This window comes from Streptomyces sp. AK010 (genome assembly GCF_014207295.1).
GTDB classification, from domain to species: domain Bacteria; phylum Actinomycetota; class Actinomycetes; order Streptomycetales; family Streptomycetaceae; genus Streptomyces; species Streptomyces massasporeus.
Genome location: NZ_JACHCX010000020.1, coordinates 56695 through 112740, shown reverse-complemented (window position 1 = coordinate 112740; position 56046 = coordinate 56695). Strand labels below are relative to the sequence as shown.

Sequence of the window (56046 nt, the reverse complement as noted above, 5' to 3'; positions counted from 1 at the left end):
GTCGCCCACATCGACGAGGTGGAGGGCGACGAACCGCTGCTCCCCGCGCGCGTGCACCGCCCGTCCGACCTGATGCGCCTGCTGGTGGGTGTGCTCGCGGTCGCGGTCCTGATCGGGGTCGCCGCCTTCGCGCACGGCACCACCTCGGGCCTCGAACAGGACATCAACAAGGGCACCGGGCAGGCACCCGACCTCCTCATCAAGATCGCGGGGCTGGCCTCCAGCATCGCGATCCTGCTGGTACCGGTCGCCTTCGCCATCGAGCGGCTGATCAAGCGGGACGGGCTGCGCATCGCCGACGGCGTGCTCGCGGCGGTCCTCGCGCACGGTGTGACCCTCGCCACGGACCTGTGGGTGGCCCGGGCCGCCCCCGATTCGATCCAGGAGGCGCTCACCCAGCCCTCCCCCGGCGACATCCACGCGCTGACCGATCCCGTGCACGGATATCTGGCCCCGGTCATCGCCTACATGACGGCCGTCGGCATGTCGCGCAGACCGAGATGGCGCGCGGTGCTGTGGGTCGTGCTGCTCCTCGACGCCTTCTCGATGCTCGTCACCGGGTACACCACCCCGTTCTCGATCATCCTGACCGTGCTGATCGGCTGGACCGTGGCCTACGGGACCCTGTACGCGGTCGGCTCGCCCAACGTCCGGCCCACCGGGCAGACGCTGATGGCGGGCCTGCGGACCGTCGGGTTCCGCCCGGTCAGCGCGTCCCGCGAGGACACCTCGGACAACCCGGACACCGGGGACCGGGGCCGCCGTTACTTCGTCACGCTGGAGGACGGCCCGCCGCTGGACGTGACGGTGGTCGACCGGGAGCAGCAGGCCCAGGGCTTCTTCTACCGCGCCTGGCGCAATCTGACCCTGCGCGGCTTCGCCACCCGCAGCAGCCTGCAGTCGCTGCGCCAGGCCCTGGAGCAGGAGGCGCTGCTGGCGTACGCGGCCATCGCGGCCGGGGCCAACGCGCCCAAGCTGATCGCCACCTCCGAGCTCGGCCCCGACGCCGTGATACTCGTCTACGAGCACAGCGGGGGGCGCACCCTCGACTCGCTGCCGGACGAGGAGATCACCGACGGACTGCTGCGCGACACCTGGCGCCAGGTGAAGGCCCTGCAGTCGCGGCGCATCGCGCATCGCAGGCTGGTGGGCGACGCGATTCTGGTGGATCGTTCCGGCAAGGTGATCCTCACCGACCTGCGCGTCGGCGAGATCGCGGCCGGCGATCTGCTGCTGCGCATGGACACCTCCCAACTGCTGGTGACCCTCGGCCTGCGGGTCGGCGCCGAGCGCACGGTGGCCTCGGCGGTGGGGGTGCTCGGACCCGACGCGGTGGCGGACTGCCTGCCGATGCTCCAGCCCATCGCACTCAGCCGCTCCACGCGCGCGACGCTGCGCAAACTGGCCCGCGAGCGGGCACAGCGCGAACGCGAGGCGGTCCTGGAGGCGTCCCGGCAGGCCAAGCAGGCCCGCCTGGAAGAGAACGCGAACGAATCGACCGTCGTCCTGGAGAAGCCCGACAAGAAGGCCGTACGGGCGGAGCAGCGGGCCGAGAAGCGGGCGATCGACGAGGCCCTGGAGGAGGCGCGCGAGGAGGACCTGCTCACGCAGATCCGGCACGCGGTGCTGCGGATCAGGCCGCAGGCGCCCGTCGAGCCGGCCCGGCTGGAGCGGGTGCGGCCGCGCACGCTGATCAGTTTCATCGCCGGTGCGATCGGCGCGTACTTCCTGCTGACGCAGCTCACGCACATCGAGTTCGGGCCGCTCATCGCCAACGCCGAGTGGGGCTGGGTCGCCGCGGCCGTGCTGTTCTCGATGTGCAGCTACGTCGCGGCGGCGATGGCGTTGCTGGGGTTCGTGCCCGAGCGGGTGCCGTTCGTGCGGACCGTGGCGGCGCAGGTCGCCGGGTCGTTCGTGAAGATCGTCGCGCCGGCGGCGGTGGGCGGGGTCGCCCTGAACACGCGCTTCCTGCAGCGCGCCGGAGTGCGGCCGGGGCTCGCGGTGGCGAGTGTCGGCGCCTCGCAGTTGTTCGGGCTCGGCTGCCACATCCTGATGCTGCTGTCCTTCGGCTATCTGACCGGCACCGAGAAGACGCCGTCCCTGTCGCCCTCCCGGACGGTCATCGCCGGGCTGCTCACGGTGGCCGTGCTGGTGCTCGTGGTGACGTCGGTGCCGTTCCTGCGCAAGTTCGTCGTCACGCGCGTGCGGTCGCTGTTCGCGGGTGTCGTGCCGCGCATGCTGGACGTGCTCCAGCGGCCGCAGAAGCTGGTCACCGGCATCGGCGGCATGCTGCTGCTGACCGCGTGCTTCGTCATGTGCCTGGACGCGTCGATCCGCGCGTTCGGCGACGAGTCCACGTCGATCAGCATCGCCAGCGTCGCCGTCGTCTTCCTCGCGGGCAACGCCCTGGGGTCCGCGGCGCCGACGCCGGGCGGTGTGGGCGCGGTCGAGGCGACCCTGACGGTCGGTCTGATCGCCGTCGGGCTGCCGAAGGAGGTCGCGGCGCCGGCGGTCCTGCTGTTCCGCCTGCTGACGCTGTGGCTGCCGGTGCTGCCGGGCTGGCTGGCCTTCAACCATCTCTCGCGCAAGCAGGCCCTCTGAGACGACCGGGCGGGGAGCAGAGCCTCTCCGGCCCCTCCTACCTCATACGGCACGCGTCCCGCGCGCCCCGTTCGCCGCCGCCGCAGGATGGAACCATGCCATCGCTCCTCCGGCTGCGCGCCGCCGCCCTGACCGCCTCCGCCGTGCTGCTGTCCACCGTGCTGGCGGGTTGCGGCGACGACGCCAAGGACGAGGACCTCACGCGGCAGGACTTGAGCTGGAAGGCCTGCCCGGCCCCGGACGCGGCCCAGGGCGGAGGCACCTCGCCCTCTCCCCTGCCGGACGACGGCGAGTGGCAGTGCGCGACCATGAAGGCCCCGCTCGACTGGGACGACCCGAAGGGCGACACGATCGGCCTGGAGCTGATCCGGGTCAGGACGACCGGAGCGGAGAACGCCCGCATCGGCTCGCTCATCTTCAACTTCGGCGGCCCCGGCGGCTCGGGCGTCACCTCGCTGCCCGCCTTCGCGGAGGGCTACGAGAAGCTGCGCACCCGCTACGACCTGGTCAGCTTCGACCCGCGCGGGGTCGGCCGCAGCGACCCCGTGCGCTGCGAGAACGACCAGCAGCTCGACGCCTACTTCCAGCAGGACGCCACCCCCGACGACGCCGCCGAACGCACCCAGCTCGTGGACAACACCAAGGAGTTCAACAACGCCTGCGAGGACAACTCGGAGCAGATCCTGCCGCACGTGCGCACGACCGACGCGGCCCGCGACCTGGACCTGATGCGCCAGGTACTCGGCGACGACAAGCTGTACTACTTCGGCATCTCCTACGGCACCGAGCTGGGCGGCGTCTACGCCCACCTCTTCCCGAAGCGGGTCGGCCGAGCCCTGTTCGACGCCGTCGTCGACCCCACGCAGGACCCCGAACAGGGGTCGCTGGGGCAGGCCAGGGGCTTCCAGCTCGCACTCGACAACTTCGCCGAGGACTGCGTGTCGCAGGCCGAGGAGTGCCCGATCGGCGACAGCGCGCAGGACGTGAAGGACCGTATCGCCAGACTGCTCGACGAACTCGACCGCACTCCGATCATGGGGATCTTCCCGCGCCAGCTGACCCAGACCGCGGCGACCAGCGGCATCGCGCAGGCGCTGTACTCGAAGGACTTCTGGGAGTACCTCACCGAGGGCCTGGAGCAGGCGTACGACGGCGACGGCAGGATTCTGCTGTCGCTGGCCGACTCGATGAACGGGCGCAGCGAGAACGGCGAGTACAGCAACATCACCCCCGCCAACGTCGCCATCAACTGCGCCGACGACAAACCCCGCTACGACTCCGCCTACGTCGAGCGGAAGCTGCCCGAGTTCCGGGCCGCGTCCGACCTGTTCGGGGATTACCTGGCGTGGTCCATGCTCAGCTGCACCGACTGGGCCGTGCCGGGGGCCGCCGACCACCCGGACGTCAGCGCTCCGGGCTCGGCGCCCATCCTGGTCGTCGGCAACACCGGCGACCCGGCCACGCCGTACGAGGGCGCGCGGGCCATGGTGAACGCGCTGGGCAAGGGCGTCGGCGTCGAGCTGACGTACCGGGGCCAGGGGCATGGCGCCTACGACAGCAAGAACAAGTGCGTGCAGGGGGCGGTGGACGGCTATCTGCTGGACGGAAAGGTGCCGCCGGCGGGGACCGTCTGCTCCTGACACGTGAACGGTACCGACGAACTCGCAGGTCAGAACGTTATCCACAGGTCGAAACGGTCGGCGCGGGATCTGCCTACCATGGCCTGACCGCCATCCGCGGCACGGAGCGGACGGCCTGCGAGGGGGGATGGGCAATGACGCGCTTGGTTCGGTGGACCGCTCTGGCGGCCGCCTCGGCCCTGCTGGCCGCCGGCTGCAGCGGCGGTTCGTCCGACGACGACAGGAGCGGGCTCTCCTGGGGCCGTTGCAAGGCGACCGCCGACGGCCCCGCGCCGAGCAGTGAATGGCAGTGCGCGACGGTGAAGGTGCCGCTGGACTGGTCGAAGCCGGACGGCGAGACGATCGGCCTCGGGCTGATCCGCGCCAAGGCCCGCGGCGGCGACCGCCTCGGTTCGCTGCTGTTCAACTTCGGCGGCCCGGGCGCCTCGGGCGTGTCCATGATGCCGTCGTACGCCCCGGCCGTCTCCTCGCTCCGCGAACGGTATGACCTGGTGAGCTGGGACCCGCGCGGCGTGGGCGCCAGCGAGGGCGTGCGCTGCCGCGGCGACAAGGAGATCCAGTCCGCCGAGTCGGTGGACGTCACACCGGACACCCCCGCCGAGGAGAAGGCGTACGTCGAGGACGCCGCCGACTTCGGCAAGGGCTGCCAGAAGGACGCCGGGAAGCTGATGGCCCACGTCTCGACCGCCGACTCGGCCCGCGACATGGACCGCATCCGAGAGGTCCTCGGCGACGACAGGATGAACTACTTCGGCATCTCCTACGGCACCGAACTGGGCGGCACCTATGCCCACCTCTTCCCGAAGAAGGTGGGACGCGTGACGCTGGACGCGGTCGTCGACCCCACCGCCGACACCGTGGGCCACGCCCAGAACCAGGCCAGGGGCTTCCAGCGCGCGCTGAACGGCTATCTCAGGTCCACGGGCCAGGACCCCGAGGACGGCACACGCAAGATCGCGGACCTGCTCCAGCGCATCGACGCCCGCCCCCTGGCGACCGGGGCGCCGGGGCGGAAGCTGACCCAGACCCTCGCGGTCACCGGCATCATCCTGCCGCTGTACAGCAAGGACAGCTGGCCGACCCTGACGAGCGCCCTGAAGGCGGCGGAGGCAGGCGACGGCTCGGAGTTGCTGGTCCTCGCCGACCGCTACAACGAACGCGACCCATCGGGGCGCTACGGCACGACGACCCACTCCCAGCGGGTCATATCGTGCCTGGACGACAGGCAGCGGCCGACGGTGGCCGACACGAAGAAGCTGCTGCCGCAATTCGAGCGGATCTCCCCGGTCTTCGGGACGTTCCTCGGCTGGGACACGGCCGGCTGGTGCCACGACTGGCCGGTGCCCGGACAGCACGACAACCCGGAGGTGAGCGCCCCCGACGCGGCACCGGTCCTGGTCGTCGGCAACACCGGCGACCCGGCCACGCCGTACGAGGGCGCGCGGAGGATGGCCGGCGAGCTGGGCAAGGGCGTCGGGGTGCTGCTCACCTGGCGGGGCGAGGGGCACGGCGCCTACGGCAGTGGGAGCGAGTGTGTGGACTCCACGGTGGACGCGTACCTGCTGGACGGCTCGGTGCCGAAGGACGGCAAGGTCTGCTCATGACGACGGCGGGGGCTTCGCGCACTCGTGGCGCGCGAAGCCCCCGCCGCGGGGAGAGGGAGGCCGGACACGGCTCAGTGGACCGGCTCGGCCCACTGCACCCGTATGGCTCGCTACACCGGTATGGCTCAGTACACCGGCTTGGACGGCTCGATCTGGTTGACCCAGCCGATCACGCCACCGCCGACGTGCACCGCGTCCGAGAAGCCCGCGGACTTCAGGACCGCGAGGACTTCCGCACTGCGGACACCCGTCTTGCAATGCAGGACGATCTTCTTGTCCTGCGGGAGGCTCTCCAGGGCGGTGCCCATGAGGAACTCGTTCTTGGGGATCAGCCGGGCGCCCGGGATGGAGACGATCTCGTACTCGTTCGGCTCGCGGACGTCGATGATGTCGATGCTCTCGCCGTCGTCGATCCACTCCTTGAGCTGCTTGGGAGTGATCGTGGAGTCGGCAGCCGCCGCCTGGGCCTCTTCGGAGACGACGCCGCAGAAGGCCTCGTAGTCGATGAGCTCGGTGACGGTCGGGTTCTCGCCGCAGACCGCGCAGTTCGGGTCCTTGCGGACCTTGACCTGGCGGTACTGCATCTCCAGGGCGTCGTAGATCATCAGCCGGCCCACCAGCGGGTCGCCGATGCCGGCGAGGAGCTTGATGGCCTCGTTGACCTGGATGGAGCCGATGGACGCGCAGAGCACGCCCAGGACGCCGCCCTCGGCACAGGAGGGGACCATGCCGGGGGGCGGGGGCTCCGGGTAGAGGCAGCGGTAGCAGGGACCGTGCTCGGACCAGAAGACGGACGCCTGGCCGTCGAAGCGGTAGATCGAGCCCCAGACGTACGGCTTGTTCAGCAGCACGCAGGCGTCGTTGACCAGGTAGCGGGTCGCGAAGTTGTCCGTACCGTCGACGATCAGGTCGTACTGGCTGAAGATGTCCATCACGTTGTCGGCCTCGAGCCGCTCCTCGTGAAGGATCACGTTCACGTACGGGTTGATGCCCTTGACGCTGTCGCGGGCGGACTCGGCCTTCGGACGGCCGATGTCGGCCTGGCTGTGGATGATCTGGCGCTGCAGGTTCGACTCGTCGACCTCGTCGAACTCCACGATGCCGAGCGTGCCGACGCCCGCGGCAGCCAGGTACATCAGCGCCGGCGAGCCCAGGCCGCCGGCGCCCACACACAGCACCTTGGCGTTCTTCAGCCGCTTCTGCCCGTCCATCCCCACGTCGGGGATGATCAGGTGGCGGGAGTACCTGCGGACCTCGTCTACGGTGAGCTCGGAAGCCGGCTCGACCAGGGGTGGCAGCGACACGGGGACTCCGTTGGTCGGTCAATCACTACGGTTGTTCTCCCCGTAACAGTGCCATGCCCTTTTTCATTCCGAGACACCTGTTCCGATACGCGAGACGAATTCGTCCCAGTAGCCGGGCATGACCTCCCAGGGATCGGTGCTGCCGCCGCGATCCATGTGGTCGGTGATCCAGACCGTCGCGGCGCCCTGCCAGCGGGCGATGCGCAGCGCCTCGGCCAGGTGCGTGCGGGGGACGCCGTGGACGAAGTGGCAGAAGCGCTCGGGCGCGTGGCCGGCGGTCCACTCGGCCACCTGCGACCAGCGGTAGTCGCTCCAGGGTCCGGAGAAGGTGACCAGTTGGTCGGCGAGTTCGACGTAGCCGGGGTGCGGGTGGATGCCGTGACCGAGGACGATGTGGGCAGCGTCACGGATCACCCGCAGCGTGGCGACCGTGCGGCGGACCTCGGCCAGCCCGGCGTGGTCCGCCGGGCAGCGCTCCAGGAGGAAACCGTCGACCTGGTACCAGTCGACGAACCGGTGGGCGTCCGAGATCAGCTCGCCGAAGTTGCGGGTGCCGTACCGGGTGTCGAGGTGGCCGAGGACGCGGATGCCCGCGTTGCGCAGCCGGCCGGCCGCCTCCAGGCAGTGCGGGTCGGGGCGGGCGCCAGGGCCGTCGGCCACGTTGAGGACCACCCAGTGCAGCGGGGTGCCGGGGCGGGTCAGCTCACCCCACTCGGTGGGGGCGAGAAGGGGGTGCGCATAGCCGGGGACGCCGACGCCGGGGCGCAGTTCCGTGTCCGGGGTGCGCTGCCGGGATCTGGTCAGATGCGGCATGCCGCCTCCATCCAGATGTCGGCGAGGGACTCCTCCAGGCCGATCCGGGGACGCCAGCCGAGCCGGTCGCGAGCGGTGCGCACGTCGGCCTGCAGCCAGCTGCCGCAGCCGTCGGGGTACGGGTACGCGACGGGGGGCGCGTGGTCCGCGTCGGGGCGGGGGTGGCCGATGACCGTGCGCAGGGCGCCGGGCGGTCCGTCGAGCTCGTGTAGGGCGCCGCCGTATCCGGCGACGCGGGCGAGGACGGCGGCGGCGTCGCGCAGGCGCACGGCGCGGCCGGAGCCGATGTTGATGACGCCTTGCGCTGCGGAGAGCGAGGCGGCGTGGACGGCGCGGGCCACGTCGCGGACGTCGACGAAGTCGCGCTGCGCGCCGAGGCCGCCGAGTTTCAGCTCGCCGTCCCCGGACTGCATGGCCCGGCGCATGGCCTCGGCGAGACGGCCCAGCGGGGAGCCGGCGGGGGTGCCGGGTCCGGCCGGGGAGAAGACCCGCAGGACGACGGCGTCCAGGCCGGAGCCGAGGACCAGTTCGGTGGCGGCGAGCTTGCTGACGCCGTACGGGCCGCCGGGCCGGGGCACCGCGTCCTCGGCGGTGGAGGAGCCGGGCTGGCTCGGGCCGTACTCCGCGCTGCAGCCGATCTGCACCAGCCGGGCCCCGCAGCCGCTGCGCCGCAGGGCCTCGCAGACGGTGGCGACGGCGACGGTGTTGTGGCGGGTGAGCTCGCGGGCGCCGCCGCGGGTGGCGCCCGCGCAGTTGACGACGACGCCCGGGTGGACCGCGTCGAGGAAGCGGGTGAGGGCGCCGGGGCTGCCGGAGGCGAGGTCGAAGCGGACGTCGGCGTCGTCACCGCGGCCGAGGGCGGTGAGCTGCACGGCCGGGTCGGCGAGCAGGCGGTCGGCGACGAAGCGCCCGATGTAGCCGTTGGCTCCGATCAGCAGGACTCTCATCGCACGGCTCCCCATGTCGCCGGGGTTCCTGGGTGGGTGATCATGCGGGTTCTCCTCGAGGCGGAAAGGAAGGGGCGGGACGGGTGCTGCCTGCGGCGGTGGGGCCGGTGTCCGCGGCGCTCACCGCGCGGGCTCCGGCGGTGCGTGGGCCGAGGCCCGGGTGAGCTTGCGGGTCGTGTGGACCAGGAGGGCCAGCGCCGCAGCTGCGCAGGTGAGGGTGGGGACGCTGCCGGCACCCCAGGTGGTGACGAGGGTGTCGACGGGGGTGGCCAGGAAGCCGACACCGGGGAGGCGGGAGGCGAAGACCGTGGCGAGGGCGGCCGCCTCGACCGTGGCCGCCGCGGTCAGAACCACGGCGGGGGCGTAGGTGAAGCCGTGCGTGGTGAGGAGGCGGGCCAGGAAGAGGAGGGCGCCCAGGGCGAGGACCTGGGCGTAGGCCGCGGGCTCGCCGAGGGCCGCGCCGCTGAGGGTGAGCAAGGCTGCCAGGGCACCCAGGTACAGGGCGAACACGCCGAGCAGGAGGGGGCGTACGGCGGCGGCGAAGTCCTCCAGGCCGCGGCTGGCCGCGAGTTTGCGGCGTGCTCGGGCGGTGAGGAGGTGCGCGGCCCAGGCGGCGGGTGCGCAGGCCAGGGCGAGGGCCAGGGCCGGGGCTGCGGTGAGGGGCCAGGGGCCGTCGGCCGTGCCGGTGGGCAGAGTGTCGGGGCCTCCGGCGAGTGCGTTGTCGAGCAGGCCATTGCCCAGGAGGGAGTAGGCGACGAGCCACAAGGTCCACGGGGTGGTCCTGCCGGAGGCCGCGCCGGGCCGCGGCCCGGGCCGGTCCGTGTCGGTCCTGCTCAGGGGCCCTCGGCGCAGGGCCGCGTGGAGGGCCAGGGCCACGGCGAGGGCCCCGGCTGCCGCCGCGAACAGGCGCGACTGCCCATGGGTGAGGTGCAGGGCGGCGATGGCGGCGGCGCACAGCGCCCCGGGCAGGAGGGTCAGCAGAACCCAGTCGGCGCGCACGCGGGGCGCGGCGGGCGGGGCGGGCAGGGGGGTGTCTCCGTCCCGGGAGACACGCGCGTACATCTCCTCGGCGAGGGAGAAGACGTCCCGGTGCCGGAAGCGGGCGGCGGTCCGGTCGGTGATGCCGTGCGCCTCCAGCCCGGCGGCGATCTCGAGGGGGTCCACCGCGCGCTCGCAGAGCCCCCGGTGACGGTGCATCAGCGCCTTCACCGGATCGACGGCGCCGCGCCGCGGGGTGGAGGCGACGCGGTCGGCGGCCGACTCCGGCCTCCCAGGCCCTGTGCCGTCACAGGCAGGCTCCGGCTTCCCGGACCCCGTGCCGTCAAAGGCAGGCTCCGGCTTCCCGGACCCCGTGCCGTCAAAGGCAGGCTCCGGCTTCCCGGACCCCGTGCCGTCGAATGCACACTCCGGCTTCCCAGACCCTGCGCCGTCAACGGCAGACCGCGGCTTCCCGGACCTCGTGCGGTCACGGGCGGAGTCGGTCGGGGTTCCCGGTCGGTCCAGTTCTCCCAGGCCGCTCATCGCGCTCCCTCCGGGGCGGGGACGGGAGTGGTGGCGCGTACGGGCCTGCCCGCCGCCCAGCCGGGGCCGCCGCGGGCGGCGAGGCGGGGTGACGCGGTGGTCCAGCGGACGGCGACGTGCGCCTCGGCGGGAACCGAGAACGGCAGCGGCTCTCCCGATCCGTCGAGGACGACCCGGCGGACGGGCGCACGCGAGACGATCTCCAGGTAAATGCCGTGAAATGCCTCGATGTTCTGCTCGACCGTGAACAGTTCGAGGGCCCGGGCGCGAGCGGCGGCCCCCAGGCGCGCACGGCGCTCGGGGTCACGCAGCAGCGCCACGCACGCCTCGGCGAGCGCCCGCGGATTGCGCGGCGGTACGACGAGCCCGGTGCCGCCGATGACCTCCACGACCGCGCCGACGTCCGTCGACACCGTCGCACGCCCGCAGAGCATGGCCTCGGCGAGGCCGACGGGGAAGCCCTCGACGACGCTGGAGAGGACGGTCACGGCACCCGAGGCGTAGGCGTGGGCGGCGGCCGGGAGGTCGGGGCCGCCGATCTCCTCGAAGGACACCGGGTTGTCGCCGGCGGTGTGTGGGCCCGCGGCTTCGTCGGGGAAGAGCTGGGCGGCCAGCGTCCTGCAGTGTCCGAGGTAGGCCGCGCCCTCGGGGCCGGCGGGGGCGCCGACGATGCGCAGGCGCGTCTTCGGCTGCCGCTTGCGGACCTCCGCGAAGGCGTGCAGCAGCGAGACCAGGTCCTTGGCGGGCTCGACGCGGCCGACCCAGACGAGCGCGTCCGGGTCCGCGCAGTCCGGGGACTCGCCCACCTCGGCGAAGGGCCGGGCGTCCATGCCGGGATAGACCGTGCGGAGCTTCTCGCGGTGGGCGCCGCAGCGCTCCTGCCAGCGGCGGGTGTGGGTGTTGCCGGCGGTGACGACCTCGGCCCGCCCGTAGGCCTCGGCCGCGAGCCGGCCCTGGAAGGCGGCCAGCAGGGACCGTACGGCGGGTGGGGCGTCCGGGGTGGTGAGGTAGTGCGTCCGCAGGCGCACGCCGTACTCGGTGACCATCAGGGGTACGCCGGTGAAGTGGCGGGCCAGCAGGCCGGGCAGGACGGCCGTGCCGCCGGACGCGGCGTGGCAGAGGTCGACCGCGCCGAGCCCGTCGTCCTCGTACCAGTCGAGGGAGAGGGGGCGCAGGGCGCGTTCCAGATGGGCGGCGACGGCGAGCAGATCCGGTACGCGCGCCTCGCGCGCGGCGCGATGGGCGCCGGGCGCGCGACAGGCGCGTTCCAGGGTGCTTACGGCGGCCTCCGAGCGGAGGGCTCCCGCCAGCCCGCCCTCGTCGCGGGCGAGTTCGGCGAGGCCGTACAGAGCGTTGGCGAAACGGTCCGCCTCGGAGGCCGACGCTCCTTCGGAGAGGCTCCTGACCGCACCCGAGGCGCCCTCGGGGACCCCGCACAGCACGGCGGCCAGTTCCCCGAAGTGCTCGGTGAACCGCCGGCGTGCACGGCGCCCGAGCACCACCTCGTCGTCCTCGGCCATCCACAGCGGGGCGGTGCGCACCCGGCGGACGTTCGGTGGCAGCGGGATCCAGCCCTCGTCCTCCTGGTGCTCGCTGCGGCTGAGCGCGTAGACGTCGAACTCGTGCTGGGCGAGTCCGTGCACCAGCCGGTCGCACCAGAGCCTGGCGTCACCGCTCACATACGGATAGCCACCCTCCGTAAGCAGTCCGATGCGCACGAGTGCACCCCCGATCTCCCGTATGGGGAGCCGCCGTTGCCCGGCGGCTCGCAGCGGGACGAAGGTATGCGGACAAGGCGGTGGTGCGACGGACGGTTGTCCATCGCACCACCAAAAGGGGTGAACGGTCGTAACTTTCCTGCGCGGGTCGCGTTCTGTCGCGCTAGGAGACCAAGCGGACACGGATCGTCATACCGCGGACGGGTCCCGCCTCCGCTGCGTCTCTCCGCGGCCGGCTCCCGGCGCCGCACCCCGCGTCATGCCGCCGCCGGCTCCCGTCGCCGCACCCCGCGTCATGCCGCCGCCGACTCCCGTCGCCGCACCCCGCGTCATGCCGCCGCCAACTCCCGTCGCCGCACCCGCCGTCGCGCCGCGGCCTGCGGGTCCAGCGCCGGTACCGCGGCGAGCAACTGCCTGGTATAGGGGTCGCGCGGCGACTCGTACACCTCCTCGACGGGCCCTTCCTCGACGATCCGGCCGCGCCGCATCACGGCGACCCGGTCGCTGACCTGGCGGACGACGGCCAGGTCGTGCGCGACGAAGACCAGCGCGAGCCCGAGTTCCCGCTGCAACTCCCCCAGCAGGGCGACCACATACGCCTGGGTGGTGACGTCGAGGGCCGAGACCGGCTCGTCGCAGACGATGACGCGCGGGTCGGCCGCGAGGGCACGGGCGATGCCGACGCGCTGACGCTGCCCGCCGCTGAACTCATGGGGGTAGCGGTCGTAGTGCCCCGCTTCGAGCCCTACGCGCTCCAGCAGTTCCTCCACTCGCTCCCGGATGCGCCCCTCCTGCCGTTCACCTCGGGCGCGCAGCGGGTCGGCGATGGACTCGCCCACGCTGCGGCGGGGGTTGAGGGAGGAGACGGGGTCCTGGAAGACCATCTGCACCGCCGGGTTCACCCCGGTGTGCGGGCGGCCTTCGAAGCCCAGCGATCCGGCCGTCGGCTCCAGCAGTCCGACGAGCATGCGCCCGAGGGTCGTCTTGCCGCTGCCGCTCTCGCCGACGATGCCGAGGGTCTCGCCGCGGCGCAGGGTCAGCGACACGTCGTCCACGGCCGTGACCGCCCGTTTCCCGCGCCCGAACCCGCGCCGCAGGCCGGTCGCCTCCAAGACGACCTCCGCAGGGTCCGTCGAGGCCTTACGCGGCGCGTCCAGCCGCGGGACCGCGGCCAGCAGCTCCCGGGTGTACGGCTCGGCCGGTGCGCCCAGCACGTCGGCGACCGGGCCGTGCTCGACCGCCGTGCCGTGCCGCATCACCAGCACCTCGTCGACGCTCTCGGCGGCGACGCCCACGTCGTGCGTGACGAGCAGCAGGCCCATGCCGGTCTCCTCGCGCAGGGTGTGCAGCAGGTCGAGGACCTGGGCCTGGACCGTCACGTCGAGGGCGGTGGTCGGCTCGTCGGCGATCAGCAGCCGGGGCTCGCACGCGAGCGCCATGGCGATCAGGGCGCGCTGGCGCATGCCGCCGCTGAACTCGTGCGGACGGGACCGGGACCGCCGGGCCGCGTCCGGGATGCCCACCCGGTCCAGGACGTCCACGGCACGCGCGCGTGCCGCCCGCCGGGACGCCCGCGCGTGCACGCGGTACACCTCGGCGATCTGGTCGCCGATCGCGTAGTACGGGTCGAGGGAGGACAGCGGATCCTGGAACACCATGGCGGCCCGCCCGCCGCGCAGCCGCCGCAACTCCTCGTCGGAGGCACGCTGCACATCGGTGCCGGCCACCTCGACCGAGCCCTCGACCCGCGCGCCCGTGCCGCGGTGCAGGCCGAGCAGCGCGGACGCCACGGTCGACTTGCCGGAACCGGACTCGCCGACCAGGGCCAGGGCGGCGCCCTCCTCCAGGCGGAAGGAAAGTCCGTCGACGGCGCGCAGCGCGCCGAACTCCACACGGAGACCGGTCACCTCGACCAGGCTCATGTCAGCACCACCCGTCGGTCGGCCACCGCGTACAGGACGTCCGCGACGGCGTTGGCGAGGACCACGAAGAATCCGATGACCAGGACCATGCCGACCACGACCGGCAGGTCGACGACGTTGACGGCATGGACGAGTTCCTGTCCGATGCCGGGCAGGCCGAACAGGGTCTCGGTGAGCACCGCGCCGCCGATGGCCGATCCGACGTTGTTGGCGTTCAGCGCGATGACCGGGGCGAACGCCCCGCGCAGTGCGTGCCGTCCGACGATCGACCGTTCGCCGACGCCGTAGGCGCGGAACGTGCGGATGTGGTCCTCGGCCAGGGTCTCCAGCATCGAGGCCCGGGTCAGCCGGGCGAACGCGGCGGCTTCGATGAGGGCGAGCGACAGCCAGGGCAGCAGCAGGTTCCACGCCCACTGCTCGGGGTCCTCGGTGAGGGCGACGTACTGCGGGAAGGGCAGCAGCCGCAGTTCACCGCAGACGACGATCATCAGGACCAGGCCGATGACGAAGACCGGAGTGGCCGTGCCGGCGAGGGTGAGGCCGGTCAGCACCCGCTCGGAGAACCGGCCGCGCCGCCAGGCGGAGAGCACGCCCGTGCCGACCCCGAGGATCAGCCAGAGCACCATCGCGCCGGCCACCAGGGACAGACTGACCGGGAGCTTCGCCCAGATCAGCTGCGTGACCTGCTGGTCGCTCTGGTACGACAGGCCGAGGCAGGGCGCGGAGCAGTGCTGTACGGACGTGCCCGTCGAGTAGCCCTGGCCGGCGACGAGGCCCTGGAGGAAGTGCCCGTAGCGCACGAACAGCGGGTCGTCCAGGTTCAGTTGCCGGGCCACCTGGTGCACCTGTTCCGGTGAGCAGCGCGGGCCGCAGGTGATCTGGGCGACGTTGCCGGGGGTGGCGTAGAAGACGACGTAGACGATCACCGAGATGGCGAGCAGGGTGGCCACGGCGGCGACGGTGCGGCGCAGGACGAAGCCGGTGAACCCGTTCATGCCGTGCCTCCCTCGGCCGCCTTCGGCTCCCGCCTGCGGCCCGTGCCGATGCGCAGCCGGGAGGCGGCGCGCGGGTCGAGGGCGGTGCGGACGCCGTCGCCGAGGACGGTGAGGGCGAGCACCGTGACGAACAGGGCGCCTGCGGGCAGCAGCAGGTACTGCGGGGCGGCCTGGTACCAGACGTCGGCGGCGGTGAGCATCTGTCCCCAGGAGGGTGTCGGCGGTTTCACGCCCACGCCGAGGAAGGAGAGCGCGGCCTCGACGGTGATGTTCGTCGGGACGAGCAGCGCGGCGTAGGTGATGACGGGTGCGGCGATTCCGGGCAGCAGTTCGCGGCGGGCGATGCTCCAGGTGCCCCAGCCGCTGAGCCGGGCCGCGGAGACGTGGTCGAGCTCCTTGAGGGTGAGGGTCTGCGCGCGCACGATCCGGGCGATGTTGCCCCAGCCGATCAGGCCGATGACGAGCGCGACGAGCACGGGCCGCGGGAAGCTCGACGGCACGACCGCGAGCAGCGCCAGCGACATGATCATCAGCGGCATGGCGACGATGATGTCCGTGAACCGGCTCAACAGTTGATCGACCCATCGCCTGCCGAGCGCGGCCGCGACACCCAGGGTGATCCCGATGGCGACCTGCACGACGGTCGCGGCCAGGGCGACGCCCAGCGACACGCGCGCGCCGTACACCAGCCGCGCGAACAGGTCCCGGCCGGTCTGCGGTTCGACGCCGAACCAGTGGTCGGCGCCCGCTCCGCCGAGGGATCCGATGGGCACGCCGCCGCGCGCGGAGTCCACGAGGGACGGGTGGTAGGTGGTCGGGTCCTGGCCCTCGACGGCGGTGAGCAGCGGCGCGGCGAGAGCGACCAGGACGAGCAGCGCGACGACTGCGGCCGCGACGAGGGCGGCGCGCTGCGTGCGCAGCCGCCGCCAGAACTGACGGGCCCCCGAGGCGGCCGGGACGGCAGGATCCGTCACGGCCGCCTCGGCGGCGAGAAGTGCCTCGCTCACGGCGTCACTTCACCGCGACCTGCGAGATGTCCAGCACACCGGTCCAGTCGCTGATCACGATGTTCTTGACGTCCTCGCCGTACAGGCGCTTGTAGACGGGGTGGAACAGCGGGACGGTCAGGGCCTTCTCGCCGATCTTCTTGTCCAGTGCGCCCCACCGCTGGGCGGCCTGGTCGAGATCGGTCAGCTTGTTGATCGCGTCGATCTCGGTGTTGACCGACTTGTCGTTCAGCAGGCCCGTGTTGAAGTTCGCGCCGTCCTTGACGATCTGCCGGCCGTCGAAGATCGGGGCGAGGAACGGACCGCCGGAGGGCCAGTCGGCACCCCAGTGGGCGAGGAAGAAGCCGGGCTCGGTCTTCACGTTGTGGATCTTGTCGGAGTAGTCGTTCTCCTCCAGGCCCTGGAGCTTGACGGTGATGCCGGCCTTCTTGAGGGCGTCCTGGATGGCGGTCGCGATCTCGGGGCTGGTCTCGAAGTCCTTGGCGTTGGAGTGCGTCAGCGTGACCGTGAGGCCCTTCGCGTACCCGGCCTCCTTCAGCAGCGCCTTGGCCTTGGCCGGGTCGCCGGCCTTGCCCGCCGGGAAGAGGTCGTACGGCGTGTAGCCGAAGGACTTCTGGTCGGGCAGGAAGGTGGTGGCGGGCTCGGCCAGGGCGGAACCGCCCGCGGCGTTCACCACGGACGACCGGTCGATGGCGTACGAGATCGCCTGCCGCACCTTGGGGTCGTCGAACGGCTTGGTCTTCGGGTTGAACGCGATGTAGTTGGTGTAGCCGAAGTGCCCGGTGCCGACGCGCGAGGCGAGGTCCTTGTCACCGGTGACCTTGGCCAGTTCGGCCGGGCCGAGGTTGGTGTCCGTGGTGACGGCGGCGGCGTCCGCTCCCTGGGACGCGGACAGGCGCTGGTTGATCACGGACGAGTCGAGCCCGGACCGTACGTCGATCTTGTCCGGGTAGGCCTTGCGCTCGGCGTCGGTCGCGGCGGACCAGTGCGGGTTGCGCTCCAGGACCAGCCGCTCACCGTCGTTCTCGTTGCGCACGACCTTGTACGGCCCGGAGGAGACCGGGTGCTCCTCGTACTTCGTGCCGGTGTCCTTGCTCTTCGGGACGGGGGTGAACTGCGTCTGCGTGGCGAGGTAGGGGAACTCGCCCTCGGGCTTGTCCAGATGGAAGACGATGGTCCGCTCGTCCGGCGTCTCGATCGCGTCGAGGCCCTTCTTGTCCTTGTACGGGCCCTGGTAGCCGGCCGCCCCGGTCAGCCAGTCCCGCAGGTAGGGGGCGCCGCCCGACAGCTCGGGGGCGAAGGAGCGCTCGATGCCGTACTTGATGTCGGCCGAGGTGATCGCGCTCCCGTCCTCGTACTTCAGGCCCTTCTTCAGGGTGTACGTCCACTCGGTCGCGTCCTTGTCGGGACGCCCGGTGTCGGTGGCGAGGTCGGGGACGACCTTCGCACCGGCGGCACCGTTCTCGCGGTTGCGGGTGGTGAGGGTGCGGAAGACCAGGGACGGGACGTTGCCGCCGCCGGAGGTGTAGAGGCGAGCCGGGTCGAAGTCCTGCTGGGGATCGGCGTTCAGGACCGTGAGGGTGCCGCCCTTGTGGGGCGTGGAGTCGCCGCCGGCGCCCTTGGCATCGGTGTCCTTCGGCCCGCAGGCGGCGGCACCCGCTGCCAGGACCAGGCTGACGGATGCCGCGGCCACGCGGCGCGCTCTGACGGACGGTTGGCGCATCGGAATGACGACCTCTCGGAAAGGCGCCTCGGAATCACGGATCACGGACTACGGATCACAGATCTCGGATCGCGAGACGAAATGACGAAGGGTGAGACGAAAGAAGACGGACCTCTGCCCGGCGCCGGGTCGTCGAAAGGGCCGTGACCGAGTCACGGGGGAAGAGTCAGCGACGCGCGCCGGGGGCGGGCGTCAGCAACAGTGAATGTCGGCCACGCAGAGCGGGGTCACGCCGATGAGCGCCAGCTCGATGGCGGCGCGAACGGAGACGTGACGGGGCGACATGCCCAGAAATATGAATGAACTTTCCGAGCATGTCAACGCGAGCCGCGCCACACCGGCTGTGATGCCTGTCAACTCCCGGGATAAGGCCAGGCGTTGGCGCGGCAGTGGATGCCGTCGTGGTCGAGGAACTTGGTCTGCTGCTGCATGACCGGCGCGAGGTCGCCGTCCTTGTCGCAGGTGACGTGGCCGTAGCCGAGGCGGTGGCCGACCTCGTGGTTGATCAGCATCTGCCGGTAGGCGTGGATCTTGGCATCGCCGTAGGTCTCCGAGCCCTGCGCCCACCGGTAGGCGTTGATCATCACGCGCTCGGTCGCGGCCGAGTCGCAGGAGACGTTGTCCTCGGTGGTGTCCAGACCCGACTTGGCGCACCAGTCGGCGGTCGTGCCGGGGCTGGCGAGCGTGATCACGAAGTCGGGCTCGCCGGAGTGGATGCGCTCGAAGGTCCGCGCGCCGTTGTGGGCCCAGCTGCGCTGGTCGTTGAGCGTCTTCTGCACGGCCTCGGCGAACAGCTCGCCGTCCAGTCCGAGCCCCTGCTCCACGTCCACGCGGTAGGTGAACTTCTGCCCGGCGCCGGGTGCCTTGACGATGCCCGGAACGGCGTCGAACTTCCCGGAGCCCTTGAGCTTGGCGCCGAGCGGGTAGATCCGGCCCATCTTCTCGTCGTACGTCAGCGGGGCGGCCTCGGGGGCGGGCGCCCGGCCGTCCGCGCGGGACGCACCGTCCCGGACGTCGCGGGCCCGGTCGGGGGCGGACTGCGACTGCACGCCGGCGCCGCCGGGGCCGTCGGCGACCTGGCCGGCGACGATGACGGCCAGCACCGTGGTGACGGCGGCGGCCGCGATGCCGGTGAAGGCGCGGCCCTTGCCGCCCCTGCCCGCGACGGGCGTGCCGGTGGGCCCCGCGTCGTCGTGACCACCGGACCCGGAGTCGGCCGGGGTGCCGACGGTCCAGTCCGTGACGGAGGCGTAGGCGTCCGCGGCGTGCGCGGAGGCGGGCGTACGGGGCGCGAAGACGTCGTCCTCCTCGTGGAAGGCGTCGAGGTAGTCCTGTCGCGGCCCGGGCACGGAGGCCCGGCGCTGCCGCGGTATGGGAACACCGACACCGGCGGGCCCCCCGCCCTTCCCCCTCAACTCGCCCCAGCCACCCCCGGCTTCACGCTGCTCGGGATGCCCGCCACGCGCTTGCGGAACGCCGTGCGCGGGAGTCCCGTCGGGCAGCCTCGGCACACCGCGCGGCGGGGCGCCCCCGGCGACCCGGGGCGTCCCGTGGGCGGGAGTCCCGTCCGGGTATTGGGGAACGCCCTGCGCGGGAGTCCCGTCCGGGAACCTCGGAACGCCGCGTGGCGGAGTCCCGTCCCGGAACTGGGGAACGCCCTGCGCGGGAGTCCCGTCCGGGAACCTCGGAACGCCGCGTGGCGGAGTCCCGTCCCGGAACTGGGGAACGCCCTGCGCCGGAGTCCCGTCGGCCATCCGGGGAACGCCCTGCGCCGGAGTCCCGTCAGGCAGCCTCGGCACACCGCGTGCCGGAGTCCCGTCCGGCATGCGCGGAACGCCCCGCGCCGACGTGCCGTCGGCAGGCCTCGGAACGCCGCGTGGCGGAGTCCCCTCCCGGAACTGGGGAACGCCCTGCGCCGGAGTCCCGTCGGCCATCCGGGGAACGCCCTGCGCCGGAGTCCCGTCAGGCAGCCTCGGCACACCGCGTGCCGGGGTCCCGTCCGGCATGCGCGGAACGCCCCGCGCCGGCGTGCCGTCGGCAAGGCGGGGTACCCCCCGCACCGGTGTGCCGTCGGGCAGGCGCGGGAGGCCCTGGGCCGGTGTGCCGTCCGGGTGCCAGCCGTCGGGCAGACGCGGCATGCCGGGCGGCGGCGTGCCCTGGGGCCGCGTGCCGTCCGTCGGTGCGGGCCGCGGCCCCGGCATCCGGCGCTGGCCCGGCGGCGGCCAGCCGCCCTGGCCCTGCGGTGCGCCGGGCGGCGCGGTCCGGACTCCCCGGCCGGCGTCCGGCGCCTGGCCCTGGCCCGGCCTCTGCCCCTGCGCGGACCCGGTCCGGCCGTCCCGTACTGCTGTTGTGTCCGCGCTGTCGCCCTTGGCGACCGGTCCGCGGCGGCTGTGGCGTCCCACGTCGCGCCTCAGCCCCCCATGCTCTCGTCGGTGCCTGCTCTGTCGACGGCGTCGCCCCCGGCTCCCGCCCGGCCGGCCCGCCTCGCACGCTGCGCGCCCAGCTCTCCCGCAGCTTCCAGGAGTTCACGAAACGCCATCGCCACGGTCTCGGGATACTCCATCATCGCCACATGGCCCGCATCGGGCAACGTCACCAGCCGGGAGTCACGGAAGGCGCGGGCCGCCTTCTGGGCCATGCGGAAGCCGACGAGCTGGTCACGGCCGCCGTAGACGAGGAGGGTCGGCGCGAGAACTCGTTCGGCCTGGCGCCACAGCCCCTGCTGGCCGCCCAGCGTGTAGGCGTTGACGATCCCGCGCGCGGAGCGCGCCATCGCGTCCCAGAAGTACGGCAGCCGCAGCCGCCGCTCCATCTCCTGCACGGCGTTGCGGAATCCTTCCGGCGTCACCCGCCCGGGGTCCCCGTAACACAGCGCCATCACGCCGCGGACCCGCTGCTCCGCCGTCCACTCCCGGGTGAGCCGCGTGAAGAGCAGGGCGACGCCCGGCACCGCCAGCAGCCCCGTGGGCACGGCGGCGCGCTGCACTCGGATTTCCGGCAGAGCGGGCGACACAAGCGTGAGCGTACGGACCAGATCGGGCCGAGCCGCGGCGACACGGGTGGTGACGGCGCCGCCGAGCGAGTTCCCGAACAGGTGCACGGGGCCGCGGCCGGAGGCGTCGAGGTAACGGATGACCGCGCGCGCGTGCCCCGTGACGGAGTAGTTGCCGTCGTCCGGTGGCGGGGAGTCGCCGAAGCCCGGCAGATCGAGGGCCTCGCCGTCGACTTCACCGTCCAGCAGCGCCATCAGTGCCGACCAGTTCTGCGAGGAACCACCCAGCCCGTGCACGTACAGCGCGGGCGGCAGATCCTCGCGCGCGGGTGGTCTCGACCGGACCGTCAGGGTGACCCCGGGCAGCTCGACCGACCGCAGGCGCTCGCCCTCCGCGACCCGGACGGTCCCCACCTTCGGCAGCACATTGGCGGGCGGCACGAACGGCAGCTCGGTCGAAGACATGCGGCAATGTTACGAGACGATCACGCAGCGACTCATGCGTTCGCCTGTGTTCGCCGTCACAGGAACCGGCCAGTTGAGGTGCCGGAAAGGGAGGCACCCGGGCGCGCATGGGTAGCAGTCAACGGGATGAGCACTGCGTCACGTCCCGGACGCGGATCGCATAGCGTCCGGATCGGGTGTCTCCTAGGCTCATAGGGAGGGCACCCGCGTGTGGCCCCTGCATTCCCAGGGACGTTCGTAGGAAGGGAGCCCAGCATGGCCGTAGACCCCACCGACCCGGAGACGTTCGAGGTCGAGGACGCGCCCGAGGCGCAGGAAATCGACGTCGAGGCCCCCGAAGTCGACGCGGCCGAGCAGCAGGCGGATCTCGCGCCGGACCGCGACGACCCGCTGACCGGCGTCGACCCGGACCGCGCCAACGAGGCCGATCTGGCGGAGCAGGCCCGGATCGTCTCGCTCGACGAGGACGACTACCGGTGAGGTTCGCCGCCGACGGGCGACGAACAGCTCCACCGAACGGGAAAGAGGCAGAATTTTGCCCGCTCTGACCCTGTTTGAAACTTTCGCAACCGCTTTCGTAACCGTCCGGTCCGTGAAATTCTGCGCTCTCACCGCGCACACCACGGTTACCGAAAAGTACGATGGCGACGCGGCCAGATCCGCACGTGGACGACTATGGGAGGCGGCGTGACAGCCATCGAGCAGACAGAGGCGGTTCGCCCGCGGGGCACACGCCTGCCGCGCCGTGCCCGACGCAACCAGCTCCTGGGCGCCGCCCAGGAGGTGTTCGTGGCCCAGGGCTACCACGCGGCCGCGATGGACGACATCGCGGAGCGCGCGGGCGTCAGCAAGCCGGTGCTCTACCAGCACTTCCCGGGCAAGCTCGACCTCTATCTCGCGCTGCTGGACCAGCACTGCGAATCGCTCATCCAGTCCGTACGGAACGCGCTCGCGTCGACGACCGACAACAAGCAGCGCGTCCGGGCGACGATGGACGCCTACTTCGCCTACGTCGAGGACGACGGCGGCGCGTTCCGCCTGGTCTTCGAGTCGGACCTGACCAACGAGCCCGCCGTGCGCGAGCGCGTCGACAAGGTCACGAACGAGTGCGCGGAGGCGATCTGCGACGTCATCGCCGAGGACACCGGCCTGTCGCGCGCGGAGTCGATGCTGCTCGCCTCGGGCATGGGCGGCCTCGCCCAGGTGGTGGCGCGGTCCTGGCTGCACAGCGACCGCAGCGTGCCCCGCGACCAGGCCGTGCAGCTGCTCACCTCGCTGGCGTGGCGCGGCATCGCGGGCTTCCCGCTGCACGGCATGGACCAGCCGCAGCACTGACGGCACTTTGTTCCCGCCCGATGTTCGCTCGTGGCGTGCTCGGGCGGAGCATGTACGTCCCCTCACCGGGCTAATGTGTGCTGCGTACGGCGCGGAAGGTCGCGCACATCACTGACCGTCGGAGGGACATAGCCGTGGAGGTCAAGATCGGCGTGCAGCACGCGCCCCGCGAGATCGTTCTGGAGAGCGGTCAGACTGCCGAGGAGGTCGAGCGCGTGGTCGCCGAGGCGCTGGCCGGTAAGTCGCAGCTGCTGAGCCTCATGGACGAGCACGGCCGCAAGCTCCTCGTCCCGGCCGACCGTCTCGCGTACGTCGAGATCGGTGAGCCGGCCCCGCGCAAGGTGGGCTTCGGCGCGCTGTAGGCGCATGCGTGGAGCGGGGCGGGACGGCTTCGGCCGACCCGCCCCGTTCACGTGTCTGGCGCGTCCGCGCGGCCGCCTCCGTTTGCGTGCCTGCCGCGTCCGCACGGCCGCCTCCGTTTGCGTGCCTGCCGCGTTCGCGTGGCCGCCTCCGCCTGCATGGCTGCCCCCGTTTGCGCGGCTCTCCCCTGTTTGCGCCGCCCTCTCTCGGACACCCCTCCCGTGTAGCCCTCGGCTTCCCCTTGCGGCGCACCGGTTCCTCCACGGATGGAGCACAAGTCGCCCACAGGGGTGGATTGGATTCCGCAGGTCAGGGGTAAGACGGGCTACGACCGATTTGGGCAGGCCGGCCATGTGGGAGGGACCCCGACATGCTCCTGGAAGCGCTGAGTTCCGCGATCCTCGGCCTCGCTCTGGCGTGGGCGGCGACCCAACGCCTGCCGCACCGTCTCCCGGCCCGCCCCATGGTCCTGTCGACCGGCGTCGCCGGTGCCCTCTTCGGGGCCTTCGTCATGCACAGCGCGCTGGACGCGGGGCACGTGCTGCTCGTCCTGCTCGGGGCGGCCATCGTCTCCGTGGCCTCGCTGTCGCTGCTGCTGCGCCCCGCGGGAAGACTGCGCCGCCGATCGGCGACCGCGTGACGGGCCGCCGATGGTGGCGCTTGTGACAGTGCGGACCGGCCGGACGGGGGGAGGCGCGGGCTAGGCAGCCAGCCCCAGTGCGGCCATCCGCTTGGTGTGGGCCTCGGTGATCCGCGAGAACATCTTGCCGACCTCGGCGAGGTCGAAGCCGTCCGCCACACCGCCCACCAGCATGGTCGACAGCGCGTCCCGGTCGGCGACCACCCGCTGGGACTGCGACAGGGCCTCGCCCATCAGCCGCCGCGCCCACAGCGCGAGCCGCCCGCCGACGCGCGGATCGGCGTCGATCGCGGCCCGTACCTTCTCCACGGCGAAGCCGCCGTGCCCCGTGTCGTCGAGCACGGCCAGCACCAGATTGCGGGAGTCGGAGTCCAGCCGGGCGGCGACCTCGCGGTAGAAGTCGCTGGCGATGGAGTCGCCGACGTAGGCCTTGACCAGTCCCTCCAGCCAGTCCGAGGGGGCCGTCTGCTTGTGGAACCCGTCGTACGCGGCGACGAACGGCTCCATCGCCCGCGTCGGCTCCTCCCCGATCTCGGCGAGCCGGTCGCGCAGCCTCTCGAAGTGGTGGAACTCCGCCGACGCCATCTTCGCCAGCTCCGCCTTGTCCGCCAGCGTCGGCGCCAGCTTGGCGTCCTCCGCGAGCCGCTCGAACGCCGCCAGCTCCCCGTACGCGAGCGCACCGAGCAGGTCCACGACCGCGGCGCGGTACTGCGGGTCGGCGGAGGCCGTCGCCCAGTCCCGGGCGGCGACTGAGGTGGGTTCAACGGCGGCGGTGTCCGAGGCGTTCTCAGGCTTGTCAGAGCTCGTCATGAAGCGCACAATAGCCCGCCCGCCGGGAGGCGTAAGGTCCTGGTCAATCACTGTGACGACGACTACGTGACCGAATCGGCCATCGCATGTGCGCGAATCCGGGGTATGGTGGTAATGCGCCTGCTGGTACGTCGACGTACCTCGACAGGCCGCACGTATGAGGATGCCCGGTCGGTGGCCCGATCGGCTCCGACCCGACAGCCCTCCCCGGCCGTCCGCCACAGTGCGTACGAGACCCGGAGGGGGACACCCTCAGCGGCACGAGCGCTAGAGCGTCGGCGCGGTCCCGTGCTCTACGGCCCGCCCGTAGGCAGCCGACGTCCCCGGCACGGTCTGACACGACCCCGCGCTCGCCTCGCGCCGCCCACACAGAAGAGGCAGCACCCTGACTACGTTCCGAGAGCTCGGAATCCTTCCCGAGACCGCCGAGGCCCTTGAAGCCGTCGGCATCATCACCCCCTTCCCCATCCAGGAGATGACGCTCCCCGTGGCCCTTTCGGGCAAGGACGTCATCGGCCAGGCCAAGACCGGCACCGGCAAGACGCTGGGCTTCGGCCTCCCGCTCCTCGAGCGCGTCACCGTCCCCGCCGACGTCGAGGCCGGACGCGCCGAGCCCGAAGACCTCACCGAAGCCCCGCAGGCGCTCGTCGTCGTCCCCACGCGCGAGCTGTGCACGCAGGTCACCAACGACCTGCTGACCGCGGGCAAGGTGCGCAACGTCCGCGTCCTCGCCATCTACGGCGGCCGGGCCTATGAGCCCCAGGTCGAGGCCCTCAAAAAGGGCGTCGACGTGGTCGTCGGCACCCCGGGCAGGCTTCTCGACCTCGCCGGTCAGAAGAAGCTGAACCTGAAGCACGTCAAGTCGCTGGTCCTCGACGAGGCCGACGAGATGCTCGACCTGGGCTTCCTGCCCGACGTCGAGAAGATCATCAACATGCTGCCGGTGCGGCGTCAGACCATGCTGTTCTCGGCGACCATGCCGGGCGCGGTCATCGGCCTCGCCCGCCGCTACATGTCGCAGCCCACGCACATCAGTGCCACGTCGCCGGACGACGCGGGCGCGACGGTCGCGAACACCAAGCAGTACATCTACCGCGCGCACAACATGGACAAGCCCGAGATGGTCGCGCGCATCCTCCAGGCCGATGGCCGGGGGCTGGCCATGGTCTTCTGCCGCACCAAGCGCACGGCGGCCGATCTCGCGGACCAGCTGAAGCAGCGCGGTTTCGCCTCCGGCGCGGTCCACGGCGACCTCGGCCAGGGCGCCCGTGAGCAGGCGCTGCGGGCCTTCCGCAACGGCAAGGTGGACGTGCTCGTCTGCACCGACGTCGCCGCCCGCGGCATCGACGTCGAGGGCGTGACGCACGTCATCAACTACCAGTCGCCCGAAGAGGAGAAGACGTACCTGCACCGCATCGGCCGTACGGGCCGCGCGGGCGCGAAGGGTACGGCGATCACTCTGGTCGACTGGGACGACATCCCGCGCTGGCAGCTGATCAACAAGGCGCTGGAGCTGGACTTCAACGACCCGCCGGAGACGTACTCCACCTCCCCGCACCTCTACTCCGACCTCGGCATCCCCGAGGGCACGAAGGGCGTCCTGCCGCGCTCGGAGCGCACGCGCGCCGGGCTGGACGCGGAGCAGCTGGAGGACCTGGGCGAGCCGGGCGGGCGCGGGCGCGGCGGCCGGGGTGGCCGCAGCGACCGGGACGAGTCCCGTTCGGAGGACCGCGAGCGGTCGGCGCGTACGCCGCGTCGCCGCCGCCGTACCCGTGGCGGTGCCGCGCTGGACGGGGCGCCGGAGTCCACCGGCAGTGCCGCGCAGGGCACCACGGCCACCGGCGGTGCCGCCGAGGCGGACGACGTGACCGGTCCGCGCACTCCGCGTCGCCGTCGCCGCACCCGCGGTGGGGCGCAGTCCGAGCAGGCTCAGGTCGCGGCCGTCGAGTCCCCCGCGTCCGAGCAGGCGGAGACCGCCGTCGCCACGGCGGAGGGCACGGCCGCGGAAGCCGTGGAGACGGCTGCGAAGCCCCGTCGGCGCCGCACCCGCCGGTCGGAGACACCGGCGGTGGCGACCGAGGCCGCGGTGACGTCTGCGGTGCAGACCGAGGCGTCCCCGGTGACGCCGTCGGCCGTGGAGCCGGCCGTCGCGGAAGCCCCCACCGCCGCGGAGACGGCGCTGCCCGAGGCAGCCGCCGCCAAGCCGCGCCGCCGCACCCGCAAGACCGCGGCGTCCTCAGCCGAAGTTGCGGTCGACACGGCCGAGGGGACCACCGAGTCCGCGCCGGAGCCGACGGAGACGAAGCCGCGTCGCGCCCGCAAGACGGCCGCGAAGGCCGAGGCGGGCGTCGACACGGCGGAGGCGACCGAGGCCAAGCCGCGCCGCGCCCGCAAGACAGCGGCCACGGTGGAGGACACCGCCGCCGAGACGGCCGAGGCGAAGCCCCGGCGTACGCGCAAGGCGACGGCAGCGGCCGAGACCGCGGTCGACACGGCGGAGGCCGCCGAGGCCAAGCCGCGTCGCACCCGGAAGGCCGCCGCCGCCCCGGCGGAGGCCGCCGTCGACACCGCCGAGGGCACGGAGGCCAAGCCGCGCCGCCGCACCCGCAAGGCCGCCGAGGCCGCCCCTGCCGTCGCCGAGATCCCCGCACAAACGGTCCAGGAACCGGAGGCCGCCGAGGCCAAGCCGCGCCGGACACGGAAGGCCGCCGCCGCCGTCCCGGACGCGGAAGCCGTGGAGGCCAAGCCGCGCCGGACGCGGAAGACGGTCGCGGCGGCCGAGGCCGCCGTCGACACCGTTGAGGGCACGGAGGCCAAGCCGCGCCGCCGCACCCGCAAGGCCGCCGAGGCCGCCCCTGCCGTCGCCGAGATCCCCGCACAGGCGGATCAGGAGCCGGAGGCCGCCGCCAAGCCGCGCCGTACGCGCAAGGCGACCACGGCCGCCACGGCCGCCACGGCCGCGACGGCTGCCGTTTCGGAGGACGCGGCGGAGGCGAAGCCCAAGGCCCGCCGCACCCGCAAGGCCGCTGCCACCGCGGAGCCCACGGAGGACTGACCCACCCACCCCTCTGCGACGGCCCGGCCCCCTCACGGGGAGCCGGGCCGTCGGCGTTCCCCCAGACACGGTGTCCGACCCCGCCGAGATGCCTGGGCACGGTGCCCGACTCCGCCAAGTCGCCTGGGGCACGGCGCCGGTCCCCGCCGACCCGGCCAGGGCGCAAGGCCCGACCCCGCCGATCACCTGGGCACAGCTCCAGAGCCCGCCGAAGCCCACCCGGCGCGCAGCACCGCTTCCCACCGAACCCCACCCGGACCCCGGGGCCCGACCCCGCCGAATCACCTGAGCACATCCCGGGCACCCGCCGGCCCCCACCTGCGCAGCGCAAGTCCCGCCGATCCCACCGCCGCACAGTCCCGGCCCCCGTTCATCCCCACCCCGCACACAGGGCCCGACCCCGCCAAGTCACCCGGCACAGCGCCAGACCCCCACCGAACCCCACCCCGCGCACAACGCCACTCCCCGCCGATCCCCACCCGGCTGCACAACGCCACTCCCCACCGCCCCCACCCGGAGCCACAACACCCCCGCAGAGTCCCGCTCAAGGCAGGCGCGCCACCCCCACCCCCACCCGCTACCCTCGCCCCGTGACCAGCCACCCCGCCTTCCCCCCGCCCCCGGGCGCCCGTGCCTACCCCCTGCGCACCACACGCGGCGAGTTCGCCGTCGTCGAGTCGTCGCCGTCGCCGGAAGCGGGCGGGCAGGAGCGGGGAGTCGTCCTGATGCTGCCCGGATTCACCGGCAGCAAGGAGGACTTCAGGCTGCTCCACGAGCCGCTCGCACAGCGGGGGTACCGGGTCGTCGCCGTGGACGGGCGGGGGCAGCACGAGTCGAGCGGCCCGCTGGAGGACGAGTCCGCCTACGCCCAGGGGGACCTCGCGCGGGACGTGCTCGCGCAGGCCGCGGCCCTCGGCGGGCCCGTGCACCTGGTGGGGCATTCGCTCGGCGGGCAGATCGCCCGTGCGGCCGTGCTCCTCGACCACTCCCCGTTCGTCTCGTTCACCCTGATCTCGTCCGGCCCGGCGGAGATCTCCGTCTCCCAGCAGCAGCGCGTGAAGCTGCTGCGGGACGCGCTCGCCGTGCTGTCGATGGCGGAGGTGTGGGAGGCCATCCAGGCCATGGGGCCGCCGGAGGAAGTCGGCGGGCCCGCCCGCGGCCTCGGCGACCAGGACCAGCTTCGCCGCCGCTGGCTGGGCCACAGCCCTGCCCAACTCCTGGCGACCGGACGTCAGTTGTGCACCGAGCCGGACCGCGTGGCCGAACTCGCCGCGATCCCGCTGCCGTTCCACGTCCTGTCGGGCGCGCACGACGACACCTGGCCGGTGGCGATCCTGGACGACATGGCCCGGCGGCTGGACGCGCACCGCACGGTCATCACCGGAGCCGAGCACTCCCCCAACGCCGACCAGCCGCTCGCGACGGCCCACGCCCTCGCCGACTTCTGGGACGGCCTGGGCCGGATGTAGTCACCTGGCCGACGTCCAGACCGAGGGCCGACCGCCCTAGATCGAGTCCCGACCTAGCCCCCGACCGCTCCAGACCGAGCCCCGACGGAGCCCCCGACCGCTCCAGACCGAGCCCCGACGAAGTCCAGACCGCTCCAGACCGAGCCCCGACGGAGCCCCCGACCGCTCCGGACCGCTCCCCGCCTAGTACTGCGTCCGCAGATGCTCCCAGAAGCCGTCACGCAGCGCCCGTCTGAGATCCGCCTGGCCGCGCAGCGAGTACTGCAGCAGGCCCTCCGCCTCCACGAGCAGGTCCTGGTCCACCGACCCGGGCAGGTACGGATGCCCGGGCAGCAGCTCCACCAGCGTGTCCCGGCCGCGTGCCGCCAGCCACTTCGCCGCGATCTGCGCGCCCACGAACCGCACGTCCTCGCGGGTGGGCCGGTTCGCGGTCGTCTCGTAGCCGGGGGCGGTGCGGCGGGAGACGTACGGCTTGAAGAAGTCGAGGTCGAGGGTGCGCTGGCTGTCGACCTCCCACAGGAGGGGCTCGGCCTGGTTGCGGCCCTCCGGCGCCTCGATGCCCCAGAGGTGGACCCGGGCGCCGTACCCCTGGGCCGCCTCCACCGCCGAGACCAGGTCCTCGTCGCCGCCGAGCAGGGCCGCGTCGCTGATGGCGCGGTGCCGGGCGAGGGACTCCAGGTCGGAGCGGATGAGTGAGTCGACGCCCTTCTGCTGGTTGTTGGCGTTGAGGTTGCCGAGGCGCACCTTGACGTCCGGCAGTTCCGCGATGGTCTGCTGTTCGGCCGTGTGGATGCGGCGCCGGGCACCGTCGTACCAGTAGACGCGCAGCAGCCGGCTGTCCGCGAAGATCGTGCGGGCCCGGTCGATGAGCGCGTCGATCAGGCCTTCGGCGTCCAGGTCGAAGGCGCGGCGGTCCTCCGTGCCGGCGACGAGGCGTCCCGCCGCCGCGTACAGATACCCGGCATCGACGAAGATCGCGTGGGTCGAGGGCGTCTTCGCCACCTCGGCGAGCATGCGCTGGAGCAGCTCGTTGGTGCGGTCGATGCGGGTGTGGAGGGCCGCGAGGTCGTCGTTCATCACCCCCATTGTCCCGGCGGTCACGCTGCGAACACAACTGGTCCCGGTCGGTCCCGTAACGACACTCTTACAAGTCAGTAATTAGCCGTTCGAAAAATTTCCTTAGCGTAGGGAATGTTTCACCCCCGCGTCCCTGTTGACCCATATGGAACACCGGGCACGGACCTGGTGGGCCGCACACCGAAGTAGTTCTCCTCAGGAGGATGACCAGACGAAGGGAGAAGCCCTTGCGCTTCGAAATCATGCGACTCGACGACGTCGACGGCACACCAGTCGACTCGACCGTTGTGGACGCCGCCTCCGTCAACCGCATCGTTCAGCAGGCGGCCGCCATAGGGCAGCGCCTCTGGATCCGCCCGGCCGAGACCACGGCCTCATAACGCGCGCAGCTCTCCCACACCTCGCAGCCCCCGCCCGGCATCGGCCGTGCGGGGGCTCCGCTGTTGCGGACGTCCCTGGTCGGGGCGTCTGGCTGAGGGGGCACGGCGCGATCCAGAAGGGGTCCCGGTGACGGTCCCCATGGCCGAGAGCGAGACCGGCACCCAGCGGCCCAGGGTCGGGCTCCGGGCCCGTACGGCTTTCGGCGGCCGTCAGCACCTGGTCCTCCTGCACGGCCGGGACCAGCAGGAGAAGTACCCCGACGAACTCCGCCTTCCTGGACGGCCGGCCTGAACCGCGGCCTCACCCTCGCGGCTTTGCCCACACTCGACCCGGAGGACGTGTGGTACCCGTTCTACGGCACGAGACTGCACGACCTCGTGAGCGGCACGGAGAGCACGGCGGAGCCCATCGGCCTCGACCGGGTGAGCGCCGCCGCAGCAGCCGAGGTGTTCGCCGCGCAGTCCCCCACGGGTTCCTACGAGCATCTGCTCCACGAGGCGGCCGCCCGGGCCGGCATGCCCCAGAACGGGCCGGCGGCCACGGAGGGCTTCGGGTCCGGCCTGGTCGGGGCGCTGCACCGGCCGATGAGCTGGCTGGCCGCCCGGTCCGACCTGGACGAGTGGACCATCGCCACGTTCCTGCGGGACGTCGGCCTGTACCTCGGCGACAGCTCCGTGCGGCAGGCGGTGCTGGACTGTCATGGAGACGATGCCGACCAGCGGCGAGCCGGTGCTCGTCACGCACAGCCTGGGCACGGTCGTGGGCATGGACCTCCTGACCCGTCTTACGGACGACATCGACCCCGTCCTGCTGGTCACCGCGGGCAGCCCGCTCGGCCTGGACGGCGTCAACGAACGGCTCCTCACCCGAGGCCCGCACCAGCCGCCCGGGTGCGTGACTGGGTGAACGTCTGGTGCCCCACCGACGCGGTGGCCATCGGCTGCCCCCTGGAGGACGAACGGTGGGGGAAGCTCACCCAGCCGGCCGTCTCCGACGGCCGCGACCGCGCGCACAACATCGAGGAGTACCTCGGCCACCCCCAGGTGGCCCGGGAGATCCGCGGCGTCCTGCGGCCCTGACGGGAATCGTCAGCTCCCCTGGATCACCTGAGTGACGCCGTTGATGATCTGCTGCACGGCGATCGCGGAGAGCATCATGCCGGCGAGGCGGGTCACCAGGACCACACCGCCGTCCTTGATGATCCGGATGATCACCAGTGAATAGCGCATCACCATCCAGAGCACGACGTGGATGGCGAGGATCGCCATCCACACGGACACCTGCGTGGCGACGCTGTGGGCCTTCTGCACGGCGAGGATGACCGACACGATCGCCCCGGGCCCGGCCAGCAGCGGCATGCCCAGCGGTACGAGGGCGACGTTCACGTCCTTGGTCTGCTTCGGCTCGTCGGTCTTCCCGGTGAGCAGATCCAGCGCGATCAGCAGAAGGAGCAGACCGCCCGCGATCATCAGCGCGGGCACGGACACGTGCAGATAGTTGAGGATCTGGTGCCCGAGGAGCCCGAACACAGTGATCACGCCACCGGCGACGCAGACGGCCTGGAAGGCCATCCGCTTCTGCACCTTGCCGGGCCGGCCGGCGGTGAGCGCGAGGAAGATCGGTGTGATCCCGGGGGGATCCATGATGACGAAGAGGGTCAGGAACAGGGAGCCGAAGACGGCGAGGTCGAACATGAGTGAGCCTTGCGGGATTGCTGAAACGCGCGGTGGGCAGCGGCGAGCCGCGACCGCTGTGGGCAGGCGTTCCGTACGGCGGAACGGGGTGGCACGACCGGCGACGCCGGGTGCCTGAAAAGAGAACTGGAAAAGAGAACTGGACGAGAGGAACCTCAGTGAGCCCCGCCGGCCCCCGGCACGGGGAACGCCCCGAAGGCCCGCCGGGTGATCTCGCCGTAGACCTCGGGATCCGTCGTGTACTCCCCGAGCACGCACGTCTTGCGACTGCCGTGGTAGTCCGACGACCCGGTCACGAGGAGCCCGAGCTCCTTGGCCAGCCCCCGCAACCGCGCCCGGGTGTCGGCGTCGTGGTCCATGTGGTCGACCTCGAGGCCGACCAGCCCGGCCTCGGCCATCTCGGCGATGGCGGCCTCCGGCACCGTGAGCCCCCGCTTGCTCGCCCCGGGGTGCGCGAACACCGCGACCCCGCCGGCTCCCTTGATCAGCCGGATCGCCTCGAAGGGGTCGGTCTCGTGCTTCTCCACGAAGACCCGGCCTCCGTCGGCGAGCCAGTCCTTCGTGAAGGCGTCGTTCACGGTGGGCACGACACCCAGCTCGACGAGCGCGCTCGCCACGTGCGGGCGTCCGACGGACCCCTCACCGGCGATCCGCGCCACCTGCTCCCACGTCACCGGCACGCCCAGCTCCCGGAGCTTGGCGATCATCCCCTGCGCGCGCGGCACCCGGTCGTCCCGGACCAGCTCCCGCTCGGCGAGCAGCGCCGGCTCCTCGGCGTCGAAGAGGTAGGCCAGCATGTGCATGCTGATCCCGTCGATCCGGCAGGAGAGCTCGGCACCGGTGACCAGCGTGACGCCCTCGGGCAGCGCGGCGATCGCCTCGGCATGCCCGCGGGTGGTGTCGTGATCGGTGAGTGCGATGACGTCGAGCCCGGTCACAGCGGCTTTCCGCACCAGCTCGGCGGGCGAGTCCGTGCCGTCGGAAGCGGTGGAGTGGGTGTGCAGATCGATGCGCACGACACGAACTCCAGACACAGACGGCACGAACAGGGCTGCTCAAGGATAACCGCATTTTCAACGCCGGATGTCATACCTGAACGCGGCAAGCGCCCCCTACACCCCCGCCCCCTACACCCCGCAGGCCCTACGGCTGGAGCAAGCGCGGCGACAACGCCCCACAAGGCACCAGCTCCACCTCCGCTCCCGCCTCCCGGAGATCCGCCAGCACCAGCTCGTCGTACATCAGCAGCCCGGACTGCTCGGGCCACACGACGGCCCACAGCCACATCCCGAGCGCCTCACCCGCGAACACCGCCCGGTCGTCCGGCGCCCCGGCCACGTGCCACAGCGGCGTGGGACGCCCGGCGGCCAGCACCTTGGCCTGGGGCGGCTTCTCGACGTCCATGTGCGGCCCCGGGTCGGGGCCGTCCATGCCCGCGTAGCGCGCCCCGAGCCCGACCCCGAGCTCCTCGGCCACCAGGATCAGTTCGCCCATGCCGCCGAGCGGCCCCGGGCCCGTGCAGGCGACGGCGGTCGCACGGCCGCCCGTGCGGTCGTCCCCCGCGCAGGCCACTCCCGTGAACAGCCATCCCACCGGCAACGGCCACGGCATCCACAGCGGCACCTGGGTGCGGTGCACCACGACGTTGAGGGCGTCGACGCTGGGCGGTATCACGGGCTGCACCGGATGAACGGTGCCGTGCACATCGCACTGCCACGAGTCGGAGAAGAGGCCGGGAGCCCTGACCCGGCCACCGCACTTCGGGCAACTGGGTTCGCCCCTCATAGGGCCCCACGGTCCTACCCCCGTCCCGCCGCGTCAAGGACGATCACCCATCCGGACGGAACCGTTCACCGACCACTTCAGATGTAGCTTGCATTAATTAGCTCGCCTAACTTAGTATGTGTATATACCAACTATCTACGTCTCGGGAAAGGGAGCAAGCAATGGACCCCTTCGACGCCGGAGCGGGCGGCCTCCTGAAGCAGCCCAAGTCCGTGTGGGCCACCGCCGGAGCATCGGTCGTCGCCTTCATGGGCATCGGGCTCGTCGACCCGATCCTGCCGTCCATCGCCCAGGGTCTGAACGCCACGGCGAGCCAGGTCTCCCTGCTCTTCACCTCGTACTTCCTCATCACCGCCGTCGCGATGCTGGTCACCGGCTTCGTCTCCAGCCGGATCGGCGGGAAGAAGACGCTGCTGCTCGGCCTCGCGTTCGTCGTGGTGTTCGCCGGGCTCGCGGGCACCTCCGGATCCGTCGGCGAACTGGTGGGCTTCCGGGCCGGATGGGGCCTCGGCAACGCGCTGTTCGTCTCGACGGCCCTCGCGGTCATCGTCGGCGCGGCGGCCGGCGGCAGCGCCGCGGCGATCCTGCTGTACGAGTCGGCCCTCGGCCTCGGCATGGCATGCGGCCCGCTGCTGGGCGCCCTGCTCGGCGACGCCAGCTGGCGCTACCCGTTCTTCGGCACGGCGTTCCTGATGGCCGTCGGCTTCCTGTGCATCACGGTGTTCCTGAAGGAGCAGCCGAAGCCGGCCCGCAAGACCTCGCTGCTCGACCCGCTCAAGGCACTCGGCCACGGCGGCCTCGCCTCGGCGGCGGTCTCGGCGTTCTTCTACAACTACACGTTCTTCACCGTGCTGGCCTTCACGCCGTTCGTGCTGAACATGACCCCGTACAAGTCGGGTGCGGTGTTCTTCGCCTGGGGTGTACTGCTCGCCGTCTTCTCGGTGATCGTGGCGCCCCGGCTCCAGAAGCGGTTCGGTTCGCTGAAGGTGCTCGGCGGTTCGCTGGTCCTGCTCGCGGCCGACGTCCTGGTGCTCGGCTACGGCTCCCACACGACCGCCGTCGTCTGCACGATCCTGTCCGGTGCCTTCATCGGCGTGAACAACACCGTCTACACCGAGCTGGCCCTCGGCGTCTCGGACGCGCCCCGGCCGGTGGCGAGCGCGGGCTACAACTTCGTGCGCTGGTTCGCCGCGGCGGCCGCTCCGTACTTCGCGCCGAAGATCGAGGAGTGGACCGACATCCACATCCCGTTCGTGGCGGCGGCGCTCACCGCGGGCGCGGGCGCGGTCGTGGTCGTCGTACGGCGCGAGGCCCTCACCTTCTTCCAAGCTCTCGACTCCGCTCGAGCAGGGGGGACCCCCACCGCCGAGGAGCTGGAGCCGAGGCACACGACCGAGGACGGTGTCACCGTGTTCGCCAACTGACGCCGCACAGCCTGGGGTTGGTGAGCTTGCTCACTCCAGCGGGACGGACTTCCGGGACGGATCCCGGAGGTCCGTCCCCTGGTTCAGCCACCGCTCCTGAAGCGCCTGCGCGCCGTGCACCCGCTTCCAGGCGGCCTCGTTCGGAGTCATCGGCAGCAGCGGCAGGAAGCGCACCGGGTCGAGGGACTCGTCGAGCTCCAGGTCCTCCACCAGGCCGCCCGGCTCGGCGACCAGGACCGAGGTGAACGGGGCGCCGGGCCACAGCGGCTCACTGACGTCGAGGGAGGCGCCGGGAGCCACGACCAGGCCCTCCACCTGCGGAGACGCGGCGAGCACGGCGAGCGGCCGGAGCACCTTGTCGGTGTCGGCGATCCCGGAACGGACCGAGAGGACCAGCTCGGCGCGCGGGCCCCTGACCGGGTCGGCGACCACCGACGTGGGGTCCGTCATGGGGTGCGCGGACATGCCGAGCGAGGCGTAGCGGGCGATGCCGCCCTCCTGGAAGCGCAGCACCTCGATGCGGTCCGTGCCGAGGAAGGTGACCGCCGCGCGCGCGTCCGGTTCGCCCAGTGCGGTGCGCAACCGGGCTTCGACCAGAGGAAGAACATCTGCCATGCGGCGAGCATAGAACTCGCCAGTAGCGGGCAAAGCAGCACCTTGACAGTTGCGTCGGCTGCTACTCTTGCCCGGTGGTTCGGGGCAGCACGCAGAAGCGTCGCGATCAAGCCCCGACGCCGAAGGAACTCCCTTACGAGGGACCGGCCGGAGGAGGTGGGGCTGCAATGGATCGAAGTCGACCGTGCAGTAGCACCACGCTCTTCACGCCGCCGATGTAGCTGCTTCTGTCTCTGGCTGCCACCTCTCGCACTCGCTTCACCGCGGAAGAGCGCTTCGTTTCGCTTTGCCTGATCTGCCTCAGTAGCTGAATCAGTAACGAAACCGGCCACCGCGACGGTGCGGTGCTCCCCGCTTTGTGGACGTGCCAAACATCCGTAGTCACTACGTCCTCATTCCGGGTGGTTCCACCCGTCGCCGGCGCCGTTCGTTGCACGCCCGCGAAGGAGCCCGCCATGTCGATGATCCGCGACCTGCGCGCAGCAGTCGTCCGTCCGTCCCGTGTGTCGCTGCGCAAGGACGGCGGGACGTACGACGCCACCCGCAGCCCCGCGGCCGCCTCGGCCGTCGTCGACTGCGCCGTCTACCGGGACGGCCGCCGCATCGAGACCGAGACCGCTCTGACCCCGCACGAGGCGGTGCGCCTGGTGCGCCGCGACGGGGGGTTCGTGTGGATCGGCCTGCACGAGCCCACGGAGGCCGAATTCTCCGGCATCGCCAGTGAGTTCGGGCTGCACCCGCTGGCCGTGGAGGACGCCGTCCAGGCCCACCAGCGGCCCAAGCTGGAGCGCTACGACGACTCCCTCTTCACGGTCTTCAAGACCATCCACTACGTCGAGCACGACCAGCTCGACGCCAACAGCGAGGTCGTCGAGTCCGGCGAGGTCATGTGCTTCACCGGACGGGACTTCTTCATCACCGTCCGGCACGGCGGGCAGGGCTCCCTGCGCGCCCTCAGGCACCGCCTCCAGGACGACCCCGAGCTGCTCGCCAAGGGCCCCTCGGCCGTGCTGCACGCCATCGCGGACCACGTCGTCGACGGGTACATCGCCGTCGCCGACGCGGTGCAGGACGACATCGACGAGGTGGAGACCGAGGTGTTCTCCCCGGGGCGCAAGGGCTCGCCGCGGGGTTCGGACGCCGGCCGGATCTACCAACTCAAGCGCGAGGTGCTGGAGTTCAAGCGGGCCGTGTCGCCCCTGCTGCGGCCCATGCAGCTCCTGAGCGAGCGGCCGATGCGGCTGATCGACCCCGACATCCAGAAGTACTTCCGGGACGTCGCCGACCACCTGGCCCGCGTCCAGGAGCAGGTCCTCGGCTTCGACGAGCTGCTCAACTCCATCCTCCAGGCCAACCTCGCGCAGGCGTCGGTCGCCCAGAACGAGGACATGCGGAAGATCACCTCCTGGGCCGCGATCATCGCCGTGCCGACGATGGTGTGCGGCGTGTACGGCATGAACTTCGACCACATGCCCGAGCTGCACTGGCGGTACGGCTACCCGGTGATCCTGGGCTTCACGGTCGCCGTCTGTCTCGGCATCCACCGCACCCTGAAGCGGAACGGCTGGCTGTGAGCAGCCTGGTTAGGCTGAGCCCCATGACAAGCGAGCTGCTCGACCAGGCCCTCGTCGAGGAGGCCACGAAGAAGTCCGGCCTCGTCTGGGTCCAGGGCCCCGACGGCCCGGCGCGTGCGCTGTGGCACGTGTGGCACGAGGGTGCCGCGTGCCTGGTCGGCGACGGGCCGGGCGAGCAGCCGCTGCCGGGGCTGGCCGACGGCGCCGAGGCGAAGGTGACGGTCCGCAGCAAGGACAAGGGCGGCCGGCTGGTCACCTGGACGGCGCGGGTCGCCGAGCTCGCGCCGGGTTCCGAGGCGTGGGACGCGGCGGTCGCCGAGCTCAAGGGCAAACGGCTGAACGCGCCCGACGGCGAGGCCATGCCCGGGCGCTGGGCCCGCGAGTGCCGCGTGCTGCGCCTGGAGCCGACCGGGGTGACGACGCCGCTGCCCGACGACTCCCTGTCCGAGCCGCCCCTGCCCTCCCCGGCACTCACCCGCCGACCGGTCCCGGCGGGTCTGCCCCGCCTGCTGCTGAAGAAGCGCAAACGGGGCTGACGGCCTACGACGCCGGGAGCTGCTTGCCGTAGTCCACCGTCTCGTTCCTCTCCGGCTCCCTGAGGGAGAAGTCCTCGCCCCAGCCGGAGAACGTGAGGGTGCCGGCCCCGCCGGCCCGCTCCAGGCGCAGCGGGTACGGCTTGCCCTCCAGGGAGACCTCCAGGGTGCCGCCGGAGCCCTTGTCACCGGTGACGCGGATGGTGCGGACGCCCGCCTCCTCGTCGTGGCCGTCCGTCGCGAGCGTCCCGTGCAGGGTCAGCAGACTGTCGAGGAGGAGTCCCTTGTCCGTGAACCCGCTGAACTTCTTGTACGAGGGGTCGCCCTGCGGCACCTTCACGTACTTGCCGCCGAGCTTGGAGGCCGCCGCCGCGTCCCCCGTGCCGCTTCCGCCCTTGCCGTCGCCGTGAGTCCAGAACTCGGCGTCCGCCTTGACGTAGAGCTGCTCGCCGATGCGCAGCAGCTTGAAGGTCGCGCCCTCGGAGGTGACCGAGCCGTCGCCGCCGTCGTCCTTCAGCCGCACGTCGAGCGCGTAGGTCCGCCCGCCGCTGACGACGTTGCCGTGCATCCGGACCGCCCCGGCGGATTCGGCGGCCGACCGGGTCTTGCCCTGGATCTTGGCGGCGGGGAGTCTGCCGACCCCGTTGGTGCCCTCGTTCGGATCCTCCGCGCAGCCGGTGAGCACCGTTCCCGTCACGAGCAGCGCGCACATCGCGCCGGCGAGTGCGGCGCCGCGGCCACGGTTCTGGCGAATCGGAGTCACAGGTGGGGCTGCCTCTCTGACGGGAGACCTGAACGGCGTACCGCAGGGTACCGGGGTCGTACGGGCAGATCGGAGCCAGTCCGTCCGGACCGCCCGCCGACGCGTCACCGATCGGGACGGGCTAGCCTGAAGCCCACCCGAGCGGGCAATTCGGAAGACACAGACACAGAGAAGGCCACTCACACAGCCACCACGAACCACCCCGCACGAAAAGGAGCCGCGGCCATGGCAGCGGGCGCCCCCCGGATCTTCGTATCGCACCTCCAAGGTGTCGCCGTCTTCGACCCAGCCGGCGACCAGGTGGGGCGGGTGCGCGATCTGGTCGTCATGCTGCGGGTGGGGCAGCGGCCCCCGAGGCTGCTCGGCCTCGTCGTCGAACTCGCCACCCGCCGGCGTATCTTCCTGCCGATGACCCGGGTCACCGCCATCCAGTCCGGCCAGATCATCACCACCGGCGTGCTCAATGTCCGCCGCTTCGAGCAGCGGCCCACCGAGCGGCTGGTCTTCGGGGAGCTGCTGGACCGGCGTGTGACGCTCACCGAGACCGGTGAGGACGTCACCGTGCTCGACCTGTCGGTGCATCAGCTGCCGGCCCGCCGGGAGTGGGAGATCGACCGGGTCTTCGTCCGCAAGGGCAGGAAGGGCGGTGCCTTCCGGCGCGCCAAGGGCGAGGCGCTGACCGTCGAGTGGACCGCCGTCACCGGGTTCTCCCTGGAGGAGCAGGGGCAGGGCGCCGAGAGCCTGCTCGCCACCTTCGAGCAGCTGCGCCCCGCCGACCTGGCCAACGTCCTGCACCACCTCTCCTCCAAGCGCCGGGCCGAGGTCGCCGCCGCCCTCGACGACGACCGGCTCGCCGATGTGCTGGAGGAGCTGCCGGAGGACGACCAGATCGAGATCCTCGGCAAGCTGAAGGAGGAGCGCGCCGCCGACGTCCTGGAGGCCATGGACCCGGACGACGCGGCCGACCTGCTGGGCGAGCTGCCCACGGACGATCAGGAGCGGCTGCTGAGCCTGATGCAGCCCGGCGACGCGGCGGACATGCGCCGCCTGATGTCGTACGAGGACCGCACGGCGGGCGGTCTGATGACCACCGAGCCGATCGTGCTGCGCCCGGACGCCACCGTCGCCGACGCCCTCGCCCGCGTCCGCAACGCCGACCTCTCCCCCGCCCTGGCCGCCCAGGTCTACGTCTGCCGGCCCCCGGACGACACACCGACCGGCAAGTACCTGGGCACGGTCCACTTCCAGCGCCTGCTGCGCGAACCACCGCCGTCCCTGGTCAGCTCCATCCTGGACAGCGATCTGCAGCCGCTCGACCCCGAGGCGGAGCTGCCGGCCATCGCCGGGTTCTTCGCCACGTACGACATGGTCGCGGCGCCCGTCGTCGACGAGGCCGGCGCGCTGCTGGGCGCGGTGACCGTGGACGACGTGCTCGACCACATGCTCCCGGAGGACTGGCGGGAGACGGAGTTCCACCTGGACGAGGAGGTGGCCACCGATGGCTCCTGAGCGCGAGAGCCTGCGCGAGCGCACCCCTACGGGCGCCACGGCCGCCTCCCGGCCCCGCACCACCCGCCTCGACCAGCCGCTGCCGCGCCGGCGCCGGTTCCTGCCCGAGTACGACCCGGAGGCCTTCGGGCGGCTGTCGGAGCGCATCGCGCGCTTCCTGGGCACCGGGCGGTTCATCGTCTGGATGACGGTCGTCATCATCCTGTGGGTGGTGTGGAACATCTTCGCGCCGCCAGGCCTGCGCTTCGACGAGTACCCGTTCATCTTCCTGACCCTGATGCTGTCCCTGCAGGCCTCCTACGCCGCCCCGCTGATCCTGCTCGCGCAGAACCGGCAGGACGACCGCGACCGGGTCAACCTGGAGCAGGACCGCAAGCAGAACGAGCGGTCGATCGCGGACACCGAGTACCTGACCCGCGAGATCGCCGCCCTGCGCATCGGCCTGGGCGAGGTCGCCACCCGCGACTGGATCCGCTCCGAGCTGCAGGACATGGTCAAGGAGATGGACGGCCACCGGCACGACCCCGTCGTATTCCCGGCGGAACGGTCACGGGGACGTGACGCAGACGACCGCTGAGACGCTTTCCTACGCACCGGTACAGCGCCGTACCATCGTCCTATGGCTACGGAAGACGCGGTGCGCGAGGCACTGGCGACGGTGAACGACCCCGAGATCCACAAGCCCATCACCGAGCTCGGGATGGTCAAGTCGGTGGAGATCGGCGCGGACGGGGCGGTCGCGGTCACCGTGTACCTCACGGTCTCGGGCTGCCCGATGCGGGAGACGATCACGCAGCGCGTGACCGACGCGGTCTCCGCGGTCGAGGGCGTCACCGGCGTCGACGTCACGCTCGACGTGATGAGCGACGAGCAGCGCAAGGAGCTGGCGTCCGCCCTGCGCGGCGGCCAGACCGAGCGCGAGGTCCCCTTCGCCAAGCCCGGCAGCCTCACCCGCGTCTACGCGGTCGCCTCCGGCAAGGGCGGCGTCGGCAAGTCCTCGGTGACGGTCAACCTGGCGGCCGCGATGGCGGCCGACGGCCTCAAGGTCGGTGTCGTCGACGCCGACATCTACGGCCATTCCGTGCCGCGCATGCTGGGCGCCGACGGCCGTCCCACCCAGGTCGAGAACATGATCATGCCGCCGTCGGCGAACGGCGTGAAGGTCATCTCGATCGGCATGTTCACCCCGGGCAACGCCCCGGTCGTCTGGCGCGGCCCGATGCTCCACCGCGCCCTGCAGCAGTTCCTCGCGGACGTCTACTGGGGCGACCTGGACGTGCTGCTGCTGGACCTGCCGCCCGGCACCGGCGACATCGCGATCTCCGTGGCCCAGCTGGTTCCGAACGCCGAGATCCTGGTCGTGACGACCCCGCAGCAGGCGGCGGCCGAGGTCGCCGAGCGCGCGGGCTCCATCGCCGTCCAGACCCACCAGAAGATCGTCGGCGTGGTCGAGAACATGTCCGGCCTGCCCTGCCCGCACTGCGACGAGATGGTCGACGTCTTCGGCACGGGCGGCGGTCAGACGGTCGCCGACGGCCTCACCCGCACGACCGGCGCGAACGTCCCGGTCCTCGGCAGCATCCCCATCGACGTCCGCCTGCGCGAGGGCGGCGACGACGGCAAGCCGGTCGTCCTGACCGACCCGGACTCCCCGGCGGGCTCGGCCCTGCGCGCGATCGCGGGCAAGCTCGGAGGACGACAGCGGGGCCTGTCGGGTCTGTCCCTGGGGATCACCCCGAGGAACAAGTTCTAGCCCTGACGTCCCTGAGGGCAGGGTCCCCGAAGGGGCGCGGGGAACCGCGCGAACAACCACAGCGCACCCGCGGTCGCCCGCGAACCCTGCCCCCTACGGCGAAGGGGCGCCGAAACTCACGGCGCCCCGCCATCACGCGTATGAGGCGATGTCCTTCACCACGGCGAAGCCGAGCCCGTACGCGCTCATGCCCCTGCCGTACGCCCCGACGTGGACCCCCGACGAGGTCGACCCGGCCAGCACCCACCCGAACTCGGACTCCCGGTAGTGGAACGCCGTCGGCACCCCGTCCACGGGAAGCGACAGCGTCGACCAGTCGTCCCCTTCCAGGTCGTCCGCCAGCACCCACGCCGTCTCGGTCTGCTGCTCCAGCCAGTCGTCCCGCAGCGTGTGGTCCATCTGCCCGGGCCAGGTGAAGGACAGCAGCCCCACCCCCGCGAGCCACGCCGCCGAGGACACCGACGTGGCCTCCAGCAGCCCCGTTCCGTCCGCCGTGCGCCGTGAGGGGTTCGCCGCCACGGTCACGACGACCGCGAACTTCTCCTTGGAATCCTGATCGCCCCCGGCCGCGTGCTCGTTGCGCACCGTGGGTTCGTCCCCGTGCCCGATCGACCCGTGTTCCACGGCCCCGTCGGCCGTCGTGCCGACCTGCATCAGCCAGCGCGGTCCCGTGAAGGCCTCGTCGAGGCCGTACCACGGGAAGGGCGCACGCAGGTAGCCGTCGACCGTACGCCGGGCGGAGGGGACCTGTCGTCCACCCTCCGCGGCCGGCGTCTGCGCGACTGCCCGACTCGTCGTCTCCATGTGCCCGGACGCCTCCTCGCTCTAGTCGGACCGGAACGGCCCGCCCCCCATCGGGCGTACTCGTCACGGCCCGCACAACAACTCGGCAGCATAGCCACACCGCTGCGAGCAGCAGGGAAACCGCCCGGCGCGTGGGCCGCACGGGCGCCCGGATCAGGCCGTACACAGCCCCGACCGGAGTATGAAACGCGTCACGCGCGCGGGGGCCTACGCCCCTGGGCGTGTCGCTCAGGTGGCGTCCGCGTCGAAGGGCGGCCGGTCGTCCGGGCCGGGCGTCTCCGGCTTCTTCGTCATGTCGATGCGGCCACCGGACGAACCGGCGGACGTGTCGGAGTCACGGCTGTGGACGGCGTCGGTGACCTCGGCCATCTCCTTCTTCAGGTCGAAGCCGTTGCGGATCTCCTTGAGCCCCAGGTCCTCGTTGTCCAGCTGCTTGCGGATGAACGTCTTGGGATTGAGGTCCTCGAACTCGAAGTCCTTGAACTCCGGGCCGAGTTCCTCCCGGATGTCGTTCTTGGCGCTCTCCGAGAACTCACGGATCTTCCGGATCGTGCGGGTCACGTCCTGGATGACCTTGGGGAGCTTGTCCGGACCGAAGACGAGCACGGCGAGGACGATGAGCGTCACCAGCTCGAGTGGTCCTATGTCATTGAACACCTGAAGCTCCTAGCGATGTCCTCGGTCCTCGGCCCTCGTGGTCGGTGCGGGTCTCGCCGTGGTCCGGGCCGGATCCACGGTACCCGGCGATCCCGTCCGACCGGTACTGTCCCGGGACCTCCGAGTGCGGGAGGTGGGAGCGCTTTCCCGATTGTTTGCCTTGTTGGCCCCTTGTGGGGCCTGTTGAGGCGTGTTGGCGAGTCCCGGGCGTCATGTGTCAGCCACCGGACGATCCGAGGACGAGCGAGACCTTCCGCTCCTTGCCGCCGCGCTCGACGGTCAGCTCCAGCCGGTCGCCGGGGCGGTGCGCCCGGGTCTTGACGATCAGTTCCTCGCCGGAGTGGACCCGTTGGCCGTCGACCTCCGTGATGACGTCACCCGACTTGATCCCGGCCTCGGCGCCCGGGCCGCCCGGGGCGACCGGAGCTCCGCCCCCGTCGCCGCCCTCGGTCGCGACGCGCGCGCCGTCGCCCGAGTAGTCCATGTCCAGGGTGATGCCGATGACCGGGTGGGTCGCCTTCCCCGTGTTGATCAGCTCTTCCGCGACGCGTTTGCCCTGGTTGATGGGTATGGCGAAGCCGAGGCCTATCGAACCGGACCGGCTGCCGTCCTGCGTGGAGCCGCTGTCCGCCGAGCGGATGGCCGAGTTGATGCCGATGACCCGGGCCCGGGCGTCGAGCAGCGGCCCGCCGGAGTTGCCGGGGTTGATGGGCGCGTCGGTCTGCAGCGCGTCGACGTACGACACGTCGCTGCCGTCGCCCTTCTCGCCGCCGGCGGTGATGGGCCGCTGCTTGGCGCTGATGATGCCGGAGGTGACCGTACCGGCCAGGTCGAAGGGGGCGCCGATGGCCACGACCGGGTCGCCGACCTGCACGTTGTCCGAGTTGCCGAGGGGCAGCGGGGTGAGTCCGCCGACACCCTTCACCTTCACGACGGCGAGGTCGTAGCCGCTGTCCCTGCCGACGACCTCGGCCTGGGCGGTCTGCCCGCCGTTGAAGGTCACGGTGATCTCGCCGCCCGAGCCGCCGGGCTGCACCACGTGGTTGTTGGTGAGGATGTGCCCGCGGGTGTCGAGCACGAAGCCGGTGCCCGTGCCCTGCTCGCCGGAGCCGCTGACATGCAGGGTGACCACGCTGGGCAGGGCCCGCCCGGCGATCCCGGCCACACTGTCCGCGTCCCGCGCGGCGGCCTCCTTCCCGGCCTGCGGCAGCTCGACCGTCCCCACACCCCCGTTCCGCTCCAGATACGTCCCCACGACGCCGCCGAAGCCCCCGGACACGAGCGCGAGCAGCACGGCTCCGAGCACCAGGGACTTCTTGCCGCGCTTGCGCCGCTGCTCCGCGCTGAGCACGGCGGCGCCGTTCTGCTGGAGAGGGCCGTGTCCCCCTGCGGCGGCGGGAGCCGCCCAGGGGTCGTAGCGCTGCCAGGGGTCGGGGGCAGGGGCGGGTGCCGGAGGTTCGGCGTAGACCGGAGCGGCCGGCAGGGGCGCGGGGGCGCCTGATGCGCCCGGGGCGCCGGCCGTACCGGCCAACCCGGCCGGTACGGCCGGGGTGCCCGGCACGGCCGGGGTGCCCGGCACGGCCGGGGTGCCCGGCACGGCCGGGGTGCCCGGCACGGCCGGGGTGCCCGGCACAGCCGGGGTGCCCGACACAGCCGAAGTGCCCGACACAGCCGAAGTGCCCGACACAGCCGGGGTACCCGGCACGGCCGGAGTGCCCGGCACGGCCGGGGTACCCGACAGGGCCGGGGTGCCCGGCACGGCCGGAGTGCCCGGCACAGCCGGGGTACCCGACAGGGCCGGGGTGCCCGGCATGGTCGGTTGCCCCGGTATCCCCCCGCCCTGCACCGGAGTCGTCGGAGTCGCCGCGGTCGCCGGGTGCTGGACGGGCGGGGCCGGTGCCCAGGGGCCGGGTTCGCCGTAGGGCGGGGTGCTGTACGGGTCGGGGTCGTGCAGCGGCTTCGGAGCTCCCTCGGCCGGCGCGGCGGGTGAGGCGGAAGGCGCGGCGGAGGCGACGTCCTGTTCGGCCTCCCGGGCGGCGGGGACCGAGGCGGCGGCCTCCGCAGGTGCCTCGCCGGAGGCGCTCGAGGCGGCGGCAGGCACCGCCTCGGGACGCCTCAGCTCGTAGTCGCCGTCCTCGTCGGTCCGAGCCGTAGGACGGGCCAGCTCGAAGTCACCGTCACCGTCGGTCGGGTCCGCCGGGGCCGTCACCGGCTCCTGCTCCCCGCCCCTACCGTCCGGGTCCCCCGAGGGGTCCTGCGGCCGTGGACGGCTCCACCACTTCGCCTTCGTGGGCTTCCCCTCGTTCATGCTCTCCCCACAGCCGCGGCACGGCTCGTCGCGGTGGCCGCAGTTCGTCGAATCGGCGCCCGGCCACGCACCTCGGCGGCGGGCGACAACCCCCGGATTCAATCAGGTTCGCGGGCCGCCGCGCAGAGGCCGGTCAGTGAGCCGTGCGCGAGGAGGCGGAGGAAGAGGGGGACGAGGTCGGGTCGGGCGGGGGCACGGCGAACAGGGGGGCCGCCATCTCGGGGACCGACGACCACGAGGTCAGGGCGGCCGGTGTCGCCGCTTCGAGCGGTCGTATCAGCGGGGACATGACCGCGGCACCGGCCATCACCGGGGCGGTCAGCGCGTGCAGCGCCTGGTGCCGGGTGGCGGACGGCACCCCGGGCAGCAGCGGGGCGGACACCTCGGTCGGGGCGACCGGGGCGTGGCCGAGCATGCTCTGGCCGTGCACCTGCCCGAGCAGCGGGGCCGTGCGGCGGCGCTGGGATTCGGGCGCGGTCGCGGCGCCGCTGCCCTGGGTGCGCATCGGTGTCACGTTGCTCCCCGTGCCCTGGCCGCCTCGGGCTTCCGTGTCGGTCGGGGTGACCGTGGTGACGCCGCCCAGCGCGATCGCCGCCAGGGAGACGGCACCGGCGGCCGCGAACGCGAACCGGAGCCGCGAGGAGGACCGGTCGCCGTCGGGCCGGCCGACGTCGTGGATGCGGAAACCCCTGCCCGAGGGGAGGCCGCGGTGGCCGGAGGGCAGACCGCCGGAGTCGGAGGGGAGGCTCCGGTCTCCCGGGGAGGCGGGCAGCACGGGCAGGTGCGGCCGGGACGGGGCGTATCCGAAGTCGAACCGCTCACCGCGCTTCACGCCGAAGGCGCCGGACGATCCGAACCGTCCGGACAGGCCTCCGGGCAGCCCTCCTCCGCCCGGCGGTGTGGCATCACCGTCCAGGCCGCCGCCCGCGGGTAGTCCCTGCAGGCGGGCCAGGAAACTCTCGGACGGGGGCGGCGGGGCCGCCTCCGCGAAGACGTTCTTCAGCCGGCGCTGTGCGTCCACTTCCGCCTTGCACTTCGGGCAGGTGGCCACGTGCGCCAGTACGCGCTCACGCGCGTCATGACCGAGCTCTCCGTCCACCAGGGCGGAGAGTCGGTCTCCCAGATGCTGCTCTGCGAGGTGCCCCTCGGAGGCTTTCGGCCGAGATCCGCTCACGCGCTCGCGCCCCCTCCTCCCAGGGCGGGAACACGGGGCACGAACGAGCGCCGCTCGGCACGCGCCTCCGGGGAGCGGTGCGCGAGGGCCTTGCGCAGCTGCGAGCGCCCACGGTGGATCCGCGAGCGGACCGTGCCGAGCTTGACGCCGAGCGTCGCGGCGATCTCCTCGTACGACAGCCCTTCGATGTCGCACAGGACGACCGCGGCGCGGAACTCGGGGGCGAGGGTGTCGAGGGCCTGCTGGACGTCCGCGTCGAAGTGAGCGTCGTTGAAGACCTGCTGCGGCGTGGGCTCCTTGCTGGGCAGGCGCTCGGCCGCGTCCTCGCCGAGCGCGTCGAAGCGGATGCGCTGCTTGCGGCGGACCATGTCCAGGAACAGGTTCGTGGTGATGCGGTGCAGCCAGCCCTCGAAGGTGCCCGGTGTGTAGGTCGACAGGGAGCGGAAGACGCGGACGAAGACCTCCTGCGTGAGGTCCTCCGCGTCGTGCTGGTTGCCGGTCAGGCGGTAGGCGAGCCGGTAGACCCGGCCGCTGTGCGTGCTGACGATCTCCTCCCACGTGGGCGGAGTCCACGCCTGCCCGTCCGCGTCGGTGGTGAAGGTCGCGGTCTGGGCGAAGTCAGCGGCGTGACTGTGGTCAGCAGCGGTGTCGTTCACGGATGTCGGCCTGCCCGCCGATCCGAGGAAGCGCCGGAGCACTCCTCCGCGATCCACAGGCGCAGCCGCACCTCCCCTGTCAGCTCTGGTGGTGTCCAGTGGAGCCCCTACCATAGCCACCTCGCCCGTTAGGACCGGATAAGCGGTTTTACGAGAATTTGATGTGGGTGGATACCCCTCGTACTGCTGCGTCGGCACTTGCTCGCCGATCTGATCCACCGCCCGCCCCCCGTCCCGACCCGCGCCACTTGCTCATCCCTTCAAACGACCGGTCCCATCTGCGGGTTCCCGTGCCCAACGGATACAGTCACGCCCAGGCATTCACGGGGACAGGAGAGGGTCATTACCGGCAACCGGCAGACGAGCTGGGCGTTCGCCGACGCCTATGTCGCCGAGGACGAAGCGCTGCACTGGGCCCGGGACCGCGCCCGTGAGGCAGGGCTGCGCTCGGTGACGCCCGGCACGGGCGCCGCGCTGCGGTTGCTGGCCGCGTCGGTCGACGCGAAGGCCGTCGCGGAGATCGGCACCGGCTGCGGCGTCTCCGGGATCCACCTCCTGCACGGTATGCGGCCCGACGGCGTCCTGACGACCGTGGACCCCGAGCCCGAGCACCAGCAGTTCGCCCGGCAGGCCTTCCGCGCCTCCGGCTTCGCCAGCAACCGGGCCCGCTTCATCCCGGGCCGCGCCCTGGACGTGCTGCCGCGCCTCGCGGACGCCGGTTACGACCTGGTCTTCTGCGACGGTGACCGCCTGGAGGTCATGGACTACCTCGCCGAATCGTTGCGGCTGCTGCGCACCGGCGGGCTGGTCGTCTTCGAGGGCGCCTTCGCCAACGGCCGGACGGTCGACTCCGGACCACAGCCCACCGAGGTGCTGCGGCTGCGGGAGCTGCTGCGCGCGGTGCGCGAGAGCCAGGAGCTGCTGCCGTCCCTGCTGCCGGTGGGCGACGGGCTGCTGTGCGCGGTCAAACGCTAGCCGGATCGCTCGTGAGCCAGATCGTGCGTCAGCCGGATCGCTCGTCAGCCGGGCGGGAGCCGGGGCAGGCAAGTGCCGTCAGGGAGAAAACAGCCGCCCCGGCACCACATGTGATGCCGGGGCAACTGAAAGGGTATGGTCGCTTGCGCGTCAGCCGACGACCTTCTTGAGGGCGTCGCCGAGCGCGTCGGCCTCGTCCGGGGTCAGCTCGACGACGAGCCGACCGCCGCCTTCGAGCGGAACGCGCATGACGATGCCCCGCCCCTCCTTGGTCACCTCGAGCGGGCCATCACCCGTTCGCGGCTTCATGGCCGCCATGCTCGTTCCCCTTCCTGAAACCCAGCTCATCGTCAAAGCCGACGGCCCCTGAGAAGGGCACACGTGCGGCCCTTGTGGCAGGACACGCGACACCGGCATCGAACACATTGCTTCCAAGCCATTATCCCGCATCCCAGGACCCGATGACCAACATCAGTAGGCATCGCTTGGGCAACGCACGCGAGCAAAACCACTCAATTCGGCGATGAGACTGCGATACTCCGCCCCCGCACACACGTCCGCCGAACGAATCCGGGCGAGAATTCTTTGACGCAGGTCACACGTCCGGTCCGGTTCCCCGTCGGTGATCTCCGTCATGCTGTCCTGCAGACCCGGGGGCGTACCGGCCGGTACGCCCCCGATCCGCGACTCGGAGGGGATACGCCATGACCGACACCGTGCTCTACGAGGTGAGCGACGGACTCGCGACGATCACGCTGAACCGCCCGGAGGCGATGAACGCGCTGAACGTGGCGGCCAAGGTCGCCCTGCGGGAGGCGGTACGGTCCGCGGCAAAGGACCCGGCCGTACGGGCGGTGCTGCTGACCGCCGCCGGTGACCGGGCGTTCTGCGTCGGGCAGGACCTCAAGGAGCACATCGGCCTGCTGGCGGCGGACCGGGAGACCGGGTCGGGGCAGACCATGAGCACGGTGCGGGAGCACTACAACCCGATCGTGCGGGCGCTGGCCGGGGCGGCGAAGCCGGTCGTCGCGGCGGTGAACGGCGTGGCGGCCGGGGCGGGCTTCGGTTTCGCGCTCGCCGCGGACTACCGGATCGTGGCGGACACGGCGTCGTTCAACACCTCGTTCGCCGGCGTGGCCCTGACCGCGGACTCGGGGGTCTCCTGGACCCTGCCGCGGGTCGTCGGACCGGGGCGCGCCACCGACCTGCTGCTCTTCCCGCGGAGCATCAGCGCGCGGGAGGCGTACGAGCTGGGCGTCGCGAACCGGCTGGTGCCCGCCGGTGAGCTGCGCGCGGAGGCCGAGAAGGTGGCGCGGGCGCTGGCCGAGGGGCCGACGGTGGCGCTGGCCGCGCTGAAGGAGTCGGTGGCGTACGGGCTGACGCACTCCTTGGAGGAGACCCTGGAGAAGGAGGACGAGCTCCAGACCCGGGCGGGCTCCTCCGAGGACCACGCGATCGCGGTCCAGGCCTTCGTCAACAAGGAGAAGCCGAAGTATCTGGGCCGGTGAACTCGGCGTTCCAGCGCCGTCGGGGAGCCGCGGGACCTATGCCGCCGGTCGCGCCCCCGCGGCGCAGCCGCTAATCGACACGGGCCCGCGCCCCTGAGGGGGCGCGCCTGGCCACGCAGGTCTCGAGGTGGTCGTCGACCAGGCCGCACGCCTGCATCAGCGCGTACGCCGTCGTCGGCCCGACGAACCGCAGGCCCCGCTTCTTCAGCGCCTTGGACAGCGCTGTCGACTCGGGGGTGACCGGCGGGACGTCGGCGAGGGTCTTCGGGACCGGGCGGCCGGCCGGGTCCGGGGCGTGGGACCAGATCAGCTCGTCCAGTTCGCCCGGGGCCCACGCGGTCAGCGCACGCGCGTTGGCGAGGGTCGCGTCGATCTTGGCGCGGTTGCGGATGATGCCGGCGTCGGCCAGCAGGCGCTCGCGGTCCTCGTCGGTGAAGGCGGCCACCGAGGCGATCTTGAAGTCGGCGAAGGCGGCACGGAAGCCGGGGCGGCGGCGCAGGATCGTGATCCAGGACAGGCCGGACTGGAAGGCCTCCAGGCTGAGCCGTTCGAACAGCGCGTCGTCGCCGTGGACCGGGCGGCCCCACTCCTCGTCGTGGTACGCCACGTACTCCGGGGCGGACAGGGCCCAGGGGCAGCGCAGCGCGCCGTCCGGGCCGGCCAGGGCGGTGCCGTCGCTCACGGCCGGTCCTCCGGCCGCTTGTCCATGGACACGTGGTTCTCCCCGGGGGCGTGCACCGGCCCGTGGGCGGCGGCCGACCGGGCACCGGCCAGGGCCGACTCCAGGTCGGCGATGCGGGCGTCGCGCTCGGCGAGCTCGGCGCCCAGGCGGCCGAGGGCGTCGTCCACATCGGCCATGCGGTAGCCACGGGCGGCGAGCGGGAAGCGCAGGGCCTCCACGTCCGCGCGGTCGACCGGGCGGTCCGGGGGCAGCGGATCCCGCAGCCGCTCGGGGGCGGCCTCGGGCAGCGGGCCGTTGTCGCCGCCGCCCACGACGGCGAGGGTCACCGCGCCGACCACGACGGCGAGCGCGACGACCAGGAACAGGAACATAACCATCGCGGGGCCCCCACGGTCGGATGGATCGGACTCCCCGGGAGTCCACCGAGTCGGATGTTGTCAGGCTCCGATCGTGCCATGCGAGTCCGACCGTTAGGGTCACAGGCGGCGGAAGACGGGACGTACCAGGAAGGGTCACAGGGGATGCTCAGGCTGGGCAGGCGGGAATTCGGGACGCACGAGCCGGTGATCATGGCGATCGTGAACCGCACCCCGGACTCCTTCTACGACCAGGGCGCCACCTTCCGCGACGAGCCGGCCCTCGCGCGCGTGGAGCAGGCCGTGGCCGAGGGCGCCGCGATCATCGACATCGGCGGGGTCAAGGCGGGGCCGGGCGAGGAGGTCACGGCCGAGGAGGAGGCCCGGCGGACGGTCGGGTTCGTCGCGGAGGTACGGCGGCGGTTCCCGGACGTGATCATCAGCGTGGACACCTGGCGGGCCGAGGTCGGCGAGGCCGTGTGCGAGGCCGGGGCCGATCTGCTGAACGACGCGTGGGGCGGTGTCGATCCCGGGCTGGCCGAGGTTGCCGCACGCCACGGGGTGGGGCTGGTGTGCACCCACGCCGGCGGGGCGCAGCCACGGACGCGGCCGCACCGCATCGAGTACGACGACGTCATGGCGGACATCCTGGACGTGACGGTCGGGCTGGCCGAGCGGGCGCTCGCACTGGGCGTGCCGCGGGAGTCGATCATGATCGACCCGGGCCATGACTTCGGGAAGAACACGCGGCACAGTCTGGAGGCGACGCGGCGGCTGGACGAGATGGTCGCCACGGGGTGGCCGGTGCTGGTGTCGCTGTCCAACAAGGACTTCGTCGGGGAGACGCTGGACCGGCCCGTGAAGGAACGGGTCGTGGGGACGCTGGCGACGACGGCGGTGTCCGCGTGGCTGGGGGCGCAGGTGTACCGGGTGCACGAGGTCGCCGAGACGCGGCAGGTGCTTGAGATGGTGGCGACGATCGCGGGGCACCGGGGTCCTGCCGTTGCCCGGCGGGGGCTGGCCTGACCGAGGTACCAGGGGGCTCCGCCCCCTGGACCCCACGGCCTACGCCTCTCCACGGGCCCTAGCGGCCCGCCTCCTTCGACACCAGCGCCACCGCCTCGTCCACGTCGTCCGTCACGTGGAACAGCAGCAGGTCCCTCTCCGACGCCTTGCCCTGGGCGATCACCGTGTCGCGGAGCCAGTCGACCAGGCCGCCCCAGTAGTCGCTGCCGAAGAGGACGATCGGGAAGCGCGTCACCTTCTGGGTCTGGACCAGCGTGAGGGCCTCGAAGAGCTCGTCGAGGGTGCCGAGGCCGCCGGGCAGGACGACGAAGCCCTGCGCGTACTTCACGAACATCATCTTCCGCACGAAGAAGTAGCGGAAGTTCAGGCCGATGTCGACGTACGGGTTCAGGCCCTGCTCGAACGGCAGCTCGATACCGAGGCCGACCGACATGCCCTTCGCCTCCAGGGCACCCTTGTTGGCCGCCTCCATCGCGCCCGGCCCGCCGCCGGTGATGACGGCGAAGCCCGCGTCGACCAGGCCCTGGCCCAGCCGGACGCCCGCCTCGTACTCGGGCGAGTCCGCCGGCGTCCGGGCCGAGCCGAACACGCTGATCGCGGGCGGGAGTTCGGCGAGCGTGCCGAAGCCCTCGATGAACTCCGACTGGATGCGCAGCACGCGCCAGGGGTCGGTGTGGACCCAGTCGGAAGGGGCCCGCTCGTCCAGCAGCCGCTGGTCGGTGGTGCCGGCCTGCACCTGGTCCCGCCTCTGGAGGACCGGGCCCAGGCGCTTTTCCTCCGGCGGCTGCTTCTTCCCCTCGGGGTTGCCGGTCGCCATGTGCGCTCCCTCCGTCGTGCCTGTCTTTCCACCTCAGCGTAGATCTACGCGGGTTACGAACGAGGGACGTGAGCATGTCCGCGATGAAGCGCCGTAAACCCGATGGCGTGCCGGTGGGGTCAGGCGGTCAGCCAGTTCCGCAGGCGCTCCTCGCCCGCGAGGATCTTGGCGATCTCCACGCGCTCGTCCCGCTTGTGCGCCAAGTGGGGATTGCCGGGGCCGTAGTTGACCGCCGGAACGCCGAGCGCCGAGAAGCGGGAGACGTCCGTCCAGCCGTACTTCGGCATCGGGGTGCCGCCGACCGCCTCGATGAACGCCTTGGCCGCCGGATGGGACAGACCGGGCATCGCCGCGCCGCTGTGGTCGACGACCTCGAACTCCTCCACCCCGCAGTCCGCGAAGACCTCACGGACGTGGGCGATCGCCTCCTCGGGCGTGCGGTCGGGCGCGTAGCGGAAGTTGACGGTGACGACGCACTCGTCGGGGATGACGTTGCCGGCCACTCCCCCGCCGATGCCGACCGCGTTCAGGCCCTCGCGGTACTCCAGGCCGTCGATGACCGGCCGGCGGGGTTCGTAGGAGGCCAGGCGGGCGAGGATCGGGGCGGCGGCGTGGATCGCGTTGGAGCCCATCCAGCCGCGTGCCGAGTGGGCCCGCTCGCCGGTGGTCTTCAGCAGGACCCGCAGCGTGCCCTGGCAGCCGCCCTCGACCTGGCCGTCCGACGGCTCCAGGAGCACCGCGAAGTCGCCCTCCAGCCACTCGGGGTGCGTCTCGGAGACGTGCTTGAGGCCGTTCAGCTCCGCGGCGACCTCCTCGTTGTCGTAGAAGACGAAGGTCAGGTCGCGGTTGGGGGCGGGGACCGTGGCCGCGATGCGCAGCTGGACCGCGACGCCGGACTTCATGTCGCAGGTGCCACAGCCCCACAGGACGCCGTCCTCGTCGAGCCGGGAGGGGACGTTGTCCGCTACGGGGACGGTGTCGATGTGGCCGGCCAGGATCACCCGCTCCGCGCGGCCGAGGCTCGTGCGGGCCACGACGTTGTTGCCGTACCGGTCGACCGCCAGGTGGGGCAGCGCGCGCAGCGCGGTCTCGATCGCGTCCGCGAGCGGCTTCTCGCTGCCGCTCTCGGAACGGAAGTCGACGAGCCGGGCGGTGAGCTCCGCGGCGTCCAGCGTGAGGTCAAGCGAGGTGTCGGCCATGCCGTCGACCCTAACGCGCCAGGCCGCGGCCTCACTGTCCACACCCGGCTCATGCCACTCCGTACTCTCCAGTACCTTGTACGGCGTGCCAGAGTCGTCCTCTCCCAAGCGTCGTGGCCGCCTCTTCCGATGCGGAGCCGCCTTCATGGCCCTGCTCGCGGTCGCCGGTTACCTCGTCGTGCAGTACGTCACCGGGGGCTCGGGTGGACCGGGCTGCAAGGTGGTCTCCGGCAAGGGCGACGGAGCGTCGTACGAGTTCACGCCCGAGCAGGCGGTGAACGCGGCGACGATCACCGCCGTGGGGACCGCGCGCGGGCTGCCCGAGCGGGCCGTGACCATCGCGCTGGCGACCGCGCTTCAGGAATCCGCCCTGCGCAACATCAAGCACGGCGACCGGGACTCCCTCGGCCTGTTCCAGCAGCGGCCCTCGCAGGGCTGGGGAACGCCGAAGGAGATCATGGACCCGACGTACTCGGCCGGTGAGTTCTACGACCACCTGGTCAAGGTGCCCGGCTATACCCGGCTGCCGCTCACCGTCGCCGCGCAGCGCGTGCAGCGCAGCGGTTTCCCGCAGGCCTACGCCAAGCACGAGCCGGACGCCGCGCTGCTCGCCGCGGCCCTCACCGGGCAGTCGGCGGCCACGCTGACCTGCGAGGGCCGCCCTGCCGCGACCCGGGCCTCGGGTCCGGACGGGGTGCGGGCCGCGCTCGTGCGGGACTTCGGGCGGGATGTGCTGGAGCCGGCCGGTGCCGAGGTGAACGGCGGTGCGTCGACGTCCACGCCCGCGCCGTCCCCGAGCGTCGGGGACGGCGGGCGGACCGTGACCCTGCCGGTGACCGCCGACACCAGCGCGGCGACCGGGCGGAGCCTGGACCAGCGGGGCTGGCAGCTGGCGCACTGGGCCGTGGCCAACGCCTCCGAGCTGCACATCGCGCGCGTCACCTACGCGGGGCGCGAGTGGGTCGCCGGGAACACCGCCAGCCAGTGGCGGGAGCCCACGGCGAAGGGCACCGCGGGCGCGGAGCGGGACGCGGACGCGGTCCGTGTCGTCACGATGGGCTAGGGGGCTTCTGACGGATCTCCGCGGCGTCGCGACGCCCGGCATGCGCTCTCGCCCCACCGGACGAAAGGCCTGGTAGCTCCGCTCCGAGACCTTCCGTCCGGTACGCCGAGAACACGCACCGAACGCCGCTCCTTCCTCCGCGGAGATCCGTCAGAAGCCCCCTGGATCGCGCACGGGTACGGGGGCTCACCCGAGGGGGTTACCCAGGCGGTCCCGCGGCGACGGTGTGCCCAGGTTTTCGCACCCTCACCCGTCAAGCCGCGAAATCCCTTGCGAGCACAGGGCTGGAAGGATTCGGCAGGGTTTCCCCCGGAGGCCTCTTTGACCGTTTTATCCGCAGCCGATAATGCGACGCATTGCCAATTCTTTACGTTGCGGCGCCGCAACCTTCGCGGGCTTCGAGCGGTAGTCACTGCGTCCGAGCCGGGGTGATCCACAGCCAGTCGATCAACTGCCGGACCCGGTCGGACACTTCACGAAGCTCACTGTTCTCTCCCGTCGAAGGAGCACCATGTCCCTCCCCCTGACCCGCCGTATCGCCCGTGCCGCGCTGATCGTCGCTGCGGGAGCGGCTGCCGGGGTCGGTGCGGCCGGCTCCGCCGGCGCGGCCCCCGAGCTGCCCGCCGCCCCGAACCTCGGTGGCCTGACCGCCCTGGACGGCGCCAACGTCGGCAACACCGTCGACGGCGCGGCGCAGAAGGCCACCGGATCCGCGGGTGAAACCGGCGGCAAGACCGTCGAGAAGGCGGTGCCGGCCGCGGGCAAGACCGGCGGCAAGACGGCCAAGAAGAC

Annotated in this window: 52 protein-coding genes (2 of these 52 cut by a window edge); 23 read left to right on the top strand and 29 right to left on the bottom strand. The window is 72.0% G+C overall.

The window, feature by feature from the left end; translation table 11 throughout:
* The 3 genes from HDC93_RS30820 to HDC93_RS30810 form a co-directional block, all read left to right on the top strand.
* Positions 1–2601 carry the 3' portion of a lysylphosphatidylglycerol synthase transmembrane domain-containing protein gene (locus HDC93_RS30820; RefSeq protein ID WP_185014123.1) on the top strand. 129 nt of this gene lie to the left of the window's left edge, so the window shows 2601 of its 2730 coding nt (coding positions 130–2730); its start codon lies beyond the left edge, outside the window; it ends in the stop codon at positions 2599–2601.
* A gap of 95 nt (positions 2602–2696) precedes the next feature.
* Positions 2697–4241, top strand: coding sequence for an alpha/beta hydrolase (locus HDC93_RS30815; protein ID WP_185014122.1), 1545 nt, complete (start codon positions 2697–2699; stop codon positions 4239–4241).
* 134 nt (positions 4242–4375) lie between these two features.
* On the top strand, positions 4376–5845 hold the full coding sequence (locus tag HDC93_RS30810) for an alpha/beta hydrolase (protein ID WP_185014121.1): 1470 nt from the start codon (positions 4376–4378) through the stop codon (positions 5843–5845).
* A gap of 125 nt (positions 5846–5970) precedes the next feature.
* Here HDC93_RS30810 and moeZ read toward each other — a convergent pair whose 3' ends face one another.
* From moeZ to HDC93_RS30755, 12 genes are all read right to left on the bottom strand, one after another.
* Positions 5971–7149: an adenylyltransferase/sulfurtransferase MoeZ gene (moeZ, locus tag HDC93_RS30805; protein ID WP_031112256.1), complete on the bottom strand. Its 1179-nt coding sequence runs from the start codon at positions 7147–7149 to the stop codon at positions 5971–5973.
* Positions 7150–7212: 63 nt separating this feature from the next.
* A complete protein-coding gene (locus tag HDC93_RS30800) occupies positions 7213–7962 on the bottom strand; it encodes a spherulation-specific family 4 protein (RefSeq protein ID WP_185014120.1) in 750 nt (249 codons plus the stop codon).
* Positions 7950–8909, bottom strand: a complete 960-nt coding sequence (locus HDC93_RS30795) for an NAD(P)-dependent oxidoreductase (RefSeq protein WP_185014119.1) — start codon at positions 8907–8909, stop codon at positions 7950–7952. The genes HDC93_RS30800 and HDC93_RS30795 overlap by 13 nt, the downstream gene beginning before the upstream one ends.
* A 120-nt stretch (positions 8910–9029) precedes the next feature.
* Positions 9030–10430, bottom strand: coding sequence for a hypothetical protein (locus HDC93_RS30790; RefSeq protein ID WP_185014118.1), 1401 nt, complete (start codon positions 10428–10430; stop codon positions 9030–9032).
* Positions 10427–12148, bottom strand: coding sequence for a DUF3492 domain-containing protein (locus tag HDC93_RS30785; protein ID WP_185014117.1), 1722 nt, complete (start codon positions 12146–12148; stop codon positions 10427–10429). Before HDC93_RS30785 ends, HDC93_RS30790 begins: the two co-directional genes overlap by 4 nt.
* 329 nt (positions 12149–12477) lie before the next feature.
* Complete coding sequence (locus HDC93_RS30780; RefSeq protein WP_185014116.1) at positions 12478–14070, bottom strand: ABC transporter ATP-binding protein; 1593 nt, start codon at positions 14068–14070, stop codon at positions 12478–12480.
* Positions 14067–15065 (bottom strand): ABC transporter permease, encoded by a 999-nt coding sequence (locus HDC93_RS30775; RefSeq protein ID WP_185014115.1) that lies wholly within the window; start codon positions 15063–15065, stop codon positions 14067–14069. The genes HDC93_RS30780 and HDC93_RS30775 overlap by 4 nt, the downstream gene beginning before the upstream one ends.
* A complete protein-coding gene (locus HDC93_RS30770; RefSeq protein WP_185014114.1) occupies positions 15062–16072 on the bottom strand; it encodes an ABC transporter permease in 1011 nt (336 codons plus the stop codon). The genes HDC93_RS30775 and HDC93_RS30770 overlap by 4 nt, the downstream gene beginning before the upstream one ends.
* Before the next feature lie 4 nt (positions 16073–16076).
* Positions 16077–17795 (bottom strand): ABC transporter substrate-binding protein, encoded by a 1719-nt coding sequence (locus HDC93_RS30765; RefSeq protein WP_185014113.1) that lies wholly within the window; start codon positions 17793–17795, stop codon positions 16077–16079.
* A 192-nt stretch (positions 17796–17987) separates the two neighbouring features.
* On the bottom strand, positions 17988–18080 hold the full coding sequence (locus tag HDC93_RS39445) for an Ms4533A family Cys-rich leader peptide (protein WP_311774658.1): 93 nt from the start codon (positions 18078–18080) through the stop codon (positions 17988–17990).
* A 68-nt stretch (positions 18081–18148) separates the two neighbouring features.
* Positions 18149–19621, bottom strand: coding sequence for a DUF3152 domain-containing protein (locus HDC93_RS30760; protein WP_398987040.1), 1473 nt, complete (start codon positions 19619–19621; stop codon positions 18149–18151).
* Between the two features lie 584 nt (positions 19622–20205).
* Positions 20206–21252, bottom strand: coding sequence for an alpha/beta fold hydrolase (locus tag HDC93_RS30755; RefSeq protein ID WP_185014111.1), 1047 nt, complete (start codon positions 21250–21252; stop codon positions 20206–20208).
* Positions 21253–21507: 255 nt separating this feature from the next.
* Between HDC93_RS30755 and HDC93_RS30750 the strand changes: the two genes are divergently transcribed.
* The 4 genes from HDC93_RS30750 to HDC93_RS30735 all read left to right on the top strand — a co-directional run bounded on the left by HDC93_RS30750 (position 21508) and on the right by HDC93_RS30735 (position 23587).
* Positions 21508–21732, top strand: a complete 225-nt coding sequence (locus tag HDC93_RS30750) for a hypothetical protein (protein WP_185014110.1) — start codon at positions 21508–21510, stop codon at positions 21730–21732.
* Positions 21733–21939: 207 nt separating this feature from the next.
* Entirely contained in the window at positions 21940–22587 is a 648-nt protein-coding gene (locus HDC93_RS30745; RefSeq protein WP_031110090.1) for a TetR/AcrR family transcriptional regulator, read from the top strand.
* Between the two features lie 134 nt (positions 22588–22721).
* Positions 22722–22949, top strand: a complete 228-nt coding sequence (locus HDC93_RS30740; protein ID WP_185014109.1) for a DUF3107 domain-containing protein — start codon at positions 22722–22724, stop codon at positions 22947–22949.
* Positions 22950–23317: 368 nt separating this feature from the next.
* The gene (locus HDC93_RS30735) at positions 23318–23587 is read left to right on the top strand and encodes a hypothetical protein (protein ID WP_185014108.1); all 270 of its coding nucleotides are present in this window, start codon (positions 23318–23320) and stop codon (positions 23585–23587) included.
* A gap of 60 nt (positions 23588–23647) precedes the next feature.
* On the opposite strand, the gene HDC93_RS30730 is transcribed toward HDC93_RS30735, so the two are convergent.
* Entirely contained in the window at positions 23648–24397 is a 750-nt protein-coding gene (locus HDC93_RS30730) for a ferritin-like fold-containing protein (protein WP_185014107.1), read from the bottom strand.
* 475 nt (positions 24398–24872) lie between these two features.
* On the opposite strand from HDC93_RS30730, the gene HDC93_RS30725 reads away from it, so the two are divergent.
* Together HDC93_RS30725 and HDC93_RS30720 are read left to right on the top strand one after the other, a co-directional pair.
* Positions 24873–27452: a DEAD/DEAH box helicase gene (locus tag HDC93_RS30725; RefSeq protein ID WP_185014106.1), complete on the top strand. Its 2580-nt coding sequence runs from the start codon at positions 24873–24875 to the stop codon at positions 27450–27452.
* A gap of 590 nt (positions 27453–28042) precedes the next feature.
* Complete coding sequence (locus tag HDC93_RS30720) at positions 28043–28921, top strand: alpha/beta fold hydrolase (RefSeq protein WP_185014105.1); 879 nt, start codon at positions 28043–28045, stop codon at positions 28919–28921.
* Between the two features lie 183 nt (positions 28922–29104).
* Here the strand turns inward: HDC93_RS30720 and HDC93_RS30715 are convergent, their stop codons facing one another.
* Positions 29105–29998, bottom strand: a complete 894-nt coding sequence (locus tag HDC93_RS30715) for an NYN domain-containing protein (RefSeq protein WP_185014104.1) — start codon at positions 29996–29998, stop codon at positions 29105–29107.
* A 203-nt stretch (positions 29999–30201) separates the two neighbouring features.
* Here HDC93_RS30715 and HDC93_RS30710 point away from each other — a divergent pair, with 203 nt between their 5' ends.
* From HDC93_RS30710 to HDC93_RS30700, 3 genes are all read left to right on the top strand, one after another.
* Positions 30202–30378 carry a hypothetical protein gene (locus tag HDC93_RS30710; protein WP_167545766.1) on the top strand — a complete coding sequence of 59 codons (177 nt, stop codon included), beginning with the start codon at positions 30202–30204 and terminating at the stop codon, positions 30376–30378.
* A 127-nt stretch (positions 30379–30505) separates the two neighbouring features.
* Positions 30506–30670: a hypothetical protein gene (locus tag HDC93_RS30705; protein WP_185014103.1), complete on the top strand. Its 165-nt coding sequence runs from the start codon at positions 30506–30508 to the stop codon at positions 30668–30670.
* A 23-nt stretch (positions 30671–30693) separates the two neighbouring features.
* Positions 30694–31458 carry a hypothetical protein gene (locus tag HDC93_RS30700; protein ID WP_185014102.1) on the top strand — a complete coding sequence of 255 codons (765 nt, stop codon included), beginning with the start codon at positions 30694–30696 and terminating at the stop codon, positions 31456–31458.
* A 9-nt stretch (positions 31459–31467) separates the two neighbouring features.
* Here the strand turns inward: HDC93_RS30700 and HDC93_RS30695 are convergent, their stop codons facing one another.
* From HDC93_RS30695 to HDC93_RS30685, 3 genes are all read right to left on the bottom strand, one after another.
* Positions 31468–32073: a MarC family protein gene (locus tag HDC93_RS30695; protein WP_031105857.1), complete on the bottom strand. Its 606-nt coding sequence runs from the start codon at positions 32071–32073 to the stop codon at positions 31468–31470.
* Between the two features lie 155 nt (positions 32074–32228).
* Positions 32229–33089 (bottom strand): PHP domain-containing protein, encoded by an 861-nt coding sequence (locus HDC93_RS30690; protein WP_185014101.1) that lies wholly within the window; start codon positions 33087–33089, stop codon positions 32229–32231.
* Between the two features lie 127 nt (positions 33090–33216).
* Positions 33217–33858, bottom strand: coding sequence for a DUF6758 family protein (locus tag HDC93_RS30685; RefSeq protein ID WP_185014100.1), 642 nt, complete (start codon positions 33856–33858; stop codon positions 33217–33219).
* Between the two features lie 161 nt (positions 33859–34019).
* Here HDC93_RS30685 and HDC93_RS30680 point away from each other — a divergent pair, with 161 nt between their 5' ends.
* Positions 34020–35282 carry an MFS transporter gene (locus tag HDC93_RS30680; protein ID WP_185014099.1) on the top strand — a complete coding sequence of 421 codons (1263 nt, stop codon included), beginning with the start codon at positions 34020–34022 and terminating at the stop codon, positions 35280–35282.
* Between the two features lie 30 nt (positions 35283–35312).
* Here the strand turns inward: HDC93_RS30680 and HDC93_RS30675 are convergent, their stop codons facing one another.
* Positions 35313–35897: a suppressor of fused domain protein gene (locus tag HDC93_RS30675; protein WP_185014098.1), complete on the bottom strand. Its 585-nt coding sequence runs from the start codon at positions 35895–35897 to the stop codon at positions 35313–35315.
* 455 nt (positions 35898–36352) lie between these two features.
* Between HDC93_RS30675 and HDC93_RS30670 the strand changes: the two genes are divergently transcribed.
* A complete protein-coding gene (locus HDC93_RS30670) occupies positions 36353–37471 on the top strand; it encodes a magnesium and cobalt transport protein CorA (protein ID WP_185014097.1) in 1119 nt (372 codons plus the stop codon).
* Positions 37472–37494: 23 nt separating this feature from the next.
* Positions 37495–38007, top strand: a complete 513-nt coding sequence (locus HDC93_RS30665) for a hypothetical protein (RefSeq protein ID WP_185014096.1) — start codon at positions 37495–37497, stop codon at positions 38005–38007.
* A 4-nt stretch (positions 38008–38011) separates the two neighbouring features.
* On the opposite strand, the gene HDC93_RS30660 is transcribed toward HDC93_RS30665, so the two are convergent.
* Positions 38012–38767 (bottom strand): hypothetical protein, encoded by a 756-nt coding sequence (locus HDC93_RS30660; protein WP_185014095.1) that lies wholly within the window; start codon positions 38765–38767, stop codon positions 38012–38014.
* Positions 38768–38992: 225 nt separating this feature from the next.
* On the opposite strand from HDC93_RS30660, the gene HDC93_RS30655 reads away from it, so the two are divergent.
* From HDC93_RS30655 to HDC93_RS30645, 3 genes are read left to right on the top strand one after another with little or no spacing between them, the layout of a single operon-like run.
* A complete protein-coding gene (locus HDC93_RS30655) occupies positions 38993–40276 on the top strand; it encodes a magnesium transporter MgtE N-terminal domain-containing protein (RefSeq protein WP_185014094.1) in 1284 nt (427 codons plus the stop codon).
* A complete protein-coding gene (locus HDC93_RS30650; protein ID WP_185014093.1) occupies positions 40266–40853 on the top strand; it encodes a DUF1003 domain-containing protein in 588 nt (195 codons plus the stop codon). The genes HDC93_RS30655 and HDC93_RS30650 overlap by 11 nt, the downstream gene beginning before the upstream one ends.
* A gap of 42 nt (positions 40854–40895) precedes the next feature.
* Entirely contained in the window at positions 40896–42029 is a 1134-nt protein-coding gene (locus HDC93_RS30645) for an Mrp/NBP35 family ATP-binding protein (protein ID WP_185014092.1), read from the top strand.
* Between the two features lie 132 nt (positions 42030–42161).
* Here HDC93_RS30645 and HDC93_RS30640 read toward each other — a convergent pair whose 3' ends face one another.
* The 5 genes from HDC93_RS30640 to sigE all read right to left on the bottom strand — a co-directional run bounded on the left by HDC93_RS30640 (position 42162) and on the right by sigE (position 47670).
* Positions 42162–42833 (bottom strand): hypothetical protein, encoded by a 672-nt coding sequence (locus HDC93_RS30640; protein WP_185014091.1) that lies wholly within the window; start codon positions 42831–42833, stop codon positions 42162–42164.
* Between the two features lie 228 nt (positions 42834–43061).
* Complete coding sequence (locus HDC93_RS30635) at positions 43062–43490, bottom strand: sec-independent translocase (protein WP_185014090.1); 429 nt, start codon at positions 43488–43490, stop codon at positions 43062–43064.
* A gap of 217 nt (positions 43491–43707) precedes the next feature.
* Complete coding sequence (locus tag HDC93_RS30630) at positions 43708–45798, bottom strand: S1C family serine protease (protein ID WP_185014089.1); 2091 nt, start codon at positions 45796–45798, stop codon at positions 43708–43710.
* A 133-nt stretch (positions 45799–45931) separates the two neighbouring features.
* Complete coding sequence (locus HDC93_RS30625; RefSeq protein ID WP_185014088.1) at positions 45932–46972, bottom strand: zf-HC2 domain-containing protein; 1041 nt, start codon at positions 46970–46972, stop codon at positions 45932–45934.
* Positions 46969–47670, bottom strand: a complete 702-nt coding sequence (gene sigE, locus HDC93_RS30620; protein WP_033311073.1) for an RNA polymerase sigma factor SigE — start codon at positions 47668–47670, stop codon at positions 46969–46971. The genes HDC93_RS30625 and sigE overlap by 4 nt, the downstream gene beginning before the upstream one ends.
* 234 nt (positions 47671–47904) lie before the next feature.
* Between sigE and HDC93_RS30615 the strand changes: the two genes are divergently transcribed.
* A complete protein-coding gene (locus HDC93_RS30615) occupies positions 47905–48603 on the top strand; it encodes an O-methyltransferase (protein ID WP_311774664.1) in 699 nt (232 codons plus the stop codon).
* Positions 48604–48753: 150 nt separating this feature from the next.
* On the opposite strand, the gene HDC93_RS30610 is transcribed toward HDC93_RS30615, so the two are convergent.
* Complete coding sequence (locus HDC93_RS30610; RefSeq protein WP_003966491.1) at positions 48754–48921, bottom strand: DUF3117 domain-containing protein; 168 nt, start codon at positions 48919–48921, stop codon at positions 48754–48756.
* A gap of 386 nt (positions 48922–49307) precedes the next feature.
* On the opposite strand from HDC93_RS30610, the gene HDC93_RS30605 reads away from it, so the two are divergent.
* Complete coding sequence (locus HDC93_RS30605; RefSeq protein ID WP_185014087.1) at positions 49308–50111, top strand: enoyl-CoA hydratase/isomerase family protein; 804 nt, start codon at positions 49308–49310, stop codon at positions 50109–50111.
* 70 nt (positions 50112–50181) lie between these two features.
* On the opposite strand, the gene HDC93_RS30600 is transcribed toward HDC93_RS30605, so the two are convergent.
* The gene (locus HDC93_RS30600) at positions 50182–50793 is read right to left on the bottom strand and encodes a DNA-3-methyladenine glycosylase I (protein WP_185014086.1); all 612 of its coding nucleotides are present in this window, start codon (positions 50791–50793) and stop codon (positions 50182–50184) included.
* Positions 50790–51170 carry a DivIVA domain-containing protein gene (locus HDC93_RS30595; RefSeq protein WP_185014085.1) on the bottom strand — a complete coding sequence of 127 codons (381 nt, stop codon included), beginning with the start codon at positions 51168–51170 and terminating at the stop codon, positions 50790–50792. The genes HDC93_RS30600 and HDC93_RS30595 overlap by 4 nt, the downstream gene beginning before the upstream one ends.
* Positions 51171–51314: 144 nt before the next feature.
* Between HDC93_RS30595 and folP the strand changes: the two genes are divergently transcribed.
* Positions 51315–52175 (top strand): dihydropteroate synthase, encoded by an 861-nt coding sequence (folP, locus tag HDC93_RS30590; RefSeq protein WP_185014084.1) that lies wholly within the window; start codon positions 51315–51317, stop codon positions 52173–52175.
* Between the two features lie 58 nt (positions 52176–52233).
* Here folP and HDC93_RS30585 read toward each other — a convergent pair whose 3' ends face one another.
* Both HDC93_RS30585 and dapE read right to left on the bottom strand, forming a co-directional pair.
* Complete coding sequence (locus HDC93_RS30585) at positions 52234–52992, bottom strand: TIGR00730 family Rossman fold protein (protein WP_185014083.1); 759 nt, start codon at positions 52990–52992, stop codon at positions 52234–52236.
* 119 nt (positions 52993–53111) lie between these two features.
* Positions 53112–54191, bottom strand: coding sequence for a succinyl-diaminopimelate desuccinylase (dapE, locus tag HDC93_RS30580; protein ID WP_185014082.1), 1080 nt, complete (start codon positions 54189–54191; stop codon positions 53112–53114).
* Positions 54192–54336: 145 nt separating this feature from the next.
* Between dapE and HDC93_RS30575 the strand changes: the two genes are divergently transcribed.
* Together HDC93_RS30575 and HDC93_RS30570 are read left to right on the top strand one after the other, a co-directional pair.
* Entirely contained in the window at positions 54337–55254 is a 918-nt protein-coding gene (locus HDC93_RS30575; protein WP_221517345.1) for a heavy metal transporter, read from the top strand.
* 511 nt (positions 55255–55765) lie between these two features.
* A protein-coding gene (locus tag HDC93_RS30570) for an ATP-binding protein (protein ID WP_185014080.1) crosses the window boundary here: on the top strand, positions 55766–56046 show its 5' portion. Its footprint extends 166 nt past the window's final position; the window shows 281 of its 447 coding nt (coding positions 1–281); its start codon is at positions 55766–55768; its stop codon lies off the right edge, out of view.

What these genes read in the sequence shown, in the direction of transcription:
- HDC93_RS30815 (WP_185014122.1), top strand. Translation starts at nt 2,697, where the DNA reads ATGCCATCGCTCCTCCGGCTGCGCGCCGCCGCCCTGACCGCCTCCGCC.
- HDC93_RS30810 (WP_185014121.1), top strand. Translation starts at nt 4,376, where the DNA reads ATGACGCGCTTGGTTCGGTGGACCGCTCTGGCGGCCGCCTCGGCCCTG.
- HDC93_RS30800 (WP_185014120.1), bottom strand. Translation starts at nt 7,962, where the DNA reads ATGCCGCATCTGACCAGATCCCGGCAGCGCACCCCGGACACGGAACTG.
- HDC93_RS30795 (WP_185014119.1), bottom strand. Translation starts at nt 8,909, where the DNA reads ATGAGAGTCCTGCTGATCGGAGCCAACGGCTACATCGGGCGCTTCGTC.
- HDC93_RS30790 (WP_185014118.1), bottom strand. Translation starts at nt 10,430, where the DNA reads ATGAGCGGCCTGGGAGAACTGGACCGACCGGGAACCCCGACCGACTCC.
- HDC93_RS30780 (WP_185014116.1), bottom strand. Translation starts at nt 14,070, where the DNA reads ATGAGCCTGGTCGAGGTGACCGGTCTCCGTGTGGAGTTCGGCGCGCTG.
- HDC93_RS30775 (WP_185014115.1), bottom strand. Translation starts at nt 15,065, where the DNA reads ATGAACGGGTTCACCGGCTTCGTCCTGCGCCGCACCGTCGCCGCCGTG.
- HDC93_RS30765 (WP_185014113.1), bottom strand. Translation starts at nt 17,795, where the DNA reads ATGCGCCAACCGTCCGTCAGAGCGCGCCGCGTGGCCGCGGCATCCGTC.
- HDC93_RS39445 (WP_311774658.1), bottom strand. Translation starts at nt 18,080, where the DNA reads ATGTCGCCCCGTCACGTCTCCGTTCGCGCCGCCATCGAGCTGGCGCTC.
- HDC93_RS30760 (WP_398987040.1), bottom strand. Translation starts at nt 19,621, where the DNA reads ATGCCGGACGGGACTCCGGCACGCGGTGTGCCGAGGCTGCCTGACGGG.
- HDC93_RS30755 (WP_185014111.1), bottom strand. Translation starts at nt 21,252, where the DNA reads ATGTCTTCGACCGAGCTGCCGTTCGTGCCGCCCGCCAATGTGCTGCCG.
- HDC93_RS30750 (WP_185014110.1), top strand. Translation starts at nt 21,508, where the DNA reads ATGGCCGTAGACCCCACCGACCCGGAGACGTTCGAGGTCGAGGACGCG.
- HDC93_RS30735 (WP_185014108.1), top strand. Translation starts at nt 23,318, where the DNA reads ATGCTCCTGGAAGCGCTGAGTTCCGCGATCCTCGGCCTCGCTCTGGCG.
- HDC93_RS30730 (WP_185014107.1), bottom strand. Translation starts at nt 24,397, where the DNA reads ATGACGAGCTCTGACAAGCCTGAGAACGCCTCGGACACCGCCGCCGTT.
- HDC93_RS30725 (WP_185014106.1), top strand. Translation starts at nt 24,873, where the DNA reads ATGACGCTCCCCGTGGCCCTTTCGGGCAAGGACGTCATCGGCCAGGCC.
- HDC93_RS30715 (WP_185014104.1), bottom strand. Translation starts at nt 29,998, where the DNA reads ATGAACGACGACCTCGCGGCCCTCCACACCCGCATCGACCGCACCAAC.
- HDC93_RS30710 (WP_167545766.1), top strand. Translation starts at nt 30,202, where the DNA reads ATGACCAGACGAAGGGAGAAGCCCTTGCGCTTCGAAATCATGCGACTC.
- HDC93_RS30695 (WP_031105857.1), bottom strand. Translation starts at nt 32,073, where the DNA reads ATGTTCGACCTCGCCGTCTTCGGCTCCCTGTTCCTGACCCTCTTCGTC.
- HDC93_RS30685 (WP_185014100.1), bottom strand. Translation starts at nt 33,858, where the DNA reads ATGAGGGGCGAACCCAGTTGCCCGAAGTGCGGTGGCCGGGTCAGGGCT.
- HDC93_RS30680 (WP_185014099.1), top strand. Translation starts at nt 34,020, where the DNA reads ATGGACCCCTTCGACGCCGGAGCGGGCGGCCTCCTGAAGCAGCCCAAG.
- HDC93_RS30675 (WP_185014098.1), bottom strand. Translation starts at nt 35,897, where the DNA reads ATGGCAGATGTTCTTCCTCTGGTCGAAGCCCGGTTGCGCACCGCACTG.
- HDC93_RS30670 (WP_185014097.1), top strand. Translation starts at nt 36,353, where the DNA reads ATGTCGATGATCCGCGACCTGCGCGCAGCAGTCGTCCGTCCGTCCCGT.
- HDC93_RS30665 (WP_185014096.1), top strand. Translation starts at nt 37,495, where the DNA reads ATGACAAGCGAGCTGCTCGACCAGGCCCTCGTCGAGGAGGCCACGAAG.
- HDC93_RS30655 (WP_185014094.1), top strand. Translation starts at nt 38,993, where the DNA reads ATGGCAGCGGGCGCCCCCCGGATCTTCGTATCGCACCTCCAAGGTGTC.
- HDC93_RS30650 (WP_185014093.1), top strand. Translation starts at nt 40,266, where the DNA reads ATGGCTCCTGAGCGCGAGAGCCTGCGCGAGCGCACCCCTACGGGCGCC.
- HDC93_RS30645 (WP_185014092.1), top strand. Translation starts at nt 40,896, where the DNA reads ATGGCTACGGAAGACGCGGTGCGCGAGGCACTGGCGACGGTGAACGAC.
- HDC93_RS30640 (WP_185014091.1), bottom strand. Translation starts at nt 42,833, where the DNA reads ATGGAGACGACGAGTCGGGCAGTCGCGCAGACGCCGGCCGCGGAGGGT.
- HDC93_RS30630 (WP_185014089.1), bottom strand. Translation starts at nt 45,798, where the DNA reads ATGAACGAGGGGAAGCCCACGAAGGCGAAGTGGTGGAGCCGTCCACGG.
- HDC93_RS30610 (WP_003966491.1), bottom strand. Translation starts at nt 48,921, where the DNA reads ATGGCGGCCATGAAGCCGCGAACGGGTGATGGCCCGCTCGAGGTGACC.
- HDC93_RS30605 (WP_185014087.1), top strand. Translation starts at nt 49,308, where the DNA reads ATGACCGACACCGTGCTCTACGAGGTGAGCGACGGACTCGCGACGATC.
- HDC93_RS30595 (WP_185014085.1), bottom strand. Translation starts at nt 51,170, where the DNA reads ATGGTTATGTTCCTGTTCCTGGTCGTCGCGCTCGCCGTCGTGGTCGGC.
- folP (WP_185014084.1), top strand. Translation starts at nt 51,315, where the DNA reads ATGCTCAGGCTGGGCAGGCGGGAATTCGGGACGCACGAGCCGGTGATC.
- HDC93_RS30585 (WP_185014083.1), bottom strand. Translation starts at nt 52,992, where the DNA reads ATGGCGACCGGCAACCCCGAGGGGAAGAAGCAGCCGCCGGAGGAAAAG.
- dapE (WP_185014082.1), bottom strand. Translation starts at nt 54,191, where the DNA reads ATGGCCGACACCTCGCTTGACCTCACGCTGGACGCCGCGGAGCTCACC.
- HDC93_RS30575 (WP_221517345.1), top strand. Translation starts at nt 54,337, where the DNA reads ATGGCCCTGCTCGCGGTCGCCGGTTACCTCGTCGTGCAGTACGTCACC.